Genomic DNA, 57,671 nt, shown 5'->3' on the forward strand with positions numbered 1-57,671 from the left:
CGTCGGTGATGGGGCGTGGTTTGATCCGATCATGGACGGCACGGGTGGCTTGGTGGGGGAAGATCTGTCGTTTTGTTGGCGGCTGATGTGTGCCGGTGTTCCTGTGCACGTCGACGCTGCTGTTCCAACTAACCATCAGAAGCATTTGTGGATCAATGGGAGTCTTCATGGCACTGCCGGGTAGCGGCTACAACCCTCACCGCGTCGACTACTTCATCAGCAGCGATGTCGGGTTGGCGTACAACGGTGGGACCGCGTACACGGTGATCGTGAACAAGTCGTTTGCGGGCGATACGACACCGACGAGTGTGTGATGGATCTGTGGCTGCTGTTGCTCGTGATGTCGCTCGCCACGTATCGGGGTACGAAGCTGGTGGTGGAGGACACGTTCCCGCCGGTGTTGTGGCTGCGTGACCGGCTTGCCGGGGGGTGGCGGCCGCTCACCGAGAAGGAGCGGTCGAAGCTGACCGTCGAGAGCCCCAACCAGTGGATGTCAGTGGTCCGCGAACCTCGGGTGCCCAATCCGGCTGTCGCCGACTGGCATGTGCAGGAGATCGACGGCGAGGAGCAGCGGTGGGTGCAGCGGTGGAGGCGTTCGCCGTTCTGGCTGGCTGAGTTGATCTCCTGCCCTTGGTGTGCGTCCGGCTGGGTCGCGCTCGTGGTGACGGCGGGGACGTGGGCGGTGGTGGGTCTGCCGGTGCCGCTGTTGGTGTGGCTGGCGGTGTGGGGTGCGGGTGCGCTACTGGCGGCTCAAGACTGGGCGTGATGCCGGAACGCGGGTGCCACGTGAGGCCGTAGCATCGGTGGTGTAGGAGCCGGGCTCTTCCGGGTTCGGGTGATGGGTGGTTGCTGGGGGCCGTCTGCGGCGGGTGTCGCGGGCGGCCCTCACCCATGCCGGAATGATCTTCCCTGGGCTGCGCCTACCCTCCCGTCGCAGACCGCGAGCAGGGAGAAATGATGGCCTGGTGGCACGCATTCCGTCGACGCGGCGTGCTGCCCACGCCCACCCTCGCAACACCCCCCGCACTCACCGCCGCAGCAGCCCCCGTCACCAGCCCCCGCACCGAACTCATCCGCAACACCGACGGCTGGCAAGAAGAAGCCTGGGGCTACCACGAGACCCTCGGTGAATTCCGGTACGCCGTCGACTGGGAATCCAAACGGCTCTCCCGCGTCCGCCTGTACGCAGCCAAACTCGAACCCGGCGCCGACGAACCCGTACGCGCCGACGCCGGAACCGCCGTCGACCTCATGACCAGCATGGCCGGAGGGGTCGCCGGACAAGCCGCCATCATGAACGGCCTCGGCACTCAACTGTCCGTACCCGGCGAGGGCTACATCATCGTCGAGAACGTGAACGGTGTGGAGCAGTGGTCGGTGCGCTCCAACGACGAAGTCCGCGCCGCGCGCGGCGGGTACGAGGTCGCCGACGAGAACGCCGTCAACGGCGGCACCAACTGGCGGCCCCTCGCCGCGAACTCCCTGAACCCGCTGCGGGTGTGGCGGCCGAACAAACGCTGGCACCACATCGCCGACAGCCCCGCCCGCGCAGCACGGCAGACGATGCGCGAGCTGGAGTTGGTGAACCGGCACATCGTCGCCCAGTACCTGTCGCGGCTGGCATCAGCCGGGGTGGTGATGTTCCCCGACGAGGTCACCTTCCCCGTCCGCGAGGAGTTCGCTGACGCACCCGACCCGTTCATGGCCGAGTGGATCGAGATCGCATCCGAGGCGATCCGCACACCGGGCACGGCGGCGGGGATCGTGCCGCTCCCGCTGAAGCTGCCCGGCGAGTGGATCGACAAGGTGAAGCACCTCGACTTCACCCTGAAGATCGACGAGAAGATCATCGAGAAGCGGGACAGCGCCATCAAGCGACTCGCCTCCCAGCTCAACGTGCCAGCAGAAGTGCTTCTAGGCATGTCCGATTTGAATCATTGGAACGCCTGGATCAGCGACGAGAACTCCCTCAAAGTCGACGTCGCACCTGACGCCGAACTCATCTGCCAAGCCTTCACCACCGGATACCTCCAGCCCCGCCTCAAGGCGTCCGGCGTAGAGGACTGGGCAAGCTGGGTCGTCTGGTACGACATGAGCGAACTCACCCTCCGCCCCGACCGGTCCGGCGACGCGTTCCAGGCGTACGACCGGCTGGAGATCAACGGTGCCGCGCTCCGCCGGGAGACCGGATTCGACGAAGCCGACAAACCCAGCAACGAGGAACTCAAAGAGCAGGCCCTCAAGGTCATCATCAAGACGCTGCCCTCCGGTGCCGGGTCCGCCCTGTCCACCCTCATCGGCGACCAGGTCAGCATCACCCCGGTCGCTGCTGTCGCGCCTGGTCAAGCGCCGCCGCCTGACGCCACACCCGATCCGCCGGCGGAGGACCGCAGCCCACCAGACGCGGACGCCGCCCGGGAGGCCGCCGCCGCGGCACGGTCGGCGCGGCTGATCCAGCAGTCGCAGGCCATGCACGCCGTCCGGTTCACGACCGGAAGGCCGCCGGAGCTGATGCATCCGGCGCTGTGCTCCTCACACGCCTACTCGTGCCCGTTCACGCATGCGGCGGTGAAGCTCGGGCAGTTGCCGCGGCCGGGGACGTCGGGGACGTACGAGGCGCGCCTGTCGCCGTTCGGGCAGCTGGTGATCGGGCAGCGCTCGCCGTATCTGGACACGTCCACGTTCCTGACCACCCTCTCTCCTCGGAGCAGTAATGGATTCGCTCGTAGCCGCGGCTGACGGCTCGCATCTTTCGGGCGCGATGATCGCGCTGATGCCGACGGTCGCGGATGCGGAGCGGCTGGCGATCGAGGGCGGCGAGGCCGCCGACCAACTGCACCTGACGCTGTACTACCTCGGCGACGACGGAACCCAGTGGCACGAGGACGCCCGCGAGGAGCTCATCAGCAACCTGCGTGCGGGCGTGGACGATTTCGTCAGCGGTCCGATCAAGGCGCGCGCCTTCGGAGCCGCGCACTGGAACGCGAACACCGACAGTCCCTCGTGGGTCTGGAACGTCGGCGACGACCGCGACGAGCGCGTCATCACCGCCTCCCTGGAGCTCGCGCACACGCTGGCCATTGAGGCACTGGAGGGGATGCCCGACCACCCGGATCTGCCGGTGCAGCACGCGCCGTGGCAGCCCCATGTGTGTGCGGCGTACTCGGATCAGCTCGACCTCATCATCGCGTTGGAGGAGCGCCTTGGCCCGATCGTGTTCGACCGGATCCGGGTGGCGTTCGCCGGGGACCACACCGACATCCCCCTCGACGGGCCCGTCACGGCGGCGGCCGGCCCGCTACGCCGTCAGCCGACTGAGCTGGAGCTCGCAAGCCGGGTGGACTTCGCCGAGATGGACCGGGCGTGGCACGACGCCGTGAACACGACCGTCGAGGCGTGGGCCGGCGTGCAGACCGCGCAGCGCGCAGAGATCACCGCCGCCGTGCAAGCCGCCGCGGAAGCCGACGATTTGGACCGGCTCGACGCGTTCACCCCGGACACCGGGGACGCTGAGCGTTTGCTGATTGCCCGGATGATCGCCTACGCCCGGCAGGCGGGCGAGCAGCAGCAGGCCGAAGCCGAAGCGCAGGGCGTCACCGTTCCCGAGTGGTCGCTGGACGATGAGGCGATCACGGCGGCGGCGATCCGGGACCGGCTGCGGCAGATGGGTCGGGCGGCTGCGCGGGTGCTGAGTGTGGGGCTGGTGCAGTCGGCGAGGCGGCAGGCGATGCGCGTGTGGGGCTCCGGCAGCGCGACTCAGGTCGCTGCTGCGGTGGACGAGCATCTTGCGGGACTGTCGGGTGCGGCAGTTGAGGAGCAGGTGGGGGCGACCATGACCGCCGCGCAGAACGAAGGCCGCATGGCCGTGTTGGCGGTCGCGCCACCCGCCGAATATTTGGCCAGCGAGGCGCTCGACAAGTCGTCATGTAAGCCATGTCGACAGATCGACGGCACCCGCTACACGACGCTGCCCGATGCGCGTGAGGCATACCCGTCGGGCGGCTACACGGGCTGCCTCGGCGGGTCGCGGTGTCGGGGGACGCTCGTCACGGTGTGGCCCCAGGCCAGTGACCAAGCAGCCGCCGGAATGATCTTGGCGGCGAGTGCGGCCACAATCCCCCCGACCGAACACGAGCAGGGAGGCACCATGCCGTACAGCATCGTGCAGGACCACCCGGACTGCGGTGCCGATACGCCGTGGGCCGTCACCCAAACCGACACCAGCGAACTCATGGGCTGCCACACCACCGAAGCGGACGCACAGCAGCAACTCGCCGCACTCGCCGCCGAAGAAGACGCCGAGGACCAGCCCGACGACGGCGACGACAGCATGGACTACACCGGCAAGACCGCCCCCTGGCGCGGCCCCCTCGCCATCGAAGGCCAGGTCACCGGCGACGGCCGCGAGTTCGCCCCCGATGCCCTCACGTGGGCTGAACTGCCAGCGCCGCTGCGCTGGAACAAGGAAGACTCCCACGGCGGGGAAGCACGCACGATCGCCGTGAACGTGGGCCGTATCGACAAAGTATGGCGCGACGGCAGCCTCATCATGGGCGAGGGCGTTCTCGACCTGTCCGACGACGACGGCCGGCGGGTGTACTCGAAGATCGAGGGCAAGTTCCTGCGCGGCGTCAGTATCGACGCAGACTCCATCGGCGCCGACGTCGAGTACGTGTGGCCCGAGGACGTCAACGCGGGCACTGAAGAGGCCGGCGATGACGACCTGTTCGAGATGCTGCTCGCACAGCCTGAAAAGGTCATCTTCCACAGCGGCCGCATCCGCGCCGCGACCCTCGTCGACATTCCTGCGTTCGCCGAGGCGTACATCGCGCTCCTCGACGAGCAGGGCGCGGTCGTGGCCGGCGGGCAGCCCGTCACCGCTGAGGAGGTGAAGGCAGCACAGCAGACGGTGCGCCCGCTCACCCCGGTGACGGCCGCCGGGGTCGAGGTGGTCCGGCCGCCCGCCGCCTGGTTCGCCGACCCGCACCTGTCGCTGCCGACACCGATCACCGTCACGGACGACGGCCGGATCTACGGGCATGCCGCGCAGTGGGGGTCGTGCCACATCGGGCAGGACGACGTGTGCGTGCAGCCGCCGCACGAGGACGACCACCCGTACTACCGCACGGGTGAGGTGGCGTGCGCGGACGGGACGCGGGTGGCGGTCGGTCAGATTACCGTCGGCACGGGGCATGCGCCGCTGCACTACGGGGCGTCGCCGGCCGCCGAGCACTACGACAACACCGGGGCGGCGGTCGCGGACGTCGCGGTCGGTAACGATGCGCACGGCATCTGGGTGGCGGGGGCGATCCGGCCCGGGGCGGACCCGCTGCGCGTGTACGAGTTGCAGGCGGCGGGGCAGGTGTCGGGGGACTGGCGGCGGATCGGGGGGTCGCTGCGCCTGGTCGGTCTGCTGGGGGTGAACGTGCCTGGTTTCCCGGTGCCGAAGATGCGGGCGCGGGTGGCGTCGGGTGAGCCGCAGGCACTGCTGGCGGCGGGCCGGCCGACGGTGGCGTGGGGTCGGTCGCAGGTGGATGTGGAGCGGGATGCGGTGCGGATCGTGATGCGGATGCTGTCTCGTCGAGTGCATCCGGGGAGGTGAGAGTGAATGTGCAGTTGCAATAAGAGGCGTCGTCCAGTGCCTCCTCCGCCTCCTCCTCCGAGCGTCTGACCTTTAGTTTTACCCAACCGGCCAACGTAATTGCACATTGTCGGACTGTGTGCTATGCGCTAACCTCCGTGATCAAAGGGCGTTGATGAGCCCGCAACCAACCCTTCGATCACGGAGGATCACGTGGCAGCCGAAGAGCTCTTCAATGCCCCCGCCGACCTGACCCTGTCCAGCGACACCGACCTCGCCGAGCTGGAAACCCGCGCCGTCACCGAGTTCAACCGCGTCAACGAACTCGACAACGTTGAACCGGACACCCTCGCCTACGCCATGCGCCTCACCGACGACCTGGACCGCATCCGCGGCGAACTCCGCGTCCGCGAGGTCCGCGCCGAGCAGCAGGCCGCACTCCAGCAAAACCGCGTAGCCGAGCAGCTCTCCCAGCTCCAAGCCCGCGTCAACGGCACCACGCCCGCGCAGGCCACCGCCGAACATGCGCCGGCCGTCGACGTCGAAGCGATCGCCGCCGCCGCCGCACGCGGCGTGTCTGCGGGCATGGTCGCGTTCATGGCTGACCGCCGCGGCGGTACCGTCCGCCCGGAGGAGATCGCCCGCCGCGCCACCGCGTCGCTGTCCGAGACCGCGCAGCACGCCCCCACCCCCCAGGTCCCCACGCAGCGCCTCGCCGTCACCGCGTCCGTCGACATCCCCGGCATCGCCCGCGGCAGCGAACTGCCCTCCCTCTCCTCCCTCGCCGAGGTCACCTCGCGCAAGGCGAAGAGCATGCCCATCACCCAGGGCCAGCCGTCCGAGCAGCTCGTCGCGTCCGTGCGCAACGACTTCTCCCACAGCGTCGACAACCGCACCAGCCGCGGCGAGATGAAGGACCTGATCTCCTTCCTCACGGGCCCCGACAAGCAGGCCGCGCTCGTCGCAGGCGGCGGATGGTGCGCACCGTCCGAGACCCGCTACGACTTTTTCAACATCGCCTGCGAATCCGGCATGATCGACCTGCCCACGTTCGGCGTCACCCGCGGCGGCATCCAGTTCCCCGTCTCCCCCAGCCTCGCGGACGCCCTCGGCGGCGGCACCGCGTTCGCCGGGTTCGCCGCGACCCTGTCCAACACGTCGACGCCGTTCCTGTGGACCGAGGCCGACGACATCGCCGCCGCGACCGGATCCCCGACCAAGCCGTGCATCCGGGTCCCCTGCCCCGACTTCGACGACGAGCGCCTCGAGGCCTACGGCTACTGCCTCACCGCCGGGAACCTCACCGACGACGCCTATCCGGAGGCGACGCAGAACACGCTGCAGCTGCTGATGGCCGCGCACGCGCACGTCATCAACGCCCGCCTCATCGCGCTCATGCTCGCCCGCTCCACCGCAGCGACGTCCATCACCGGCGGCGCCGCTACGGACGCCGCAGCCCCCCGTATCTACAACGCGGTCGGCCTCGCGGCGACGGACTACCGGGCCCGCTACGGCATGTGCATCGACGACGTCCTTGAAGTCGTTTTCCCCTACTGGGTTCGCGACGTCATCCAGGCCGACCTTGCGTGGAAGGCCGGCGTCGAGCTGGGCGACATCCCGCTCAGCGAGGTGAACCGGTACTTCACGGCCCGCAACATCGCGGTGCAGTGGGTCAACGACTGGCAGGTCCGCGGCGCGAGCCAGTTCGGCAACGCTACGAAGATGACGGCGTGGCCGACCACGGTCGACTTCCTCATCTACGCGGCTGGCACGTTCATCCACGGCAACGGCATGAGCCTCGACCTCGGCGTGATCCGCGACTCGGTGCTGAACGAGACCAACGACCACACCGCCGCGTGGTCGGAGGAAGCGCACCTGATCGCGATGGTCGGCCACGAGTCCCGCCGGTACACGGTCGGCTTCAACGTCAACGGCTCCACCAGCGCGCTCCTGTCCGGCACCGTCCGCGTCTGACCCTGGACCGTGTCAGCAACCGAGGGAAAGGGGTGAGCGTCGATGGCCGCACGCCAACTCGTCGACCTGCCAGCGGTGTTCACCCCCCTCCCCCATGGGCTGTGGGACACCGTCCAGCACCCGACCGCAGCCGGCCCGCACTGGCAGCAGGGCATCACCTGGATCGAACGGTGCCCTGCCGGCGACACCACATATGACGAGTGCCTCGCCGTCACCGGCACCGGCGGTCCCGCGCCTGCCCCGCCGTCGAAAACCGCGAACGTCGAGCAGACCTCCCGCGGGGCACTGCCGTTCACGGTGTACGCCGAGTTCGAGTGCTCGCCCGTCGGCGTCGCCGAAGCCGAACAGATCGCGTCCGCCGCGCTGGCCCGCGTCGAACAGGCGCAGGTCGAGACCGCGTTCTGGACCGGTGTCGCGGGCGGCCAGCCGATCGTGTTCCCGCACCTGGCCGCCGACACCGAAACCGTAGACGGCGACATCGTCCTGCAAACCGTCGCCACCCCGGTCGTCACCGGCGGCGCGGACATCGCCCAAGCCCTCGGCCTCCTCGAACAAAACCTCGCCAACTGCTACGCCGGACAAGGCCTCATCCACGTCCCCCGCTCCGCACTGCCCACCCTCGCCGCCTGGAATCTCGCCACCGTCGTCGACGGACGGCTCGTCACACCGGCCGGGAACCTGATCGTCGCCGGAACCGGCTACACCGGCAGCGGCCCCGACGGCACCCCGGCCGCCTCGGGAACAGCCTGGATCTACGCCACCGGCGCGGCATGGGGATACCGATCCGACCCCTACGTGTCACGGCTGCGGGACTCCCTCGACCGGACGTCCAACACGATCCGCATGCTCGCCGAACGCACCTACCTACTGGGGTTCGAGTGCTGCCACCTGGCCGCGCACATCACCTTGGGCGTGCCCACCGATTAGGAGTAGATCACCATGGCAGCTACGTCGACGTGCGCGACTCCCATCAAGGGCACGCACCTGCGGGTCATCGCACTGGACGCGTGTGGAGTGCCCGTCACCGGAACCTCCGGCATGGTCGCCGTGAGCTCCGGCTTCGTCCAGGTCCAGATGGAACCGGACTACGAGGACGGCGAAGAGTTCTTCGAGCGGACCGCGTCCGGCGCGCCGTGCGTCAACCAGAAAGACGACCCGACGCTGAAGCGGATGGGGTTGACGGTGCAGATGTGCGAGATCAACGCCTCCCTCATCGCGTACATCATCTCCGCCCGCGAACTCACCACCGGCACCCCCACCACCGGCACTGGCTTCGCTGTCGCCGAAGGCAACCCGACGAACCGGTTCAGCATGGAGGTGTGGCAGGAAGTCGCCGGATCTGGGGCGTGCGACGCGTCCGGGAACCAGCGCTACATCTACCACGCCTGGCCGAACGTCGGCGCAACGAAAATCGGCAACTACACGGTGGAGAACGGCCGGTCCGTGTTCGAGTTCACCTCCGAGACGAAGGCGGCCGCACCGACGTGGGACACCCTCGTCGGCGAGGATTACCTTCCGGCGGGACAGTTCGTCGACACGGACGAGCACTGGGTGTGGAACGTGACCACCACGGCCCCGCCGGCCGCCTCCTGCGACCCGACGACCCTGTAGGGACGCCCGGTGACGGGACAGTTCGGGCCCTGTGCCGATTGGCCCGTGACGTGGACGTGCGACGTGGACACCCTCAACCCGGCGGTGACCGGGGCGGCGGTGTCCATGGCCAGCAGCGTGGTGTGGGCGCTGACGGGGATGCGGTTCGGGACGTGCGAGGTGACGCTGCGCCCATGCCGCCGCGACTGCGGCGGCTCGTTCTTCGACGACTTCGGGCCGCCGTGGACGGGGTCGTGGTCGTATCCGCAGCCTGCGCTGATCGGCGGCCAGTGGTTGAACCTGACGTGCGGCGGATGCGCGGGCGACTGCTCGTGCAGCACGGTGTCGGAAGTTTTGCTGCCCGCCCCGGTCAACCGGATCGTCGCCGTGAAGGTCGACGGGACGCCCCTCGTCACCGGCGCGTACCGGGTGGACAACAACCGGCTGCTGGTACGGACGGACGGCGGCGAGTGGCCGCGCTGCAACGACCTCGCGCTGTCCGACTCGGAGGTGGGCACGTGGTCGGTGACGGCCGCGTACGGCGAGGACATCCCCGACGGGGCAGCGCTGGCCGTGGGCCAGCTGGCGTGTGAGATCGCGAAGGCGGCGGCGGGCGGCGACTGCAAGTTGCCGGCCGGGCTGCAGCAGCTGGCGCGGCAGGGCGTGACGATCTCCTATCCGGATGTGGGTGAGTTGTTCCGGCAGGGGCGCACCGGCTTGTACCTGGTGGACTTGTTCGTCGCGACGTGGAATCCGCACGGCCTGCGGCAACGCTCTCGGGTGTACAACGTGGACCGGCCGACGGTACGCAGGACGGGGACCTGACATGCCGATGATCTCCGGGCCGTTGAAGTGGTACACCGTCGCCGAGACCCTGCGCGCCGCCGTCCACGCCGAACTCACCACCAAACCCGCACGGTCCAGCGTCGTGCCCGGTGCGATTGCCTGGGACGAATGCGACTGCGGCCTCCTCGCCGTGTCGGTGGCGCGAGTGTTCCTCACCGAGACATTCCCCGACGAGTTGGCGCGCCGTGTCGGCAACGGATGCGACGCACCGTGGGAAGTCGCCGAACTCGTCATCCAAGTCGTGCGCTGCGCCCCCAACCCCGACGACCCGATGACCGCCCCGACCACGGCCGAGCTGGACGCCTCCGCGCAGAAAGTCCTGCGGGACGCCTACGAAATGCTCGACGCCGTCTCGGTCAAGCTGTGCCAGATGAACGCCGTCCGCGAAATCTCCGACTTCATGCTGCGCCCCCTCACCGCACAGGGCCCCTCCGGAGGGTGCGTCGGCAACGAGTTGCGGGCGTACGTGTCCCTGCCGAGGAACTGAAGAAAGAGGGGGGCCCGTGTTCACCGTCTCCACCAGCTTCAACCTCGACCGCACCCGCGTACAGCGCATGCTGCGCCTGCCCGGCGGCATGGTCTACCGCAACATGGAACGCCGCCTCCTCCGCGTCGAAGCCGAAGCCCGCCGCCGCGCACCCGGCAGCATGGGGGCCGGGATCCGCTCGCAGATCCAGCGCGGTGCAGGCGGCGACTTCCGCGGCGTGATCCGCTCCACGCACCCGGCAACCATCTACGTCGTCTCGGGCACCCGCCCCCACACCATCCGCCCGGTGCGGGCGAAAGCACTGCGGTTCACCGTGGCCGGCCGGGTCGTGTACGCCACCGTCGTTCACCATCCCGGCACGCGGAAGAATGATTTCCTGACGGAGGCGTTGCGGGCGGCGCTGTAATCGCCCGGAATGATCTTCCGTGGGGGCGGCCTACCGTCACCGCCATGACCGAACTCCTCACCCACGCGAACGGCACCACCGCCCCGCCCGGCACACCCCCGGCACGGGACTTCAGCCGCAAACGCACGTCGCTCGCCTTCACCATCGACGACGACACGTTCGTGCCCGCCACCGCCCTCCCGGGCGACGTGTACGCCGAGTTCGTCACCCTCTACAACAAGACCGGCAGCATCGAGAACTACCAGGAACAACACGACCTGCTGAAGACGGCCCTGCAACTCGCACTCCTCCCCGACTCCTACGACCGGTTCACAGCCCGGCTGAGGGACAAAACCAACCCGATCGACGACGACCAGATGTCCGACGTCGTCCTCTACCTGCTGGAGGCCTACGGCCTGCGCCCTACCCAGCCGTCGCAGCCCTCGTCGGATGGGCCCTCCAGCCCGGCATCTGGCACGAGCTCGACGGACGAGCAGCAGCCGCAGGCATCGACCCCGCCGGCCTCCCCGCCGACCGCTTCCTGAACTGGGTCTACGCGGAAATGGTGCAGCGGATCAGCGACGGCCACAACGAGCAGCCCGGCACCGCCCGTAAGCGGTTCGACGGGCAACTCGACGTGCGCGCCTGGACTACCCCCAGCACTCGCGATGAGACGCCGCAGCCCCGCGACCCGAAGACCCCGTGGTGGTGGGAAGGCGCTGAAGACGCCAGCCAGTCGTTCCTCACCGCGATGGGAGTAAACCTCACATGACGACCCCCGGTAGTGGTGTCATCGGCGACGCCACGATCCGCGTGACCGCCGACACCACGCCGGCCGCGCTCGCACTGCGCGGGTTGACGCGTGATGCGAACGGGCAACTGCGAGACCTCCGCGGCCGGTTCGTGTCCGAGACCCGGCTGATCAACAACAGTCTGACGACGGTCACCAGCGGCAGCGACCGCTTCAAGGCCGCCATCGGCGGCCTGAGGTCGGCTGCGCTGCTGCTGTCTCCGGCGCTCATCCCGATCGCCGTGCAGGCCGCGCCGATCGCGGCGGGTGTGGGTGCGGCGACGGCGGCGATCGGCGCGTTCGGATTGGCGGCCGCCGGGCAGGTCACCGCGATCACCGACGCGGCGGACGCGGAGAAAAAATATCAGGACGCGGTCGACGAGCACGGGGCGACGTCGAAGGAGGCCGCGCAGGCGCAGACGGCGTATGTGCGGCAGATCGAGAAAATGCCGCCCGCGACCCGCACGGCCGCTGCTGCCCTGTCGTCGCTGAAAACCCAGTATCAGGCGTGGTCGGACAGTCTCGCCGACGACACGATGCCGGTGGCGACGAAAACCCTGCAAGCGTTGTCGGCGGTGTTCCCGAAGATGACGCCGCTCGTGCAGGGCGCGTCGACGCAACTGGACCGGTTCGTGACGATCGCCGCGGGGACGTTCGCGTCGCCGGGTTTCGACGCCTTGAACGCCCGGTTCGCACAGTTCGCGACGGGCGCGCTCGCCCGCGCCAATGATGCGATCGTGCATTTCCTCCGCACCGTCGACACCGGGAAGATCAGCGGCGGCGTCAGCGAGTTCATGGACTACGTCCACGCCAACGGGCCCCTCGTCAAGGACACCCTCGCGAACGTGATGCAGGCCCTGTCGAACGTGGCGCGGGCGGCAGCGAACGCCGGGCCCGGTCTGCTGACGCTGGTGAACGCGTTCGCCGGGCTGGTAGCGGCTGTCCCACCGGGCGTGATCACGACGCTGCTGCAGCTGTCGCTGGCGTTGAAGGCCGCACGGATCGCGGCGGCCGCGCTCGGTGCGGTCACTGGTGCGCAGGCGACGGCGAACCTTGCGGCGTTCGTGCGTTCGGCTCGGTTCGGTGGCGTCGCTGCCGCCGTGTCCGGGGTTGCGCAGCAGATGTCGACGCTGCAAAAAGTCGCGGGAAGTTTGGGTGTGCTGGCCGTGGTCGCGGTCGGTATCGACGAGCTGGCGAAGAAGGCGCGCGGTGCGCCGCCGGACGTCGACAAGCTGGCCAGCAGCCTGAAAGCGCTGTCGGTGAACGGCGAGTTCTCGGGCGAGCTGAAGGCAACGTTCTCCGACATGGACGCCTTCGTTTCGAAAGTCGGCAAGCTGCGGGCGGAGTCTGCCACCCTGGAGAAAGCGAAGCCGCTCCTCGCGTTCTCGGGGATCGGCTCGTTCGCTGACACCGCCCTGTCCAAGATCGATGATCTGGTGCGGGGCACGGAGTCCCTGGGTGCGTCGAAGGACGATCTGGCGACGTTCGATGAGGCGTTCGCGCAGCTCGTCAAGTCAGGTGATGCGAAAGTCGCGGCGCAGGAGTTCCAGCAGTTCGATACCGCGCTGCGTAAGACGGGACTGTCCACGGCGCAGATCACAGCCCTGTTCCCGCAGTACACGTCGGCGGTGGCGGATGCGGCAGACGAGCAGAAGCTTGCCGCGCAGTCGATGGGGATCTTCGGGGCGCAGGCGCAGCAGACGTCGGCGAAACTCGAAGCGCAGAAGCTGAGTGCGGACGGGCTCCGCCAGGCGGTACAGGCACTGAACGACGTGAACCGGTCCGCGCTCGGCGGGATGGTCGGCTTTGAAGCGGCAATCGACGCCGCCGGGAAAGCGGCAGCCGAAAACGCGGGCAGCCTCAAAATGGTCAACGGGCAACTCAACCTGAACTCGCCGAAAGCACAGGCCGCAGCAACCGCCCTCAACGACCTCGCCGCGAAAACCGACGCCGCCGCGAGTGCCGCCCGCGAGAACGGAAGCTCCTGGTCGACCGTCAACGGGATCTACACCCGAGGCCGGGACAAACTGATCGCGGCGGCTACTCAGATGGGCCTCACCCGCGAAGAGGCCAAGAAACTCGCCGACCAGATCCTGAAAACGCCGGACAAGACGGCCCGCCTCAGAGGCAACCTCGAAGACCTCCAAGCGAAACTCGCCACGGCAAAGCAGCAACTCAAGTCGGTCCCGGACTCCCGCAGAGCGCAAGTCCGGGCGGACATCTCCGACCTGCAGTACGCCGTGAACCGAGCCAAGCTGGCCCTCGGGCAGCTCCGCGACCGGACCGTGTACATCAACGCCCACATGTACGTCACCGGCACCTCCCAAGCCCGCGCCGCGGTATCGACGTCCGGTGCCGGCCGCGTCTTCGAGTTCGCGACCGGCGGCCCCGTCGGGTTCCCTGCGGGCGGTCCGGTGCGAGGCCGCGGGACGGGCACCTCGGACTCGATCCTGGCCCGGGTGTCCAACGGCGAATACGTCATCCCCGCAAGGCGGGTACAGCAGTACGGGGCCGCCATGTTCGACGACATCCGCGCCGGCACCCTGACCACCGCACGCCCCGCCGCCCCCTCGATGGCGTCACTCGGCGTAGGCGCCAGCCGGCCCGCGCCGGCCGTGAACATCACCCACACCTACCAGATCCACTTCACGAACACGGGCGTCCTCGGCTCCCCGTTCGAAGTGGAGGACTGGCTGACCCGGGCCATCGACAACCTGCACCGCACCGGACGCCTTCCGTCCGCAGTGAGAGGCTGACATGACGGACGGCTACCTGATCGGAATCGACTGGGACAACGACGGCGACTACACCGGCACAGGCGAGAACGTCACCGACGACGTGCTGCAACGCGGTGCGGTCACCTTCCAGTACGGGCGTGACGCCAGCCGGGCTCTCTCACCGCCCCGGGTGGGGGCCATCGGTTTCACCCTGTGCAACGCCGACCGCCTGTACTCGCCGGAAAACCCGGCCAGTCCCATCGCCACCGACGTCTCCCCCGCCGCACGCATCCTGGTCGAGGAAACCATCAACGGCACGCTCTACCCGCTGATGACCGGCCGAATCGACACATTCCAGGTGAACACACGGCGCGGCGACCGGTCGGCACAAATCACCGGCTTCGACGGCCTGTCCCTGCTCCGCGGCAAAAAAATCACCACCGAGGTGTACGCGGCACAACGCACCGGCACCCTGATCGGGATCATCCTCGACGCTGTCGGCTGGACGGAAGCCCGAGACCTCGACGTGGGCGCCACCCACGTCCCGTGGTGGTGGGCCAACGGAACCGACGCCTTCGACCTCCTCACGCAACTGCTGCGCTCCGAGGGCCCGCCGTCCATCGCCTACATCGCACCCGACGGCACGTTCACCTACCGCGACCGCCATCACCGGCTCCTGCGCTCCGAGTCGTTGACGTCGCAGGCCACGTTCCGCAGCGAACCCACCACCTCGGCCTGCTGCGATGACGGAGGCTACGGCGAAGGCGGCTACGGCGAATGCGAATACGGAGGCTGACCCATGACGTTCACATCCATCCCCGCAGGCACCACCGACTGGAACGTCCCCCTCAACGCCGCACTACAGGACTTGCAGGACCAGATCAGTTCGATGGGCTGGCAGCCCAGCGACCACAACCTGAAAGCATGGACGTTCGACCCGGCCATCGCACAGAGCACGAGTGCCCCGGCAACTGGCGTACTGCAACTCGGAAAGATCAAACTTGGGGCGGCAGCATCCGTCACCAACATCATCGCCTCAGTCACCACCGTCGGCAGCGGACTGACCTCCGGCCAAAACTTTGCCGGCCTGTACAACTCGAGCGGGACACGTATCGCCACCACCGCAGACCAGACATCATCGTGGGCCGGCGGCACCGGAGCGAAAACGATGGCGCTGTCCGGCGGCCCGTACACGCTCGCAGCGGGCTCCTACTACGGGGCGCTCCTCTCCGTCGGCACCACGCCGCCCGTCTTCCAGACCGGCCACGCCAGCTCCTCCTCCACCCTGAATGTCGGCCTGACGATCGGCCGCTACCTCACCTCAGGCTCCGGCCTCACCGCACTGCCGTCATCGGTGACGCTCGCCGCAGCGTCCGCCTCGTTCCGCGCCTGGTGGTTCGCACTCTCATAAGAAGGAGGCCAGGGTGGTCGACTTCATCGACCCGTTCGAGTACGAAATCGGCTGGCGCGACATCGTCAACGACGTGCAACTTCCCGTCGGGGAACGCTCCCCTGACCCGGCTATCAGCACCGTGTGGGAGAGCGAAGACACCATCAGCCTGTCCATCGGTGAATCCATTGAGGTCCGCATCGAAACGTCAGACCCGTTCCTCGACGGGCAGCCCATCAGCTCTGCTCTTGGCGACATCATCTCCACCGGCGCGGGCGTCCCCACGATCAGCCTGTCCCGCACCTCCGGCCAGTCCACGACCGCCACCATCACCGCGGTCGGCGGCTCCGTCAACATCACCTACCTCAGGCTGCGGGCACGCTCCCTGCCCGTCGTGAAAACCGTGCTGGTCGCGGCCACCGACTCCACCTCCATCGCCCGGCACGGCGACCGCACCTACCCCGACAGCGTCCCCTGGGCCGGACGCCACGACGCGTTCGCCGTGTCCCAACTCCTGCTCGCCCAATACTCCGAACGCCGCCCGACGATCGCCGTGCGGATCGTGTCGTCGGATCTGACGGCACACCTCGAGGCGGTGACGCGGCAGATCTCCGACCTGATCACCGTCCGCAACGCCGAACTCGGCCTGAACGGCGACTTCTTCATCGAAAACGTGCAGCACACTCTCGCCAGGATGACGGAACAGGGCGACTGCCCAGGGCCGGTGCACTACGCAACGTTCGGCTGCGAACAGTCCGGGATCGTCGTCGCGGACAACCCGTTCCGCTTCGACGTGGTCGGCTCCGGCTTCGACGACGGCGTGTTCGATCCGACCGCCGCCGACAACCCGACCACCGTGTTCATCTTCGATCATGCGACGCAGGGCCAGTTCGACGTGGGGAAGTTCGGCACCTGACCGCCCCGGAACGATCACCCTGTGGAGGGGGGTTATCCTCCGCGGCATGGCCCACCTGATCACCACTCGCGCCCGCGCCCGGGTCAACCACGGGCGGTGGATCGCCGACTGCCCGCGCCCGTACTGCGCCAACGCCATGCGCCTGACCCCGGGGCAGACATCGTTCCACTGCGGCGGCGACGGCGGCTGCCGCATGGTCGCCGAGGTCGACTGGCCCACGGACGCTGACGGGATCTGGCAGGCCCTAGCGGCGCGACCGGTGCCCGGCACACGCAACTGGTACCCGGCGGAACACGTCGAAGCGCTCCGGCTGGGGTTGCCGCACGGACAGAGCCCAGCCGAACTGCAGGACGAGACCCGCGAGCACGAGGGGGTGCTGTAGGTGACGTGGACAGCGCCAATGACTGCGGTAAGTAATTCGGTCTTTACCGCCGCGCAGTTCAATCAGTTCGTCCGCGACAACCTGAACGAGACCGCGCCCGCCAAAGCCACCCAGGCCGGATCGCACTTCGTCGGAACGGGCGTCAACTCCATTGCCGAACGCCTCGGACAGTCCGACCTGATCACCACCTCGCAGACCACAACCTCCACCAGCTACACCGACCTGGCCACAGTCGGACCGTCATTCACCACCACAACGGGCCCACTCGCATGGGTGTACCTGTACAACTCCAGCCTGAACAGCGGCTCGACCGCGTCCCTGATGTCCTACACAGTCTCGGGCGCAAGCAGCGTCTCAGCTCAGGACGCGCAGTCGATCGGTGTCAGTGGAACCAACGGCGGCCGATTCGGCGCGGTCTTCCTGCAGAGCGGTCTGACTGCCGGATCAAACACATTCACCTGCAAATACAGGGTGGGTGGAGGCACCGGAACCTACGCCGACCGCCGTATCGCGGTCTTCCCCCTCTGACCCCCGCCATCTCGAAGGGACCACCCTGGTATGAGCAGCCCACTGGACGGACGGATCCGCGCGATCGCCCGGGAGGAGGCCGGCGCGCTCCTCGGAGTCGGCAGCCCCGACGCGGCGGCAGACGGCGACGGCACCGACCGCACGGCCGAGTTGGAGCGGGAGGTCGCCGCCCTGCGCGCCACGCTGGAGGAATTCGGCGCGCGCCTCGACGCGGTGGAGAAGACCGGCCAGGAGGAGCGGACGCCGACGCGACGCACCCGGAAGCCGTCCGGCGAGTGAAGGTCGTCGTCTACCCCTCCGACCGCTTCGGGTGCGGTTCGTTCCGCGCGATCTGGCCCGGCAACGCGGTCGCTGCAGCCGGGCACGACGTGGAGGTTGTTACGCCTGAGCGGCGGCGTCTCCGGCTGGTCATGGAGGGCGACACCGTGCGGGACGTCCTCCTCGATGAGCCGATGGACGTCATCGTCATGCAGCGGGTCACCCACGCGTACATGGCGCAGACGGTGAGCGTGCTCCGCGCCAAGGGCGTCGCGGTGGTCGTCGACGTCGACGACGACCTGTCGAGCATCCACCCGTCGAACCCCGCATGGCAGGTCCACCGGCCGGGCCACGGCGTGCACTCGTGGCACAACCTCGCCTTGGCGTGCCGGGACGCCACCTTGGTGACGGTATCCACGCCGGCGCTGTTGGACGTGTACGCGCGGCACGGCCGGGGTGTGGTGCTGCCGAACTACCTGCCTGACCACTACTACGGGCTGCCCCGGGTCGACAGTGACGTGATCGGCTGGCCGGGCTCGTACCACTCCCACCCCAACGACCCCGAAGTGGTCGGCGGGGCGATCGCGCGGCTGGTCGAGGAGGGCGCGACGTTCGTGATGCGCGGCGATGCGTCGGGGGCGGGGCGGGCGTTCGGGCTGGCGGCTGATCCGGTCGGTGGCGGGGTGCCGATCGAAGAGTGGCCGACTGCTGTGGCGAGCATCGGAGTGGGGATCGCTCCGTTGGCGGACACGCGGTTCAACGCCGCGAAGTCGGCCTTGAAGGTGATCGAGATGTCTGCCTGCGGTGTGCCGTGGGTGGCGTCACCAAGGGCCGAGTATCAGCGAATCCACGCCATGGGTGCGGGCATCTTGGCGGACCGGCCGCGGACTTGGTACCGAGAGTTGAAGAGGCTGCGAGAGTCACCTGCTCTGCGGCAGGAGATGTCGGAGGCCGGGCGCGCGGTGGCTGAACGGCTCAGGCTGTCTCAGAACGCGTGGAAGTGGATGGACGCTTGGAGTCACGCGTTCGAGTTGCAGCAGGCTACGCCTCGGACAGCGGTCCCGGCGTAGGTGCTCCGGCGCCGCATTCGTTGCACGCGAAGCCGAGCGGAGGTGCGTCGTAGCAAGCCGAGCAGGACGGCTTGCCGAGAAGCGACGAGGGTGGCACGTTGAGGACTTCGGCGGCGGCCATGAGCCAGTCAACCGAAATCTCCTGTCGACCGCCGTTCTCTGCCTTCACGATCCACGTGCGATCGACACGGTATCCGGCGTTGGTCATCTCTTCGGCGAGGACAGCGGCAGTGATGCCCCGTTGCCTCCTGACATCTCGGATACGGCTGACTGCGATATGAGTGACGGGCCTTTGCGTGGGCACTGGCGGTCCTTCTGAGGGAGCGCTACGCCGCGGTCGCGGGTAGCGGTGTAGCGGTGATCGGTTCCTCGCGTACGTCACGAATCCACGAGACTCCGCACCCGAGGCAGAGTTCGTGCGGGTCGGCGTAGACGAGCGCGGTGCCGAGGCAGAGCGGGCACTTCGCCCGGGTGCGTACCCGCCGCAACTGGTTGCGCTGGTAAGTGGTCGTCCCACCCCAGTAGCCCTCCGCGCCGTGCAGCATGGCCCACGCCAGGCAGGCGGTACGCACGTCGCAGGTGCGGCACCACGTCTGCGCTGCGGCGAGACCGTCATCAGTCTCGGTGTCGGGGATGAAGTCGAAGTCGGCTGTGGCGCAGGGCGCATCGTCCTGCCAGTCGGTGCCCTCGGCGCTGATCGCGTCCAGAGTTTTGCGTTCGATGTCCACGGCGGCCGCCCTTCAGGGGCACGGGGTGCCGTCGGCGACGGCCCATACGATGCCGCCGTTGCGGGGACAGTGGCGGATCCGCCCGGCTTTGTGAAGCCGCTGGCAGGAGAGGGCGACGGTGGGCCGGTCGAGGCCGGTCGCCTTGGCGAGTTCACTGCGTGAGCCAACGCCTTGCGTGATGAGTTGGTAGATGGTTTCGTCGCGGGCGGCTACGTGCGGGTCGCGGGGGCGTCCGGGGCGGCGTGCGGTTCCCTGCATCACATGCTCGCATTCAGTTGACCGAGCGGATGAATAACATTATGCATCCGGTTGGGGTGCGCCCGGAATCCGACCACCAAACACCATGTGACACTCCCGAATGAACAACCCCCACCACAGGGCCAGCACCACCCAGATGGACCCCGCCCCAGGAGTCTGAGATGACCAAAACCGGACCACAGAAAATCCCCGGCGCCTCACTCGCCCACTTCTACGGCACCGGCCAGTACTCCGGCTCCGACATGGAAGTGAACTGCGGCGTCGTCCACACCACCGAAGGCCGCACCCTCCCCGACTACAACGGCGGATCCATCGCCCCCACCGTGACCGGCGTACCCGACATCGCAGCAAAGAAGATCCTCTGGTACCAGCACTACGACGTCGACGAGTCCGCGCGCGCCCTCGCCAACAAACTCGGCGGCGTCGAAACGAACACGGCGAACGCCTTCCAGATCGAACTGGTCGGCACCTGCGACGCCACGCACACCACCACCTGGGACGGCAAACAAGCCGGCGTCGGCTACATCTACTGGCCCGCAGCTCCCGACTGGGCGCTCGCCGAAGTGGCGTGGCTCGTGCGCTGGCTGAACGTCAACCACGCAGTGCCCCTCACCTGCGTCCGCGACTGGCTCGCCTACGGCACCGACCCCCGACGGCCCGGCGTCACCCCGGCGTCATACGGGGCGAGCCCGGCCCGCATGACCTTCGACCGGTGGCGGGCCTTCACCGGCTGGTGCGGGCATCAGCACGTTCCTGAGAACGACCACGGCGACCCGGGCGCAATGGACTTCGCCCGTGTCATCGCCATCGCCAAGGGCCAGACCCCCGAGGAGGACGACATGGCACTCAGCGACGCCGACGTACAGCGGATCGCCAAAGCGGTCTGGGACCACGGCATCAGCAACAGGTTCCGCCCCGGGCCCGACGGCAAGCCCCGCACAATCCCCGCCCGCTACTACCTCGAGTGGAACGACTCCCACTTCGACGACACCGTCAAGGCCATCAAGGAGATCAAGGAATGAAGGTATTCGGACGCGAACCGGTCTACATCCTGGCCGTCATCGCCATCGCTCTGAAACTCGCAGCGGCCTACGGCCTCGACGTCAGCGAGAACCAGCAGACCCTCATCAACACCGTCCTCTCCTGCATCGTCGCCGTCGCCTCCGCGATCGTCCTCAAGACTGGCGCGGCCGGCGCGGCGATCCTGCAGCTGGCGTCGGCCGGCCTGGCGCTGTTCGTGGGCTTCGGCCTCGACCTGTCGGCAGAGCAGCAGGCCGGATGGATGAGCTTCGTCGCCGCCGTCCTGGCGGTCGTGGAGCATCGCGAGGTGGAGGCCCCGGTGCCGGTGCTGCCAGTCGAGCAGTCGAGCCCGGTGACGCCCGGCTCGCACGCCGCCACCGTCTGAAAGAGGGAGATAGTTCGTGCCGGATGAGCCGACGCTGGGTGAAGTCGTGCGCCGTTTCGACGAACGCTTTGCCGTCGTCCGCGACGACATCCAGCAACTCGGCCGCCGCATGGACGAGAAAGTCGACCAGCGGATCTACGACCTCCGGCACGAAGCCCTGTCCGCCCGAGTCGGAACACTGGAAACACTGCGGGAGAAGGACAACGAGAAGCTGGTCGCCACCCGACGGTGGCTGATCGGCGCGGTCATCGTGCCACTCGTCGGGATCCTCCTCCCCGTCATCATCCTGCTGACGCGGGGGGCGTGAAGTGGGCCGGATCCAGATACGAGCCGAAGAACGCCGAGGACGACGCGGCGACGTGCTGGTGGTGGTGGCCGCACTGGCTCTCGGACTGGCGTTGGCGTGGATCCTGCTGTCGGTGCAGGCGTTGAACCACGAACTGGAAACGTCGAACCGGGCACGGGACGCTTTGGCCCGGCAGGTGGAACGTCTGGGTGCGACACCGGTGGCCGGACCGTCGGGGAGCCGGGGCGAGCCGGGCGAGTCGGTGACGGGTCCGCCGGGGGATCCTGGGGTGCCGGGCGCGGCCGGCCCGTCGGGTCCGCCGGGGCCGTCTGGAACCCCGGGTGTTGCGGGTGCTACGGGAGTCCCGGGCCCGGTGGGGGCGACCGGGCCGGCGGGAGCAGCGGGGGTGCAGGGCCCGCAGGGCGAGCCCGGTCCGGCCGGCCCGAAAGGCGAGCCGGGGGAACAGGGGCCGGCGGGCGAGCAGGGACCGGCGGGGCCGGCGTGCCCGGACGGGTACGGCTTGCAGGTGCCTGCGTGGGATCCGGACGCGTTGGTGTGCCGCAAGGATGAGGCCCCGCCGGACGATGACGGCGGTGGTGGCGGGTCGCAGGCGTTGGCGTTGGATCCACAACGACGCCAGTACGCGTGACCTATGCCGCTTCGACGACCCCGGCCCGTACCGCCTGCTCCCACTCCTCCAGCAGCAGCCCATACAGGCCCCGCTGCTCCGGACTCAACACCCCACCCGCCTCCCGCCACAGCGCGCGAATCTCCTCGTTCACGATCGCAGCAGACCGCGACGGCCCAAGGCCAGGAGTGGAGGGAGACATGCCCACAGTCTACGAACCGTGGGCCCCCGAAACTCATCACCGTCCCGTGAACCTGCGCTCCACCGCATCCAACACGACAGGCCACGGATACTCCCGAGGCCGCCCCCGACCCGGCGGGTTCGGCACGAACCCGCCCTCCCCGTACAACACCTCCACACCCATACCCCGCAACACGGCGACACTCCGCTCGAACTGCGAGTGCTGCACGTAGGCCGCGTTCACGCACGGCATGGCCACCATCGGAATGCCCTTCCCCACGGCCTCCGCAACGACCCCGACCACGAAGTTGTGGGTGAGACCGAGCGCCCACGCATTGATCGAGTTGAACGTGGCCGGCGCGAACGCGATCACGTCAGCCTTCGGCCACACATCCCGCTGCCCCGGCAGCTTGTACTCCGAACGCACCGGATACCCGGTCACCTCCTGCAAGTCCGGGAGCCGGTCGCCGAGCCACCGATACGCGGTCGGCGTCAACCCAAGACACACGGTGAAGCCCCGCCGCTGCGCGTCCTCAACAACTGCTGCCACATCGTGGACGGGCGGCGCCGCAGACCCAAAGAGATACAGCACAGGAGAACCCATGCCGCCTATCCGACCACATGCAACCGCCCCCGCTCCGGAAGGAGTCGGGGGCGGACGCCTGACGCATGCAATTGCATGGCGCTACCGTTCCAGATGACGAGTCAGGAACGGAGACCAGTATGCCCTCACCCGACGAAGACCACACCGGCACCCGCATCCGCGAGCAGCGCAAACTCGCCAGACTCACACAGAAAGAACTGTCCCAGCGGATCCCCTACTCCCAGAGCCTCATCAACGCAGTCGAACGCGGCGCCCGCGCAGCAAGCATCGACTTCACCGCATCCGTAGCCCACGCCCTACGCATCGACGTCACCGCGCTCACAGGACAGCCCTACGTGACCGAGCTCCAACAGGATCGCCTCGCGGCCCTTGTCCGCCCGATCCGCGAGGCCCTCGACCTCTACGACCTCGACCCCGACCCGACCACCCGCCCCACGCCCGTGCTCGTCGCCGCAGCCAACGACCTCTGCCAGCAGGTCCGCGCCACCCGCCTCCGCAACGCGGCGATCGCACTACCGGACACAATCACCGAACTCACCGCCGCCGCCGGGCAGACACCCAGCACGCAACTGTGGCAGGCCCTCGCCTCGACCTACCGCACCGCCCACGACATCGCCGTCAAACTCGGCTACTACGACCTGTCCGCCGTCGCCCTGGACCGGATGGCGTGGGCCGCCGAACGCGCCTCCGACCCGTGCCTGAGCGCCGTCCGCCAGTACATGCGCGCACTCGTCTACTTCCGTGAGGGCGAGTACCGCATCGGCCGACGCCTCATCACCGCCGGCCTGGCTGCCGTGGATCAGGCACCGGCCGGCCGGGAGGCGGCGGCGGTTCGGGGGCAGATCCACCTCGGCGGGTCCGTCCTCGCGGCGAGGGCCCGGCAGCAGACCGCCCTCGACGATCACCTCGCCGCGGCGGAAGGGATCGCCGCAGAGATCGGTGACGCGAGCAACGTCCACTGGCTTTCGTTCGGCCCGGCGAATGTTGCGATGCACCGCATGTCGGCCGCAGTGGAAATGCGCCGCTACGATGACGCCCTCGACCAAGCCCGCACGGTGAAGCTCCCCGCCGGACTGGCGACGTCCCGGCGCGCGCACTTCCTCATCGACCGGGCCCGAGCCGAAATGGAGACGGGACGCACGGACGCCGCCCTCACACATCTCGTGGAGGCACGGCGCGCGGCACCCGAGCAGACCCGCTATCACCCAGGCGCACGGGAAACGATCAGCGGGCTGGTGCACATCGCGCGCCGGACACCGGACACGCTGTCCCAGATGGCTACCTGGGTCGGCCTGTAGCCACACACAGCGCACACAAATCTGTGTGCGCTAACCCCTTCGCCGACTTCTACGGTCGTTGTGAGACAGATCACCGCGACCTGGAGGCAAGAGCGATGGCACCCGAACCAACAGCCGTAACCCACGGCATGTCGACGCCAGACGCCCTCGCCCTCCTCCCCATCCCCGACCAGCTGTCCGTACCGCAGATGGACGGACACGTATGCGTGTACGACAACGAATCCCTGAGCAACGACACCGCCGTCGACCTCGGCCAACGCCACCAAGCAGGCCGCACCGTGTTCGCCCGCGCCTCCCGCCGCTGCGCCAGCACCGCCGCTGTCGGAGTCCTCTTCGACCACACCACCGGCACGGACGCCTGCACCGTCTGCCAGACGGAGCCGTGCGACACCGCACGCGCCCTGAACCGCGTGATCCGGATGGGTGCCCGATGAGCACGACAGCGACCTCCTACCGGCTGCAGGTGCCAGCCGTCCCGCCGAAGCCGACACCCGGATGCCCCTCGTGCGCGGACCTTGCCCGGAGGCGGGCGCAGGCCGCTGCCGTCGGCGACTACTCGCAGGCGTCGGACTGCAACATTTGGATCGGCCGCCACGACTACCACCAGCCGCCGATATCCCGCTGACCCCCGGCATGGGGTGTGACCACACCGCCCCCCGCCGGGCCGGCCGTCGTCTGAGGTGGACACGGCCGAGGGCCTGCCGCCCGGTTCACCCCCGTGCCGGCGGCAGGCCCGACCTACTCCACGAGATCAGCGAGCGGCACATCAAGGGCCCACGCGATCCGGAACAGGTTGTCCACCAGTGCAGCCTGGTGTCCCTGTTCGATCCGGTTGATGGCCTGCCGGTCCATGCCCGCCAGCTCGGCGAGTCTCTCCTGCGAGAGTTTCCGCGTGCTCCGCACTTCGCGGATGCGGTCTCCTAAGGCTCGGCGGCGGGCAAGGATCCAGGTGGGCGGCGGAGCGGACGGCACGCGCCCACGCTTCCGGGATCATGGTCGGGTGTCTGTATCGCCGACCGTACATTTTGAGATCAACGACACTCGTCGATCGCAAGTCCCGAGTCACTAAAACACTCGTTCGGATGATGTGATCCTTGACGTCTTGCCTAATAAGAAACCACAGGCCAACGATTACCTGCACCCCCCACGCACCCCACAGCGACAGGCGACACCCCATGACTGACGAGCAGCCCCACACCGCACCGGGGCTCGCCCTCACGAACCTCCAGCGCGACCGCGTCACCTTCGCCCGCCGCGACTTCGAATCCGCCCGCGCCGAAGACCTCGCCAAGCTGCCGCGCGCCCACCTCATCCTCCTCGTCGAACGCATGAGGGGACGCCTCGGCGACATGCTGGATCTTCTCGACGAACTCACCCCCGAATGAGTCCCCTAACCAACATTGTGATCCCAGACGGTGATGCCGACGCACCGCCGCACCGCGAGGCACGCCTCGGTCATGTCCCGGTACCAGTCGGCCTGTTGGGCCAGTTTCTCCTCGGTCGCGGGCAGCAGCATCCGGACGTCGACCTCGGTGAGCGCGGTGTCCAGGCCGAGCCGTGAGAAGCGGCGGAGGTTGTCCTCGAGGGTCGTCGGATAGCCGTACTGGAGGGCGAGGTGGGCCTGGAGGCCGATGCCGTCGAGCGGGACGCGCTGGGCCCTCAGTTCCTTGGCGAGGGCGTAGTAGGCGTCGCTCTTCGGGCCGACGGCCTCGATGTTGTAGTCGTTGAGGTAGAGCTTCGCCTTCGGGTCGGCCTGGTGCGCCCAGCGCAGGGCGTCGGCGATGTAGCCGGGGCCGAGGGTCTTGTAGAAGACGGTCTCGCGGTAGGTGCCGTCCTCGTTGAACGCCTCGTTGACGACGTCCCAGGCGTACACCTTGCCCCGGTAGTGGCGGACCTCGGTCTGGATGTGCTTCTTCAGCACGGCCCGCAGCTCGTCGGCCGTCCACTGCTTGCTCGTCAGCCAGTCGGGCAGCTGGCTGTGCCAGACCAGGGTGTGGGCGCGGACCTTCTGGTGGTGGGCGCGCGCGAGGTCGACGATCTGGTCGCCGGCCGTCCAGTCGAAGACTCCCTGCTGGGGCTCGGTGGCGTACCACTTCATGCCGTTGCCCGGGGTGATCATGTCGAACTCGTGGCCCAGGATCTTCGTGTAGGCGGTGTCGGTGAGTTCGGGGTTGTCCGTGGCGCTGCCGAAGTAGCGTCCGTGGCGCTGGGCGAGGTCGGCGAGGGTGGCCCGCGGCTTTCCGTGCGCGGGTTGCTCGTGGGCCTGTGCGGCCGGTCCGGTGACCACGCCGGCGGCGACCAGGACGGTGGCGAGGGCGCCGGCGAGTCTGAGCCGGGTGCGGGCGGTGCTGAGCATGGTGCGACTCCTCACGGTGAGCGGGTGGGCGAGCCGTACGGGTCCGCGGACGCGGGCGCGGGTCATCCCTTCGTGGCGCCGGCGGAGAGGCCGCCGACGAGCTGGCGCTCGGCGACGGAGTAGAAGGCCAGGGCAGGGACCATGGCGAGGACCAGATAGGCGAAGACGCGCGCGTACTCGGCGGAGTACTGCCCCTGGAACTGCTGGACCCCGATCGGGATGGTCCACCAGCCGGGTTCGTTGAAGACGAGCAGCGGCAGCAGGAAGTTGTTCCAGCTGCCGACCACGGCGAGGACGGAGACCGTGCCGAGAGCGGGCCTGGCCATGGGCAGCAGGATCCGCCAGAAGAAGCCGAGCGGCCCGCAGCCGTCGAGGGTGGCTGCCTCCTCCAGTTCGGCGGGGATCTCGCGGAAGAACCCGCGCAGGATGACGATCGTCATCGGCAGTCCGAACGCGGCCTGCGGCAGGATCACGCCGAGGGGGTTGTCCAGCAGGCCGATGGAGCGCAGCAACAGGAACAGGGGCAGCGCCGCCACCGCGAAGGGGAACATCAGCCCCATGGTGAACAGGGTGAACAGCAGCTCCCTCCCCCGGAAGGCGAAGCGGGCGAAGGAGAACGCCGCGAGCGCGGACACCGCGACGACGACCACGGTCGTCCCGACCGCGATGACGGTGCTGCTGCCGACCAGCTGCCAGAACGAGCCGGAGCCGAGGATGTCGGTGTAGTTGGAGGGGACCCACGGGTCGGGCAGGCCGATGGGGTTGCGCGAGAGCTGGTCGGTGGACTTGAAGCCGGACAGCACGGCGTACACGAGGGGTACGGCCATCACCGCGCCGACGATCCCGAGGACCAGGTGCAGCGGCAGGGTCCTGCCGGTCCGGCGCGCGCCCCGCCCCGTCCCGGGCTTGGTGCCGGGGTCGGTCTTGGCGATGCTCACGAGCCGCCTCCTCGCATGGTCGTGGTGGCGCCCTGGAGGTCTCGGCGGAGCACGAACCGCTGATAGGCGAGGGCGAAGACGAGGCAGATGCCGAACATGACGACGCTGATCGCGCTGGCGTAGCCGACCTGGTAGCGCTTGAAGCCGTACTGGAACATGGTCACGGCCATCGTCTCGGAGTGGTGGTCGGGGCCGCCCGCGGTGACGACCCACACCAGGTCGAAGAGCTGGACCGCGCCGATGACCGACAGGAAGACGCTGATCCGCAGGGTCGGCGCGAGCAGGGGTAGCGTCACGTTGCGGAAGCGCTGCCAGGGCCCCGCTCCGTCGATCAGCGCGGCCTCCGTCAACTCGGCCGGGATGGACTGGAGTCCGGCGAGGTAGAGCATCATGTGGAAGCCGAAGTACTTCCATGTCATGACCAGGAAGAGGGTGGCCATGACGGTGGAGGGATCGGAGAACCACTGCCCGCCCACCCCGTCCAGTCCGACGGCGCCCAGCACGTGGTCGGCCAGGCCGTCGTCCGGGGCGAAGATCATGCTGAACAGCACGCCGGTGATCGCCTCGGAGAGGATGTACGGCGCGAAGAACAGCATCCGGTAGACGGCCCGGCCGCGAATCTTCTGGTTCAGGGCGACGGCGAGGGCCAGCGCGAACGGCAGTTGCAGCAGCAGCGAGAGGCCGACCAGGAGCAGGCAACGCCACAGGTCGCCGAGGAACACCGGGTCCTTGAAGAGCCGGGTGAAGTTGTCGCCGCCGACGAAGTTCTCGGGCATGCCGAAGCCGCCCCATCGGAAGAACGCGGCGTACACCGCGAACAGCATCGGCAGCAGCACGAGCGTGCCGAACAGCACCAGCGCGGGCACCTGGAAGCCGACGGCGGTGAGCCAGTGCAGGGCCCGTCGGCGGGCCCGCGCACGGCCCGCGACGACGGCCGGCGGCGCGGGCTCGACGTCCGGACCGCTGCGCTTGTCCGGGAGGAAGGTGGAGGTCATCGCCGGCTACTGCTCTTCCTTCGCGACCTTGGTGATCGACTCGCTGACCTGCTGGGGCGATTTCGAACCGGCGATCAGAGCGGCGACGCTGTCGTTGACCTCCTGGCCGAGGGCGGGCGCGTACGCCTGGTCGAGGTAGAGCTGGAAGCCGGTGGCGCCCTTCAACTGCGCCTGCACGGCCTTGATGTTCGGGTCGGTCAGGGCGCTCTCGGCGGCCGGGACGACCGGCAGCACCCCGGTCTTCTTGACGAGTTCGGTGTCGGTGGCGGCGGAGGCGAAGAACTTCAGGAAGTCGACGGCCGCCTGCGGGGCGTCCTTGCGCAGCGCGTGCCCGCCGCCACCGCCGAACACCTCGGTGATCACGCCTTTGCCGCCCTCGACCGCCGGGAACGGGAAGAAGCCGAGGTTCGCGCCGAGCCCCTTGCCCGCGTCGGCCTCCACGACCGGCGCCCACTGGCCCATGAGTTCCATCGCCGCCTTGCCGTTGCCGACGGCCGCGGCCTGGCCGGTCGGGCTGGAGTAGGCGGCGCCGAGGAAACCCTTCTGGAACGGTTGCAGATCGACGAGGTCCTGGAGGTGCTGTCCGGCCTGGACGAATCCGTCACCGGTGAAGTCCTTGTCGTCCCCGGCCTTCTGCAGGGCGTCGACGCCCGCGGTGCGCATCGCGAGGTAGGCCCAGTAGTACATGCCGGGCCACTTCTCCTTGCCGGCCAGCGCGAGCGGGATGATCCCGGCGGCCTTCAGCTTGCGCACCGCGTCGAGGAAGCCGCTCCAGGTGGTGGGCGGCGCGGTGACGCCGGCCTGCTTGAAGAGGGCCTTGTTGTACCAGAACCCGATCATGCCGATGTCGAACGGTATGCCGTAGGCCTTGTCGTCGAGCAGGTACGGCTGCCGGGCGACCGACAGCAGGCTCTCCCCCCAGTCCTTCGTGCGTTCCGTGAGGTTCTCCACCAGCCCCGCGTCGACCTGCTGCTTCAGGACCCCGCCGCCCCAGGTGTGAAAGATGTCGGGAAGCTTCCCGGAAGCGGTCAGCGCCGTCATCTTCGACTTGTAGGCGTCGTTCTCCAACTGGACGATCTTGACCTTCACCTTGGGGTTCTGCGCCTCGAACTGCTTGGCCAGTGCGGCCCATACGTCCTTGGTCGGCTGGGTGGTGGAGATGTTCCACCACTCGATGGTGGTCGTCCCCGACGACGACCCCCCGTCCGAGTCGCCGCCGCAGGCGCTCAGTGCCGTCATGCCCAGACCGGCCGCGGCGGAGGCCGCCAGGAAGCCTCGGCGGGAGAGTGCCGGGTCGCCCATCATGCGCTCCTTGTGAGATCGAAAGTTTCGAACCAGATCCAGAAAGGTTCGCTGCTGCCGCACCCTAGAGACACCCTCCGACGGGAGGCAACCCCTTGAACGCAGAGAATCCAGCGGCCCGTTCATCAAGGACCCCACGACAAAGCCTTCTCCGGGTCCGAAACATTCGGATCACCTGGCGAACGTTACGAAGTAGAGATCGGCGCGACACGATGGCCGAGAACCACCGCCTCGACGCGCGGGGCAACGCGCCTGAGGGCGGAGGAGGGCAGAGGGCATCACGCAAGCCGACGCAGACCGGGTCGTCACCGCCGGCACGCCGTCACCGCCGACACCCGGCACGTCCTGACGCGATTGACCCGCCGGGCCACCCCCGCGCCCCCCGCACCGCCCCCGGCCCTATCGTGACCGCATGCAGAGCTACACGATCGGCCAGGCGGCACGACTGCTCGGCGTCAGCCCCGACACCGCGCGCCGCTGGGCGGACGCAGGCCGGGTGGAGACTCATCGCGACGAGACCGGCCGACGTCTCGTGGACGGCAAGGCCCTCGCCGCCTTCTCCGTAGAACTCGCCGGATCGGCCGGCGCGGACGACACCGCCCCCTACACCTCGGCCCGCAACGCCTTCCCCGGCATCGTCACCGCGATCAAGCTCGGCGACGTGGCCGCCCAGGTGGAGATCCAGGCCGGCCCGCACCGCCTGGTCTCCTTGCTGACGAGGGAGGCCGTCGAGGAACTCGGACTCGAGGTCGGCATGGAGGCAACGGCCCGCGTGAAGTCGACAAACGTACACATCGACCGAGTGTGACCAAGGGCGACGCAAAGCGGGCATCCCCGCCATAAGGCCCTCGGGGCCGTACCGTTGACGCTCATGACCTTGAGCATCCGCAACCAGCTTCCCGGCACCGTCACCGCCGTCCACCCCGGCGAGGTCATGGCCCTGGTGAAGATCCGCCTCGACGGCGGGCAGCACCTCACGGCGGCCATCACCCTGGAGGCCTCGGAGCAACTCGCCCTCAGGCCCGGTGCCGCCGTCCACGCCCTGGTGAAGTCGACGGAGGTCTCCCTCGCCACCGGCCAGGTCGCCGGGCTCTCGATCCGCAACCGGTTGCCCGGCACGATCACCGGCCTCGCGCTCGGCTCGGTCATGGCCGCGGTGAAGATCACCGTGGACGGCGGCGAACTCACCGCGGCGATCACCAAGGAGGCCGCCGCCGACCTCGGTCTGTTCGTGGGATCCGACGTCATCGCGCTGATCAAGTCGACCGAGGTGTCCCTGGCGACGGCGTAGAACGACGAGGGGCCCCGTCCGTGACGGACGGGGCCCACACGCGCTGCGGCTCAGTCCTCGTACGCGTCCAGCGGCGGGCACGAGCAGACGAGGTTGCGGTCGCCGAAGGCCTGGTCGATACGGCGCACCGGCGGCCAGTACTTGTCGGCGGCGGACACCCCGGCGGGGAAGACCGCCTCCTCACGCGAGTACGCGTGGGCCCACTCGCCGCCGAGCGCGGACGCGGTGTGCGGGGCCCCGGCGAGCGGGTTGTCGTCGGCCGGCCAGGCGCCCGCGCCGACCTTCTCGATCTCCGCGCGGATCGCGATCATCGCGTCGCAGAACCGGTCGAGCTCGATCAGGTCCTCGGACTCGGTCGGCTCGATCATCAGCGTCCCGGCCACCGGGAACGACATCGTCGGCGCGTGGAAGCCGTAGTCGATGAGCCGCTTGGCGACGTCGTCCACCGTCACACCGGTCGCCTTGGTCAACGGGCGCAGGTCGATGATGCACTCGTGCGCCACCAGCCCGCCGGGCCCGTTGTAGAGCACCGGGTAGTGCGGCTCCAGCCGCTTGGCGACGTAGTTGGCGCTCAGTACCGCCACCTGCGTGGCTCGCTTGAGGCCCTCACCGCCCATGAGCCGCACGTACGCCCACGAGATCGGCAGGATGCCCGCGGAGCCCCACGGCGCCGCCGAGACCGGCCCCACGCCGGTCTCCGGCCCCGCGGCGGGCTGCAGCGGGTGGTTGGGCAGGTACGGCGCGAGGTGCGACCGGACTGCCACCGGCCCGACGCCCGGGCCGCCGCCGCCGTGCGGGATGCAGAACGTCTTGTGCAGGTTCAGGTGGGAGACGTCGCCGCCGAAGTGCCCCGGCTTGGCGAGCCCGACGAGCGCGTTCAGGTTGGCGCCGTCGACGTACACCTGGCCGCCGGCCTCGTGCACCTGGGCGCAGATGTCGGCGACGTGCTCCTCGAACACGCCGTGCGTCGACGGGTAGGTGATCATCAGCACCGACAGCTCGTCCCGGTACTGCTCGATCTTCGCGCGCAGGTCCTCGACATCGATCTCGCCGTCCTCGGCGGTCTTCACGACGACGACCTTCATGCCGGCCATCACGGCGCTCGCCGCGTTCGTGCCGTGCGCGGACGACGGGATGAGGCACACGGTGCGCTGCTCGTCGCCGTTGCCCCGGTGGTACCCGCGGACCGCGAGCAGCCCGGCCAGTTCGCCCTGCGACCCGGCGTTCGGCTGCAGGGACACCTTGTCGTACCCGGTGACCTCCGCGAGCCGCTCCTCGAGCTCCCGGATGAGCGTCAGATAGCCCTGGGCCTGCTCGGCGGGGGCGAAGGGGTGCAGCTGTCCGAACTCGGGCCAGGTGACCGGCTCCATCTCGGTGGTGGCGTTGAGCTTCATGGTGCACGAGCCCAGCGGGATCATGCCCCGGTCCAGCGCGTAGTCACGGTCGGCCAGCCTGCGCAGGTAGCGCAGCATCGCGGTCTCGGACCGGTGCCGCTGGAAGACGGGGTGGGTCAGGATGTCGTCGGTCCGCAGCAGCCCGGTCGGCAGGGCGTCCTCGACGGTCGCGTCGATCGACTCGATGTCGCCGTCCACCCCGAAGGCCGCCCAGACCGCGGCGACCTGGGCACGCGCGGTCGTCTCGTCACAGGAGAGCGCCACCCGGTCGGCGTCGACGAGGTGCAGGTTGACCCCGTGGTCCCGCGCGGCGGCGACGACCTCGGCGGCCTTCCCGCGCACCCGCACGGTCAGCGTGTCGAAGTACGCCCCGTGCACCACCTCGACGCCGCCGGCCTCGAGCCCCGCGGCGATGATCGCGGCGTACCGGTGTGTGCGCCGGGCGATCGCGCGCAGCCCTTCGGGGCCGTGGTAGACCGCGTACATCCCGGCCATCACGGCCAGCAGCACCTGCGCCGTACAGATGTTGCTCGTCGCCTTCTCGCGCCGGATGTGCTGCTCACGCGTCTGCAGTGCTAGCCGGTAGGCCTTGTTCCCGTCCGCGTCCACGGACACGCCCACGAGGCGGCCGGGCAGGCTCCGCGCGAACTTCTCGTGCACCGCCATGTAGCCGGCGTGCGGCCCGCCGAAGCCCATCGGCACGCCGAACCTCTGTGTGGTGCCGACCGCGATGTCCGCGCCCAGCTCACCGGGCGACTTCAGCAGTGTCAGCGCGAGCAGGTCCGCGGCGACGGTGACGAGCGCGCCGAGCCCGTGCGCCTGGTCGATGAGCGCCTTCAGGTCCCGCACGGCGCCGGACGCACCGGGGTACTGGACGAGCACGCCGTTGATCTCGCGCTCCGCGATCTCCGCCGGAATGCCGCCGCTCAGATCGGCGACGACGACCTCGACGCCGGTCGGCTCGGCACGCGTCTCGATCACGGCGATGGTCTGCGGCAGCGCGTCCGCGTCGATGAGGAAGAGGCCCTTCTTGTTCTTCCCCATACGCCGTGACAGCGTCATCGCCTCAGCGGCCGCCGTGCCCTCGTCGAGCAGCGACGCGCCCGAGGTCGGCAGACCCGTCAGTTCGGCGACCATCGTCTGGAAGTTCAGCAGCGCCTCGAGCCGGCCCTGGGAGATCTCCGGCTGGTACGGCGTGTAGGCGGTGTACCAGGCCGGGTTCTCCATGACGTTGCGCAGGATGACGGGCGGCGTGAACGTGCCGTAGTAGCCGAGGCCGATCATCGGGTCGAGCACCTGATTGCGGTCGGCCAGGGAGCGCAGCTCGGCCAGCACCTCGGCCTCGGTGCGGGCGCCCGGCAGGTCCAGCGCGTCGGCGTTCTTGATCACATCGGGGACCGCGGCGGCGGTGAGCTCGTCGAGCGAGCCGTAGCCGACGTGCGCGAGCATCTTGGCCCGCGCCTCCTGGTCGGGCCCGATGTGGCGCTGCTCGAAGGGGATTGCCTGCTCGAGCTCGGAGAGCGGAGTGCGATGGGCGGTCATTACGGAGGCCTCCTGGTCTGACACGACCTTCGAGGGTCACCACGGCGGGTACCCGGACGGCCTCCCCCTCTGTCATCTCAACCTGAGAGCTTCACCGGCCGCCAGCGGACGACCGGCTTTCACCGTCGGTGAGAGCGGACACCGTCGACGTCGTCGGCACCCGCCCTGCTTTCCAGAGTGACCTCGTCCGTGCGGTACGTGAGCCTGAGAGATTCCGGGGAGGATTTGCTCCTTCGGCGCCTCCGGTGGTCTCCGGAGGACTCTCCCGCACGGGGTCAGCAGCCGTTGCCAGACTACCAGCGAGGTCAACGGGCTTCTCGAGTGGCCGCTCGCCCCAATGTGCTCTTTTGTAGTCCATAGGGACGAGCTGCGACCAAGAGGAGGGCCCGTGCAGACCGACATCGATCCGCGCAACCTGATCGGCCGCAAGGCGTTCGACCGCAACGGGGCGAAGATAGGCACCGTCGACGAGGTGTATCTCGACGACGCGACCGGTGTGCCGGAGTGGGCCGCCATCCGCACCGGCCTGTTCTCCCGAGACGCCTTCGTCCCCCTGGAGCCCAGCGAGCTGGTCGAGGGGATCCTGCACATCCCGTTCGACCGCGCCCTGATCAAGGACGCCCCTGACTTCGGCGTGGGCCGCCACCTCTCCCCGGAGCAGGAACTCCAGCTCTACCACCACTACGGCCTGGACGTGGCGACCCCTCCGCCGCTCCCCGACCACGACTTCGGCCGCCTGGCGGGCACGGACGAAAGCTGACTCCCGCAGCCCCTGAGCCCCTGAGCCCCTGAGCCCCCGGACAGTCTCACTCTGTGCAACGGTCCGGCTCCGCTGAGAGTTCCCGCGTGCCCTCCGTCGCCTCCTCGTCCTCTCCCGGTCTTCGCCGCACCAGCGGCAGCGGGTCCGCCGGAGCCAGTTGCGGATCGTCGGTGCGGAACGTGCGCACCCGCCCCGGCTGCGACTGCGGCGTCTCGAACCGCACCGTGACCCGGCCCAGCCCACTTCCCTGCACCCATCCGTGTCCGAGCTCGGCATGCCGCACGTCGTGCCCCGGACGCCACTCGTGCTCGGCGTGGACAGCTGCCCGGGCCGGCGCCGGTTCCTCGGCGGCTGGCTCCTCCGCATGTCCCTCCGCGACCTCGTCCGCCCGCGCCCCCGCCGCCTGCGCGAACAGGTCCTCCTGCGTGAAGTCCGCCAGACCACTGACGCCCACCCCGAGCAGCCGCACACCGCCCGTGGTGTCCACGGAGCCCAGCAACCGGGCCGCCGCTTCCCTGATCACCGCCGGATCGTCCGTGGGCCCGCGCAGCGTCTCGGACCGGGTGAGCGTCGAGAAGTCGTACCGCCGCACCTTCAGCACGATGGTGCGGCCCGACAGACCGGCCTCCCGGAGCCGGCGCACACACCGGTCCGCGAGCCGTTGCACCTCCAGCTCCACCCGGACCCGGTCGTGGATGTCCACGTCGTACGTGTCCTCGACCGACACGGACTTGGTCTCCCGCTCGGCCACCACCGGCCGGTCGTCGCGCGCCAGCGCCATGGCGTGGAGCGCATGCCCGTGCGCCTTGCCCAGCAGCCGCACCAGCTCGTCCTCGCCGGCCTCCGCGATCTCGTCGACCGTGGTGATCCCGGCCCGCCGCAGATGGTCACCCGTGGCGGGGCCCACCCCCGGTAGCGTCCGCACCGGCATGGGCCCGAGGAGCTGCCGCTCGGTGCCGGGCTCGATGAGCACCAGGCCGTCGGGTTTCGCCTCCTCCGAGGCGATCTTCGCGAGCATCTTGCAGGAGGCCAGTCCCACCGAACCCGTGAGGCCGGTGACGGCCCGTATGTCCGTACGCAGTCTGGCACCGGCCAGCCGCGCCGAATCTCTGTCCCAGGCCGCCTCGCCGGCCTCCAGGTCCACGAAGGCCTCGTCCAGGCTCAGCGGCTCCACCAGCGGCGAAAGCGCCCTCAACAGCGCCATGACCTGCTCGCTGATCGACCGGTAGAAGGCGAACCGCGGCACGAGGTAGGCGGCGTTCGGCGCCAGCCTGCGCGCCTGGGCCATGGGCATCGCCGAGTGGACCCCGAAGACCCGCGCCTCGTAGGAGGCCGTCGCCACCACGCCGCGAGGCCCGAGACCCCCCACGACCACGGCCTTCCCGCGCAGACTCGGCTTGGACGCCTGCTCCGCCTGAGCGAAGAAGGCATCCATGTCGAGATGCAGGATCGTGGGCGCGTTTCTCACATGTCCGATGCTGCACCACGCCACTGACAACGACGCCGCACCACCGCCCCCGCGCCCGGGAGGAGGCGTCAGACCGCCCGGTTGCGCCTGCGCGCCAGCTCGTCCGCCGGATTGGGCCCGACGAGCGTCTCACCGGTGTCGACGCGCTCCCCGTGCAGCTGCGACAACGCGCTCTCGACGTCCCGCCACACCACGCCCACGGCGATCCCGAAGACGCCCTGACCGCCCTGGAGCAGTGCGTGGACCTCGTCCGGCGAGGTGCACTCGTACACCGTCGCACCGTCGCTCATCAGCGTCATCCGCTCCAGATCGCTGAACCCGCGCTCCCGCAGATGCCGCACGGCGCTACGGATGTTCTGCAGCGACACCCCGGTGTCGAGGAACCGCTTGACGATCTTCAGGACGACGACGTCGCGGAAGCTGTAGAGACGCTGACTGCCGGACCCGTGGGCGGGCCGCACACTCGGCTCGACGAGCCCGGTGCGCGCCCAGTAGTCCAGTTGCCGGTAGGTGATGCCCGCCGCCGCACAGGCGGTCGGACCGCGATAGCCGATCTGCTCGGACGCCATGGATGTCGCCCCTCCGCTGCTCGGCACGGCCGCCGGTCGCTGCGGAACGTGATCGGCCGCGCCGCTCTGCTGGGGATACCCCATTGCCGAGCGCGGCCAAGAGCTTGAGGGAGGGTACGGACCGCTTCCCCCGACACCGAGTCCGGGGGCACCCCCAGCCGTACCGTCGCCGCTGCTTCTCACGCCGACCTCCGTCCTAGACCTGCCTTCTCGACGGTAGGCAGTCGCCAGGGGTGCGTCAACGATCGCCACACTCGGCACGCCGAGTGATAATCACCCTAGGAGTGGTTTCCCGCACCTCACCGCGGGGAAAGGCTAGCCGAATGCGCTGAGAAGTGGCCGTAGGACGCTCTCAGTCGCCGCTGGCATTTGCCGAAGAAGGAGGGCCACTCCGCGCAGGTCGCCGGATGTGCGCGCCGCCCTCCCGCTCGGGCGGCTACTGGTTGCTGGTGCCGAAGTCCTCGGGCGAGATCTGGTCGAGGAACTCGCGGAACTTCTCCACCTCGTCCTCCTGCTCGTCCGGGATGGCGATCCCCGCGTCGTCGAGCACCGTGTCACTGCCGAAGATCGGCGTCCCGGTGCGCAACGCCAGCGCTATGGCGTCGGACGGGCGCGCGCTCACCTCGACGCCGCTGGCGAAGACCAGCTCCGCGTAGAAGACGCCCTCCCGCAGATCCGTGATGCGCACTTCGGTGAGCTCCTGGCCGACGGCTTCCAGCACGTCCTTGAACAGGTCGTGGGTCAGCGGCCGCGCCGGGGCCATGCCCTGTTGGGCGAAGGCGATGGCCGTCGCCTCCCCCGGTCCGATCCAGATGGGGAGGTAGCGGTCGCCTCCCACTTCGCGCAGCAGCACGATCGGTTGGTTGGAGGGCATCTCGACCCGGACACCTACGACATCGAGCTCGTTCACACAGCAACCCTAGGCCGTGCCCGGGACGTTTGGGTAGTCGGGCCGGGAAGGGCGACCGATCCGCCCGGGGCGAACCGCCCGCTCAGGGCAGGCGCACACCGAGCGCGGTCTGCACCAACGCCGCGTGCAGCCGGACCGCGAGCCCCGCGAGCTCCTTCGTGCGAGCCTCCGCGTGCGCCCGGGTCTGCGGGTTGCGGTGCCGCCTCAGCGGCGCGACCACCTGGTCGACGAGACCGGCTTCGCGGTCGGCCGCCGCCTTCATCACGCGCAGATGCCGCGGCTCGATCCCGAACCGCCCCAGCTCGGCGACGAGTGCCGCCACAGTGGCCGCCTCGGCGTCGTAGACGCCGTCCTCGAGCGGTACGACGAGCCCGTAGGACTCCCACTCCTCGAGCTCCGGCTCACCGATACCCGCAGCCGCCAGCAGCTCCGCCCTGCCGATCCGGGCGACCGTGGGCCCGTCCGACGGCTCCAGGACCTGCTCGCCGTCCCGCTGACGGCCGACGGTGGGCAACGGGACGGCCTCCCCGCGCTCCATGGCCTCCAGATGCTCGCGGATGACCTTGAGCGGCAGGTAGTGGTCCCTCTGCATCCTCAGGACGTGACCGAGGCGCTCGACGTCGCGCACGCTGAACTTGCGGTAGCCCGAGGGGGTCCGCTGGGGCTCGATGAGCCCTTCCGACTCCAGAAAACGGATCTTGGAAATGGTGACGTCGGGAAACTCGTCCCGCAGGGCGTTCAGCACGGTGCCGATGCTCATCAGCACACCGTCCGTGGCGGCGGTGCCGGCTCCGGCACCGCCCCTCGGTGTTTGCAGCATGGACCTTCCCTCGGGTCCCCCCGGACGGAGCCCGGGGGCGGGTCAGTAACCTCGCTGGCTCGCGTAGAAGACCAGCCGGTACTTACCGATCTGCACCTCGTCACCGTTCGACAGCGGGATCTCGTCGATCCGCTCCCGGTTGACGTACGTACCGTTCAGACTGCCGACGTCCGCCACCTTGAACGTGCCGTCCGGGTTGCGCCGGAACTCCACATGGCGACGCGACACCGTCACGTCGTCGAGGAAGATGTCGCTCTGCGGATGACGGCCGGCCGTGGTCAGCTCGCCGTCCAGGAGGAAGCGACTGCCCGAGTTCGGGCCGCGACGCACGACCAGCAACGCGGAGCCCACCGGCAGCGCGTCGACGGCGGCCTGCGCCTCAGGAGAGAGCGCCGGCAACTGCGTCTGCCCGGTGGCCTCGGAGTCATAGGCTTCCAGGCCGGAAATGGAGATCGTGGAGGTCGTCTCCGACGCACGCTCGGGCGTCAGCCCGGGACGCAGCGGCGCACCGCAGTTCGAGCAGAAGCGGCTGTTCTCCGCGTTGCGGTTACCGCACCTCGTACACACCAGGGCCGACATAGGGGAAAACCCTCCACCCGTACTCGAGGTTGACGGTTGGCCGAAACCTATGCCGCCGGACTGCGCAGGGTCAACAGACGCCGCGCCCTGTCCTCCGGGTACGTCACCGCCCGAACCGGCCACCTGGTCCCTGAACAGCGGCCGCTGACCCTCTGCATCGGGCTGTGCGCGATGACGGGCGGTCGCGTTGTCGCCACCCTCACGCGGGCTCTTGCCGAACAACTTCGCAAACAACTTCACGGGCGATTCCCCTTGACCGAAACAGACCCGCCCGTGGGGCAGGACGAACCCTGACTGAATACACCGGCCGACCCGGACACCTTCACAACGTCCGTGCCCACCAGACAGTTTCCACCACGCACCACCCGATCGGTGCGTCGACCCCCCGCAACCTCATGCCCCTGCCGGACGCCCCCCATGCGCCCCCCGCTCACGGCGCCGACGACCGAGCGTAGTCAGGCCGCTTCGCCTCTCGCAAGGCGTCCACAACGATCTTGTCCGATCGCTCCACGACCACGGTGGCCTGCTCCTTTTCAAGTGTCTGCACGACACCTCCAGGGATGTTCAACGCCGGCTCGAGGTCCTGCGGGTTGCCGATGACCTTGAAACGATAGGGCGCGTCGATCTTGTTCCCGTCGACGCTCACGCCCCCGCCCGACTCCGTCAGGAAGGTGCCCGCCACGACCCGCACACCGTTCACCTGGATCGCCTCGGCCCCCGCCGCGCGCAGCTCCTGGATCGCGTCGAGCAGCATGTCCGCCTCGACCGTCCCTTTCGTGTCCTCGATGGTCATCGTGATGCCGGGCCCCTGAGCAGCGACCGTGCCCGCCAGAATGCCGAGTTGCCCCTCCTTCTCGACCGTCTGCCTGCGCGCCTCCTCGGCCTGGTCGGAGCTGTTCTCCAGCTCTTGCTGCTGCTTCTCGAGCCCTTGCTTCTCGTCCTCAAGACGCTGACTTCGGTCGTCGAGTTCATCGAGAATGCGCACAAGATCTTCCTGCCGCGCACCACGCAGTGCGTTTCCGCTGTCACTGTTGGACGCGACCTGCACGGCCAGGCCGAAACCCAGACCGAACAGCAGCAGGGCCACGATGAGTTGGGCCCGGGTGACCCGTGGTGGCCAGAGCCCCTCCACCAGCCGCCGGCGGCCGTTCGACGTGTTGTCGGCCGGCTCCCGGGCCGCTCCGCCCTCGGAGGACGTCACGGGGACCTCGTCGGGCAATTCCTTGCGCAGCCGGTTCTCCGGCGTCTCGTCCCGGTCGCTCATCGCCATCACGCCCGGAACACGTGCCGACGGATCGCCGCGGCATTGGAGAAGATGCGGATCCCGAGAACGACGACGACACCCGTCGACAGCTGCGATCCCACGCCCAACTCGTCTCCCAGGAAGACGATCAGCGCGGCGACCACCACGTTCGACAGGAACGACACCACGAACACCTTGTCGTCGAAGATGCCGTCCAGCATGGCCCGCAGCCCGCCGAACACGGCGTCCAGCGCCGCCACCACGGCGATCGGCAGATAGGGGACGACGGCTGCCGGAACCTCGGGCTGGACCAACAGGCCGGCCACGACTCCCACGACGAGGCCCAGTACGGCGATCACGATGTGCCCTTCTCAGTGCTCGGCTGTGCTGTGCGTACGATCACACTCGGTGCGGCGGGCAGCCGGACGTCGCTCGCCACGGAGATGGCCGTCCGGATGCCGTAGTTCTCCTGCAAGGCGTTGAGATAGAGCCCGTCCGCGCTGTTCTGGAACCTGGTGCTGAGCTTTTTCCCGTCCCCCACCGCGAGCACGGTGTACGGGGGCACCAGCGGCTTGTTGTCGACCAGTATCGCGTCACCGGCGGCCCTGATCGCGGAGAGTGCCGTCAGCCGCTGGCCGTTGATCGAGACGGCTTCGGCACCCGAGGCCCACAGTCCGTTGACCACTCGCTGCATGTCACGGTCGCGGACCCGCCCGGTGTCGGAGAACCCGGAGGTCTCCCGCGGGTCGCCGTCGCCGCCCGTGGCCGCTGCCTTGGCGTCGTCCACGACGAGCTTCACGCCCGGGCCGTGCACCGCGACGGCTCCCGACAGCAATCCCGCCAGGTCCGCCTGGTCGCTCCCGCCGCTCTGCTTGAGCGCTTCCTGCTGCCGGGCGCTCACGTCGCTGCGCAGCTTGTCGACGGCGCTCTCGAGCTCGTCGGCCGCCTCGGTCTCACGGCCGATGCGGTCGATCAGCTCCTCGCGTTCCTTTGCGACGACCGGAGCCTCGACCCGCGCCTGCGCGGCGCCGACCGTGACCACCAGGGCCGCCAGCACCAGCCCCGCGGCCAGCCCGAGCTTCGCCCGTACCGTCTTCGGCAGCCCTCCGGAGCCATCGGCCTGCCTCCGGGCGGCGGCCTCGGCGTAACCGTCGTCGAGGCTGTGGTCCATGACGTTGGTGAGCAGCGACATGGACGCGTCCGGGCGCGACGCGCGCGCGGGTGTGCTCCGAACGGGGGGCGGCTGCGGCATGCCGCACATCGTCGCACGTCGTGCCCAGTACCTCCGAATGGCCCCACCGGCGTGCCGGACAGGCCCCTTGAGGACACCTGTCCGGCACGCATGCGTGCGGGAGGCTCAGCGCCCGGCGCTGTCCACGACCGCCGACCACTCGTCGAGCAGGGCCTGCGCGGACGCGTCGTCGGGCCCTTCCGCCCATAGATGAGTGACGGCCTCGGCGGGGTCGGGCAGGACCATCACCCAGCGCCCGTCCGTCTCGACCACGCGAACGCCGTCGGTGGTGTCCACGAAGCGATCTCCGGCCGCTTCGACGACCCGACGCATCACCAGTCCCTTGACGGCCCACGGGGTCGCCAGATCCCGCTTCAGGACGTGTGCCCGCGGAATCCGCGCGTCGATCTGGCTGAGGGTGAGCTGTGTGCGCGCCACCAGCCCGATCAGCCGGACGAAGGCCGCCGTGCCGTCGAAGACGCTGTTGAACTCGGGGACGATGAACCCGCCCTTGCCGTCCCCTCCGAAGATCGTCGACTCGTCCTGACCCACCCGGGTGAGGTCATCGGGCGACGTCGTCGTCCACTCGACCTGCGTCCCGTGGTACGCCGCCACCTGCTCGGCGATCCTCGTCGTGGTCACGGGCAGGGCGACCCGCCCGCTGCGCCGCTCGGCTGCGACCAGGTCGAGCAGCACGAGGAGCGCCCGGTCGTCCTCGATGATCCGGCCCTTCTCGTCCACGAGGGAGAGCCGCTCGCCCACCGGGTCGAACCGCACGCCGAACGCGGCCCGGGACGACGCCACGATTTCGCCGAGACGCACCAGGCCGGAGCGACGCTGATCGCCCGTCTCGGTGGGCCGTGCCTCGTTCAGACCCGGGTTGATCGTCAGCGAATCGACGCCCAGCTTTCCGAGAAGACTCGGCAGAACCAGGCCTGCACTGCCGTTCGAGGCGTCGACGACGACTTTCAGCCCCGCCTCGGCGATCCCGGTCGTGTCCACGTTCCGCAGCAGCGACCCGGTGTACGCGTCGAAGACGCTGGCCGGGAAGTACAGATCGCCGATCTCTCCCGGGAAGGCCCGCCGGTACTCCTGTCGCGCGAAGACCCGGTCCAGCTTGCGCTGACTGCCCTGCGAAAGATCCGCGCCCTGTCCGTCGAAGAACATGATGTCCACCGAGTCCGGCACCCCGGGCGAGGTCCGGATCATGATCCCGCCAGCACTCCCTCGCGCGGTCTGCTGCCGGGCCACGGGCAACGGCACGTTCTCCAGGTCCCGTACGTCGATCGCGCTGGCCTGGAGCGCGGAAATGACGGCCCGCTTCAGCGCACGGGCGCCTCGGGAGTGATCCCGGGCCGTCGTGACCGTGGATCCCTTCTTCAGCGTCGTGGCATACGCGCCGGCGAGGCGTACGGCGAGTTCGGGCGTGATCTCGACGTTCAGAATTCCGGACACCCCGCGGGCGCCGAACAGGTGAGCCTGCCCTCGGGACTCCCAGATCACCGACGTGTTGACGAATGCGCCGGCTTCGATGGTCTTGAAGGGATAGACCCTGACGTTTCCCTGCACGATCGATTCTTCACCGATCAGGCATTCGTCGCCGATGACAGCGCCGTCCTCGATCCGAGCGGCGCGCATGATGTCGGTGTTCTTCCCGACGACGCAGCCACGCAGATTGCTGTGCTGACCAACGTAGACGTTGTCGTGCACGACAGCCTTGTGCAGAAAGGCCCCGCTCTTCACGACAACGTTCGATCCGACCACCGTGTGCTCACGAATTTCAGCGCCGGCCTCGACCTTGGCATAGTCCCCGATGTAGAGGGGGCCGCGGAGCACAGCGTCGGGATGCACCTCGGCGCCTTCGGCGACCCAGACGCCCGGCGAGATCTCGAAACCGTCGATCTCGACGTCGACCTTGCCTTCGAGCACATCGGCCTGGGCCTTCACGTAACTCTCGTGCGTGCCCACGTCCTCCCAGTAGCCCTCGGCGATGAAGCCGTAGACCGGCTTGCCCTCCTTCATCAACTGCGGGAAGACATCACCGGACCAGTCGACGGGAACATCGGCCTCCACATAGTCGAAGACCTCGGGCTCCATGACGTAGATGCCCGTGTTCACGGTGTCCGAGAAAACCTGACCCCAGGTCGGCTTCTCCAGGAAGCGTTCGACCTTTCCCTCTTCGTCGACGATGGTGATACCGAATTCCAGCGGATTGGGCACACGCGTCAGACAGACCGTGACGAGCGCTCCCTTTTCCTTGTGGAAGTTGATCAGCTCGGTGAGGTCGAAGTCAGTGAGGGCATCACCGGAAATGACGAGGAAGGCGTCGTCCTTCAACGCCTCCTCTGCGTTCTTGACGCTTCCGGCGGTACCGAGTGGCTTCTCCTCGTTGGCATAGCTGAGCTCCATTCCGAGCTCTTCGCCGTCACCGAAGTAGTTCTTGACCAGCGATGCCAGGAACTGAACAGTAACGACGGTCTCATTGAGTCCATGCCTTTTGAGCAGCCTCAGCACGTGCTCCATGATCGGCCGGTTGGCCACCGGCAGGAGCGGCTTGGGCATACTCGAGGTCATAGGGCGAAGGCGAGTGCCTTCGCCTCCGGCCATCACGACGGCCTTCATGTCGGAAGCGTCCTCCTAAAAAGAGACGGTCTAGCCGACTTCGCTCATCCAGATTGTCCCGCACTTTTCCACCACGGGCCAACGAGCCACTGCTCTGCCAATCGGCGAGGTCAGTCGGCCAAGGCGTCCGCTCGAACCAGGCGGCGGACCTGCACCATGTACAGGACTCCTGCCCACCAATACAGCGTTGTACCCCATCCGGCGAACGCCCATCCGAAAATAGCAGCGAGTGACGCCAACCACCCGCTTCCGTCACTCAGCAGAAGCAGCGGGAAGGCGTACATCAGGTTGAACGTGGCCGCCTTGCCCAGGAAGTTCACCTGTGGCGGCGGATAGCCGTGCCGCCGGAGGATCCCCACCATCACCAGCAGAACCAGCTCACGCAGAAGCAGTACAGCGGTCAACCACAGAGGCAGAATCTCTCGCCAGGTGAGGCCAACCAGTGTCGACAGAATGTAGAGCCGGTCCGCCGCGGGGTCGAGGAGCCGGCCGAGGCTGCTGATCTGGTTCCAACGCCGCGCGAGCTTGCCGTCCAGATAGTCGCTGATCCCGCTGAAGGCCAGCACGAGAAGCGCCCAGCCGTCGCTCTGCGGACCTCCGAACTCGGGCCTGAGGATCAGCCACAGAAACAGCGGCACGCCGACGAGGCGGGCCATGCTGAGGATGTTGGGGATGGTGAGGACCCGGTCTGTCTGGACACGGGTCTCCTGGACCTCCACCCGGGGGCCTCCAGTAGGAAATGAGCCGACGATTCCCCCTGACCCTACCCCAACGCAAAAAAGCTCTGGCTCTTGGGCTGCGTGCCCAAGAGCCAGAGCTCTAAAAGGAGTTCGGCGGTGTCCTACTCTCCCACAGGGTCCCCCCTGCAGTACCATCGGCGCTGTAAGGCTTAGCTTCCGGGTTCGGAATGTAACCGGGCGTTTCCCTCACGCTATGACCACCGAAACACTATGAAACTGTTCAGCCGCACCACACCGTGACCATGGCATGGGGCTGTTCGTGGTTTCAGAACCAACACAGTGGACGCGAGCAACTGAGGACAAGCCCTCGGCCTATTAGTACCAGTCAGCTTCACCCATTACTGGGCTTCCACATCCGGCCTATCAACCCAGTCGTCTACTGGGAGCCTTACCCCATCAAGTGGGTGGGAATACTCATCTCGAAGCAGGCTTCCCGCTTAGATGCTTTCAGCGGTTATCCCTCCCGAACGTAGCCAACCAGCCATGCCCTTGGCAGAACAACTGGCACACCAGAGGTTCGTCCGTCCCGGTCCTCTCGTACTAGGGACAGCCCTTCTCAATATTCCTGCGCGCGCAGCGGATAGGGACCGAACTGTCTCACGACGTTCTAAACCCAGCTCGCGTACCGCTTTAATGGGCGAACAGCCCAACCCTTGGGACCGACTCCAGCCCCAGGATGCGACGAGCCGACATCGAGGTGCCAAACCATCCCGTCGATATGGACTCTTGGGGAAGATCAGCCTGTTATCCCCGGGGTACCTTTTATCCGTTGAGCGACGGCGCTTCCACAAGCCACCGCCGGATCACTAGTCCCGACTTTCGTCCCTGCTCGACCCGTCGGTCTCACAGTCAAGCTCCCTTGTGCACTTACACTCAACACCTGATTGCCAACCAGGCTGAGGGAACCTTTGGGCGCCTCCGTTACTCTTTAGGAGGCAACCGCCCCAGTTAAACTACCCATCAGACACTGTCCCTGATCCGGATCACGGACCCAGGTTAGACATCCAGCACGACCAGACTGGTATTTCAACGACGACTCCACCCGAACTGGCGTCCGAGCTTCACAGTCTCCCAGCTATCCTACACAAGCCGAACCGAACACCAATATCAAACTGTAGTAAAGGTCCCGGGGTCTTTCCGTCCTGCTGCGCGAAACGAGCATCTTTACTCGTAGTGCAATTTCACCGGGCCTATGGTTGAGACAGTCGAGAAGTCGTTACGCCATTCGTGCAGGTCGGAACTTACCCGACAAGGAATTTCGCTACCTTAGGATGGTTATAGTTACCACCGCCGTTTACTGGCGCTTAAGTTCTCAGCTTCGCCACCCCGAAGAGTGACTAACCGGTCCCCTTAACGTTCCAGCACCGGGCAGGCGTCAGTCCGTATACATCGCCTTACGGCTTCGCACGGACCTGTGTTTTTAGTAAACAGTCGCTTCTCGCTGGTCTCTGCGGCCACCCCCAGCTCGAGGAGCAAGTCCTCTCACCAAGCGTGGCCCCCCTTCTCCCGAAGTTACGGGGGCATTTTGCCGAGTTCCTTAACCATAGTTCACCCGAACGCCTCGGTATTCTCTACCTGACCACCTGAGTCGGTTTAGGGTACGGGCCGCCATGAAACTCGCTAGAGGCTTTTCTCGACAGCATAGGATCATCCACTTCGCCACAATCGGCTCGGCATCAGGTCTCAGACTATATGGTGTGCGGATTTGCCTACACACCGTCCTACACCCTTACCCCGGGACAACCACCGCCCGGGATGGACTACCTTCCTGCGTCACCCCATCACTCACCTACTACAAGTCTGGTCCGTCGGCTCCACCACTTTCCATTCCCCGAAGGGTCCGGAACGGCTTCACGGACTTAGCATCGCCTGGTTCGATGTTTGACGCTTCACAGCGGGTACCGGAATATCAACCGGTTATCCATCGACTACGCCTGTCGGCCTCGCCTTAGGTCCCGACTTACCCTGGGCAGATCAGCTTGACCCAGGAACCCTTAGTCAATCGGCGCACACGTTTCTCACGTGTGTATCGCTACTCATGCCTGCATTCTCACTCGTGAACCGTCCACAACTACCTTCCGGTGCTGCTTCACCCGGCACACGACGCTCCCCTACCCATCACAGCGGGCGTTGGCCCTCATGCTGCAATGACACGACTTCGGCGGTACGCTTGAGCCCCGCTACATTGTCGGCGCGGAATCACTAGACCAGTGAGCTATTACGCACTCTTTCAAGGGTGGCTGCTTCTAAGCCAACCTCCTGGTTGTCTCTGCGACTCCACATCCTTTCCCACTTAGCGTACGCTTAGGGGCCTTAGTCGATGCTCTGGGCTGTTTCCCTCTCGACCATGGAGCTTATCCCCCACAGTCTCACTGCCGCGCTCTCACTTACCGGCATTCGGAGTTTGGCTAAGGTCAGTAACCCGGTAGGGCCCATCGCCTATCCAGTGCTCTACCTCCGGCAAGAAACACACGACGCTGCACCTAAATGCATTTCGGGGAGAACCAGCTATCACGGAGTTTGATTGGCCTTTCACCCCTAACCACAGGTCATCCCCCAGGTTTTCAACCCTGGTGGGTTCGGTCCTCCACGAAGTCTTACCTCCGCTTCAACCTGCCCATGGCTAGATCACTCCGCTTCGGGTCTTGAGCGTGCTACTGAAACGCCCTGTTCGGACTCGCTTTCGCTACGGCTACCCCACTCGGGTTAACCTCGCAACACACCGCAAACTCGCAGGCTCATTCTTCAAAAGGCACGCAGTCACGAGACGCCAAGCAAGCTTGACGTCCGACGCTCCCACGGCTTGTAGGCACACGGTTTCAGGTACTATTTCACTCCGCTCCCGCGGTACTTTTCACCATTCCCTCACGGTACTATCCGCTATCGGTCACCAGGGAATATTTAGGCTTAGCGGGTGGTCCCGCCAGATTCACACGGGATTTCTCGGGCCCCGTGCTACTTGGGTGTCTCTCAAACGAGCCGTTGATGTTTCGACTACGGGGGTCTTACCCTCTACGCCGGACCTTTCGCATGTCCTTCGCCTACATCAACGGTTTCTGACTCGCCTCACAGCCGGCAGACTGTGAAAGAGAGATCCCACAACCCCGTATGCGCAACCCCTGCCGGGTCTCACACGCATACGGTTTGGCCTCATCCGGTTTCGCTCGCCACTACTCCCGGAATCACGGTTGTTTTCTCTTCCTGCGGGTACTGAGATGTTTCACTTCCCCGCGTTCCCTCCACATACCCTATGTGTTCAGGTATGGGTGACAGCCCATGACGACTGCCGGGTTTCCCCATTCGGAAACCCCCGGATCAAAGCCTGGTTGACGGCTCCCCGGGGACTATCGTGGCCTCCCACGTCCTTCATCGGTTCCTGGTGCCAAGGCATCCACCGTGCGCCCTTAAAAACTTGGCCACAGATGCTCGCGTCCACTGTGCAGTTCTCAAACAACGACCAGCCACCCATCACCCCCAACCTGAGCTGGAGTTCACTGGGGCCGGCATCAGAAGGGCAAGCGAAAACGCTCGCACCCTCAGACACCCAACAGCGTGCCCGACCCGATCCCGCCCGGAGATCATGCTTTCCACGCTCCGAAGAGCAGTACTCGCAAGCCTCCGACCCGGAAACCGGACCGAATAATCAACGTTCCACCCATGAGCAACCAGCATCGGACGTTCGCCGATGAACTGGCCTCTGAACCAGTCCCGTAGGACCGGCTGAGAAGTGCTCCTTAGAAAGGAGGTGATCCAGCCGCACCTTCCGGTACGGCTACCTTGTTACGACTTCGTCCCAATCGCCAGTCCCACCTTCGACAGCTCCCTCCCACAAGGGGTTGGGCCACCGGCTTCGGGTGTTACCGACTTTCGTGACGTGACGGGCGGTGTGTACAAGGCCCGGGAACGTATTCACCGCAGCAATGCTGATCTGCGATTACTAGCAACTCCGACTTCATGGGGTCGAGTTGCAGACCCCAATCCGAACTGAGACCGGCTTTTTGAGATTCGCTCCACCTCACGGTTTCGCAGCTCTTTGTACCGGCCATTGTAGCACGTGTGCAGCCCAAGACATAAGGGGCATGATGACTTGACGTCGTCCCCACCTTCCTCCGAGTTGACCCCGGCAGTCTCCTGTGAGTCCCCATCACCCCGAAGGGCATGCTGGCAACACAGAACAAGGGTTGCGCTCGTTGCGGGACTTAACCCAACATCTCACGACACGAGCTGACGACAGCCATGCACCACCTGTACACCGACCACAAGGGGGCGACCATCTCTGGCCGTTTCCGGTGTATGTCAAGCCTTGGTAAGGTTCTTCGCGTTGCGTCGAATTAAGCCACATGCTCCGCTGCTTGTGCGGGCCCCCGTCAATTCCTTTGAGTTTTAGCCTTGCGGCCGTACTCCCCAGGCGGGGAACTTAATGCGTTAGCTGCGGCACCGACGACGTGGAATGTCGCCAACACCTAGTTCCCACCGTTTACGGCGTGGACTACCAGGGTATCTAATCCTGTTCGCTCCCCACGCTTTCGCTCCTCAGCGTCAGTAATGGCCCAGAGATCCGCCTTCGCCACCGGTGTTCCTCCTGATATCTGCGCATTTCACCGCTACACCAGGAATTCCGATCTCCCCTACCACACTCTAGTCTGCCCGTATCGAATGCAGACCCGGGGTTAAGCCCCGGGCTTTCACATCCGACGCGACAGACCGCCTACGAGCTCTTTACGCCCAATAATTCCGGACAACGCTTGCGCCCTACGTATTACCGCGGCTGCTGGCACGTAGTTAGCCGGCGCTTCTTCTGCAGGTACCGTCACTTTCGCTTCTTCCCTGCTGAAAGAGGTTTACAACCCGAAGGCCGTCATCCCTCACGCGGCGTCGCTGCATCAGGCTTTCGCCCATTGTGCAATATTCCCCACTGCTGCCTCCCGTAGGAGTCTGGGCCGTGTCTCAGTCCCAGTGTGGCCGGTCGCCCTCTCAGGCCGGCTACCCGTCGTCGCCTTGGTGAGCCGTTACCTCACCAACAAGCTGATAGGCCGCGGGCTCATCCTTCACCGCCGGAGCTTTCAACCCCCACCCATGCGAGTGGAAGTGGTATCCGGTATTAGACCCCGTTTCCAGGGCTTGTCCCAGAGTGAAGGGCAGATTGCCCACGTGTTACTCACCCGTTCGCCACTAATCCCCACCGAAGTGGTTCATCGTTCGACTTGCATGTGTTAAGCACGCCGCCAGCGTTCGTCCTGAGCCAGGATCAAACTCTCCGTGAATGTTTTCCCGTGATCGGGATCGCACACACGAGAGCGGAACGTCGAGCGGAATAAGCCCGGCGTTCACAACGTCCTCGCTGTGTTTGTTTCAAAGGAACCTCATCCTCGGCTATCACTGCCGGGGACGGGGTATCAACATATCTGGCGTTGATTTTTGGCACGCTGTTGAGTTCTCAAGGAACGGACGCTTCCTTCGTACTCACCCTCTCGGGCTTTCCTCCGGGCAGTTTCCCTTCGGTCTTGCGTTTCCGACTCTATCAGGGTTTTTCCGGTGTTCTGACCACCGTTCCGCAGGCATGCGAAAGATGATCCAGAAACGGAGTCTGACAAGTTGGGTGCTGCTCGGGGAGCGTGCTCTTGATCGCGTCACTCACCCTCAGGCAGGAGTACGACTGTACACGCGGCTCCAGAGGCGCTGCAAATCGACTACACTAGTGGTCTAGACCACGGATCGGGATCTCTCGTGCGGAACAGGTACTTCATATGACATAGCCTGCTGCAGAGTGCGCCTTCGTGGACTGACAGTAACGGCCCATGTACATCCACCCCTGGGAGGCTCCCATGACCACCGTGATGTCCCCTCTTGCCGGACGTGCCATCGGACTGACGGCTGTGCCGGATCCGGTCTTCTCCGGGGCCATGGTCGGCCCGGGCACCGCGATCGACCCCGTGCGTGGGCCTTCCGAGGCTGTCTCCCCCGTGGACGGAGTCATCGTCTCCCTCCACCCCCACGCCTTCGTGGTCGTCGACTCCGAGGGGCACGGCGTCCTCACCCATCTCGGGATCGACACCGTGCAGCTCAACGGCGAGGGCTTCGAGGTTCTCGTGAACAAGGGCGACACCGTGACTCGCGGGCAGGGCATCGTGCGCTGGAACCCGGACGCGGTGGAAAAGGCCGGCAAGTCCCCGGTCTGTCCGGTCGTCGCGCTCGAGGCGACCGTCGACGCACTCGGCGAACTCCGGGAAGACGGCGACGTGAAAGCGGGCGACGTGCTCTTCTCTTGGCGGTGACACCGCCGTCCTCATGACAAAGGCGCGCAGGACAACCACCGCGGCGGCGGGGTCCGCCGCACTAACGGAGACGGGTGAGATGGAGACAACGCTGCGAGGCGTCGGCGTGAGTCACGGTGTGGCGATCGGCGAAGTTCGACACATGGGTACGGCAGTGCTCGAACCACCTGCGAAGCAGATACCGGCAGAGGAGGCGGAGCGCGAACAGGGGCGTGCACGCAAGGCCGTGGATGCTGTCGCAGCCGACCTGATGGCGCGGGGAAATCTGGCGGGCGGCGAAGCCCAGGCAGTGCTCGAGGCTCAGGCCATGATGGCTCAGGACCCCGAGCTGATGGTCGACGTGGACCGGCGTATCGCCGTCGGCAGCACCGCGGAGCGTGGTGTGTACGACGCATTCGCCGCCTATCGCGAGCTGCTTGCGGGAGCCGGGGAGTACCTCGCCGGGCGGGTGGCCGACCTCGATGACGTGCGGAACCGTATCGTCGCCCGGCTGCTGGGGGTCCCCATGCCGGGGGTTCCGGACAGCGACGAGCCGTACGTGCTGGTCGCGAGGGATCTGGCGCCCGCGGACACGGCGCTCCTGGACCCGACCCTGGTGCTCGGCTTCGTGACCGAGGAGGGCGGCCCGACGAGCCACAGCGCGATCCTCGCCCGCGCCCTGGGCGTGCCGGCTGTCGTGGCGCTGCCGGGCGCCGGAGAACTGGCCGAGGGCACGCTGATCGCTGTCGACGGCAGCACCGGCGAGATCTTCGTGAACCCGAGCCACGAGAAGAGGGCCGAGCTCGAGGCGGCTGCCGCAGCGCGTAAGGCCGCGCTGGCCGCCTCGACCGGGCCCGGCGCCACCGCCGACGGGCACAAGGTGCCGCTCCTGGCCAACGTCGGCGGGCCGGCGGACGTCGCAGCCGCCGTCGAAGCCGGGGCGGAAGGCGTCGGGCTCTTCCGCACCGAGTTCCTGTTCCTCGACGACAGCAAGAACGCGCCGACCGAGCAGAAGCAGGTCGAGGCCTACCGTCAGGTGCTGGAGGCATTCCCCGAGGGGCGCGTCGTCGTACGGGTGCTGGACGCCGGTGCGGACAAGCCCCTGGACTTCCTGACTCCGGTCGACGAACCCAACCCGGCGCTGGGCGTGCGCGGGCTCCGGACGCTGCTCGACCACCCGGACGTCCTGCGGACCCAGCTGACGGCGCTGGCGAAGGCCGCCGACGGGCTGCCGGTCTACCTCGAAGTGATGGCTCCCATGGTCGCGGACCGCGCCGACGCGAAGGCTTTCGCGGACGCGTGCCGGGAGGCGGGGCTCCGGGCCAAGTTCGGCGCGATGGTCGAGATCCCGTCGGCCGCTCTGCGGGCTCGTTCGATCCTGCAGGAGGTGGAGTTCCTGTCGCTGGGCACGAACGACCTCGCGCAGTACACGTTCGCCGCCGACCGGCAGGTGGGCGCGGTGTCGCGTCTGCAGGACCCGTGGCAGCCCGCGCTGCTCGACCTCGTCGCGCTGTCCGCCGAGGCGGCCAGGGCCGAGGGCAAGAGCTGCGGCGTCTGTGGCGAGGCCGCCGCTGATCCGCTGCTGGCATGTGTGCTGACAGGTCTGGGGGTCACCTCTCTCTCCATGGGCTCGGCGTCGATTCCCTATGTGCGGACCGCCCTGGCGAAGTACACGATGGCGCAGTGCGAGCGCGCCGCGGCGGCCGCACGTGCGGCGGACAGCGCCGAGGAGGCTCGGCAGGCGGCGCAGGCCGTGTTGTCCGGCGAGTGACGGACGAGTCGCCGACTCCGGTCGGGGCCGGCCGGGTGAACAGGGGCGCTCCGCCTTCGGGTGGAGCGCCCCTGCCGCGTGGGGCGGTTCTGCGTTCAGTGGTGTCGGTGGCCCGGTGTGGGGCCTTCGGTGTCGAGGGCCGGCGGGAAGCAGTAGTCCACGCCGGACTCGGGTGAGATGAGTTCGCCCGACTCGACGTCGGTGCAGTAGGCGTCGAAGACCTCTCCGGCGGTCAGGGGTTCGAGCCCGTCTCCGCGCAGACGCCACCCGTAGATCTGGTCGGAAGCTCCGGGGGCGGTGGTGCGCATGACCAGGCCGCCCGGGCCCTGGGTGGCGAGGCCGAGGGCGAGGACGGTGGTGAACTCGAGTGCTTCGGCCTCGTCGAACTGTGTGGCGCCACCGGCCTCCTCGTCCGTGTGGAGGACGGCGACGAGGGTTTCCGATGCTGCCGTGACGCTGCAGACGAGGTGTCGGTCGCCGGGTGGGGCGGTGTCGAGGATGCGGGCGACGAGAGTCGACGCTCGGGTGAATGCGGCGCGGCCGATGTCCTCTTCGCAGGTCGCGCATGAGCCGAGCCGGGCCAGCAGGGTGGCCGCGTACTCCCAGGTCGCCCGTCGGACGGCTTCGTCGACCAGGGTCGGCACGAGGTCGGCGAGGGGCTGTCCCTCGTAGGGGACGGTGGGGCCGGTGGTCGCGAGTTCCGCGGTGAAGCGGGTGCGGTGGGCGGGGGTGTCGGGGTCGAGTCCCCTGTCGGCGCAGTACTCGGCGTATTCCTGTGGGTCGAAGAGGGCGACGGCGGTGTGGATGCCCTGCAGCGCACGTGTCTTCAGGAGGTCCTCGACCTGCTGGAGGTAGGTGGCGTGGTCGTCGAAGGTGAAGGTGCGGTAGTGCCGCATGGCCCGGAAGTCGTGTTCATCGGTGAGCAGGCCGATGGTGCCGGCGATCTCGCGACGCAGAACGCGCCGCATGGCCTGGTAATCGGTGTGTGCCATGTTCTCCCCCGGTGTGCACGGTCGATCAATGCTCACTCACAGTAATCGACCGCACTGACAACGAGCCCGGTGCGGAGCTGGCGCAGGTCGATCGCCAAGGTAAGTGCGCAGGTCACAATGCTTGCGGTGGAGCGATGATCTCACCGCGGAGGAATGTGGCCGAGCGTGATGATCCTGCCGGTGCGGTGCGGCGACGGGCCACCGCACCGGCAGGCGTTCAGGTCCGCTTGCGGGCGAGCTCCTCGAAGAAGTGGAGCAGGTCGAGGTTGTCGATGGAGCCGGGGTTGACGGCCTTCTCCAGGGGGGTGCCCTGCAGAAGCCGTTTGACCGGGACCTCGATGCGTTTGCCGGTGAGCGTGTGCGGCACACCGGGCACCTCGATGACCTCGTCCGGGACGTGGCGCGGCGAGAGCTGCTCGCGGATGGACTGTTTGATGCGGCCGAGGAGGGCCTCGTCGAGGGCGGATCCCGGGGCGAGATGGACGAACAGGGGCATCCAGTAACCGCCGTCGGGCTGCTCGATGCCGATGACCAGGGATTCCTTGATCTCGGGGAGCCGTTCGACGACCTCGTAGATGTCGGCGGAGCCCATCCGCACGCCCTGGCGGTTGAGCGTGGAGTCGGAGCGGCCGTGGATGACGACGGAACCGCGCGAGGTGATGGTGATCCAGTCGCCGTGGCGCCAGACGCCGGGGTAGGTGTCGAAGTAGCTGTCGTGGTAGCGGGTGCCGTCGGGGTCGTTCCAGAAGCGGACCGGCATGGAGGGCATGGGGTTGGTGACGACGAGTTCGCCCACCTCGTCCATCACGGGGTGACCGTTCGGATCCCAGGACTGCAGGTCGGTGCCGAGCCCCGGCGCCTGGAGTTCGCCGGTGTGGACGGGCAGCGTCGGCACGGCTCCGGCGAAGCAGGAGCACACGTCGGTGCCACCGCTGACGGAGGCGATCCACAGGTCGTCGCGTACTTCGTCGTGCAGCCAGCGGAAGCCGTCGGGCGGCAGGGGGGACCCTGTGGTGGCGACGCACTGGACCGTGGAAAGGTCGAAGTCGCGCGCGGGGTGGACCTCCGCTTTGCGGCAGGCCATGACGTAGGCGGCGGAGGTGCCGTAGAGGGTGGCGCCCGTGCGTTCGGCGATGCGCCACTGGGCGCCCGTGTCGGGATAGCCGGGGCTGCCGTCATACAGAATGATCGTCGTACCGGTCAGGAGGCCGGACACGAGGAAGTTCCACATCATCCAGCCGGTCGAGGTGTACCAGAAGAAACGGTCCTCGGGGCCCAGGTCGCAGTGCAGGCCGAGCTGTTTGAGGTGCTCGACCAGGATGCCGCCCTGGGACTGGACGATGGCCTTGGGGAGTCCGGTCGTGCCGGACGAGTAGAGCACCCACAGGGGGTGGTCGAAGGGGACCTGTTCGAAAACGGGTGCCTCGTCGGCGGAGGTCAGGGCCGCCCAGTCCAGGGCTCCCCGGGGCGGCTCCGTGCCCAGCACGGGAATGTGGACCACCGCGCGCAGGGTGGGGAGTTCGGCGCGCAGTTCGGCGACGACGTCGCGGCGGTCGTGTTCCTTGCCGCCGTAGCGGTAGCCGTCGACGGTGAACAGGACGACGGGTTCGACCTGCTGGAACCGGTCCAGGACGCTGCGGGCCCCGAAGTCGGGGGCGCAGGAGGTCCAGACGCCTCCGACGGCGGCCGTGGCCAGGAGGGCCACCACGGCTTGCGGGATGTTCGGGAGGTAGCCGCTGACGCGGTCTCCGGGGCGGACGCCGAGGGCGCGCAGCTCGCCGGCCAGTGAGCCGACCTGGCGGCGCAGCTCGGACCAGGTGACCGGGGCCGGTTCGTGGGTCTCGTCGACATACAGCAGGGCCGGTTCGGCCGGGCGGGTGTCGGCCGCGCGCAGGGCGTGCTCGGCGTAGTTCAGCGTCGCCCCGGGGAACCACCGGGCGCCGGGCATGGAGCGGTCGCCGAGCACGCGCGCGTAGGGCGTCGAGAACCGTACGTCGAACCACTGGGTGACGGCCGTCCAGAACGTCTCCAGCTCGTCGACCGACCAGCGGTGCAGGGCCGGATATCCGCCTTGGGACGGGGCTCCGTGCCGCTCGGCCGCCCAGGTCTGGAATTGCGTGATCCGGGCCCGGGCGATGCGCTGGGGATCTGGCCGCCACAGCGGCTCGGGGTTCACGGTCGGCATGGGGCGGCTCCCGGACTCGGCGCGTCGTGCGCGTCACCCGCGCACGCGCTGGGGTGGTGCGCGTGACGCGGCTGACACGGACGATGCCATGTGATCGACTTCAGCACCAGGGTGAGCTCCGCACGGCCCGTGGCGTGAAGATGTGGTCCGGCCACGGATGAACGCAAGTTGAACGACCCGCGCGTGGAGCGCGGTCAGTGACAGGGTGAACAGCATGGACGGTCGTGACCTGGTGCGTTCGATGAAGGCGGTCGGCTCCTCGGGAGCGGTCCAGGGGTTGCGCACTGTCGGGGCCGCATGGCGCAGGAGGCGTGTGGACGCCGCCGCGCTGCCGGGGCGAGGCCCCGAGCGGGCTCGGGTGCCGGGCTCCGTGCTGGAGGCGGAGCCGGGGCCCGGCGGGGGGACGCTGCGGTTCGGCCGGTCCGTGCTGAGGATCCACGTCGCCGTGAACGGGGCCGTTTTCTGGGGCTGGGACGGCGCGGAGCCGGAACCGTCGTACGCGCTGGCCGGCCACTGTCCGGAGCCGGATCCGCGGGCGGTGCTCGAGCCGGACAAGGACGGCGGCTGGCGGGTCGTCGCCGAACGGGTCACGGTCGTGGTCTCACGGCACGGGGCTGTCGAGGTGTGCACGCCGGGGGGCGTGCTGTTGCGTCGCGATCTGCCGCCCCGGTGGTGGGAGCCGCTGGACGGCGGCCCGGGACGCTGGCTGCAGCGCTCGGAGGTGGCGGCGGACGCGCGCTTCTTCGGTCTCGGCGCACGGGCGTCCGGACCCCGGCTGCGCGACGGGTCGTACCGGCTGTGGAACACGGATCCTGCACATGCGTTCGATCGCGGGGGTGATCCGCTCCACCTCACGATGCCCGTGCACCTGGTGGTGGCCGATGCCGCCACCCATCTGGTCTTCCACGACGCGTCGTGGGACGGGACGGTGACGCTGCGGGAGGGCGCGGAAGGGGCGGGGTCCGGTCACGACCGGCCCGGCACCTGCGAGGTGCGGATGGACGGCGGCCCGCTGCGCTGCTGGGTGATCGTGGGCACTCCCGCGCGCGTGCTCCTCGTCTGGGCGTCGCTCACGGGACCGCCGGCGGTGCCGCCCGCGTGGGCGCTCGGTCACCATCACGCGTGGTGGGGGCGGGGCGGTGAACAGGAGCTGCGCGAGATCGTGGCGGGATATCGCGATCACGGGCTGCCGCTCGACTCTGTGCATCTCGGCATCGGCCACGCGGATGACCACCGGGTGTTCACGGTCGACAAGGACCGCTTCCCGAAACTGCCGGTGCTGGCCGAGGAGTTGCGTCAGGACGGGATACGCCTGGTGTCGGTCGTCCGTCCCACGGTCCGGGCTGAGGCGGACAGCGCCGTGTACGACGGCGGCGTCGCCGAGGACGCGTTCGTGCGGGAGCCGTCG

The 57,671-nt window shown here is 67.8% G+C and carries 53 protein-coding genes, 3 rRNA genes and 1 riboswitch (2 of these 57 running past the window's edge); of the genes, 32 read left to right on the forward strand and 24 right to left on the reverse strand.

The genetic code is table 11. The annotated features are described in order from the left end of the window. From QA802_RS07950 to QA802_RS08045, 20 genes are all read left to right on the forward strand, one after another. Window positions 1-184: the end of a glycosyltransferase family 2 protein gene (locus tag QA802_RS07950; RefSeq protein ID WP_319171878.1), read on the forward strand. The gene continues 494 nt to the left of window position 1, outside the view; only the last 184 of its 678 coding nucleotides appear in the window; its start codon lies off the left edge, out of view; it ends in the stop codon at window positions 182-184. A gap of 129 nt (window positions 185-313) precedes the next feature. Beyond that, window positions 314-766: a DUF1360 domain-containing protein gene (locus QA802_RS07955; protein WP_319171876.1), complete on the forward strand. Its 453-nt coding sequence runs from the start codon at window positions 314-316 to the stop codon at window positions 764-766. 191 nt (window positions 767-957) lie between these two features. After that, window positions 958-2,739 (forward strand): hypothetical protein, encoded by a 1,782-nt coding sequence (locus QA802_RS07960; RefSeq protein WP_334519289.1) that lies wholly within the window; start codon window positions 958-960, stop codon window positions 2,737-2,739. A gap of 22 nt (window positions 2,740-2,761) precedes the next feature. Beyond that, window positions 2,762-5,602 carry a hypothetical protein gene (locus QA802_RS07965; RefSeq protein ID WP_334519292.1) on the forward strand — a complete coding sequence of 947 codons (2,841 nt, stop codon included), beginning with the start codon at window positions 2,762-2,764 and terminating at the stop codon, window positions 5,600-5,602. Window positions 5,603-5,794: 192 nt separating this feature from the next. Continuing rightward, window positions 5,795-7,555, forward strand: a complete 1,761-nt coding sequence (locus QA802_RS07970) for a major capsid protein (protein ID WP_319171871.1) — start codon at window positions 5,795-5,797, stop codon at window positions 7,553-7,555. Between the two features lie 42 nt (window positions 7,556-7,597). Then, entirely contained in the window at window positions 7,598-8,482 is an 885-nt protein-coding gene (locus tag QA802_RS07975; protein WP_334519295.1) for a hypothetical protein, read from the forward strand. Between the two features lie 12 nt (window positions 8,483-8,494). Then, on the forward strand, window positions 8,495-9,166 hold the full coding sequence (locus QA802_RS07980) for a hypothetical protein (RefSeq protein ID WP_319171868.1): 672 nt from the start codon (window positions 8,495-8,497) through the stop codon (window positions 9,164-9,166). 45 nt (window positions 9,167-9,211) lie between these two features. Next, window positions 9,212-9,970, forward strand: coding sequence for a hypothetical protein (locus QA802_RS07985; RefSeq protein WP_334519298.1), 759 nt, complete (start codon window positions 9,212-9,214; stop codon window positions 9,968-9,970). A gap of 1 nt (window position 9,971) precedes the next feature. Beyond that, on the forward strand, window positions 9,972-10,478 hold the full coding sequence (locus tag QA802_RS07990) for a hypothetical protein (RefSeq protein ID WP_334519301.1): 507 nt from the start codon (window positions 9,972-9,974) through the stop codon (window positions 10,476-10,478). Window positions 10,479-10,494: 16 nt separating this feature from the next. Continuing rightward, on the forward strand, window positions 10,495-10,884 hold the full coding sequence (locus QA802_RS07995) for a hypothetical protein (RefSeq protein WP_319171865.1): 390 nt from the start codon (window positions 10,495-10,497) through the stop codon (window positions 10,882-10,884). 44 nt (window positions 10,885-10,928) lie between these two features. Continuing rightward, window positions 10,929-11,408, forward strand: coding sequence for a hypothetical protein (locus QA802_RS08000; RefSeq protein ID WP_334519304.1), 480 nt, complete (start codon window positions 10,929-10,931; stop codon window positions 11,406-11,408). Between the two features lie 17 nt (window positions 11,409-11,425). Then, a complete protein-coding gene (locus QA802_RS08005; protein WP_319171863.1) occupies window positions 11,426-11,635 on the forward strand; it encodes a hypothetical protein in 210 nt (69 codons plus the stop codon). After that, entirely contained in the window at window positions 11,632-14,409 is a 2,778-nt protein-coding gene (locus QA802_RS08010; protein WP_334519307.1) for a coiled-coil domain-containing protein, read from the forward strand. The genes QA802_RS08005 and QA802_RS08010 overlap by 4 nt, the downstream gene beginning before the upstream one ends. Before the next feature lies 1 nt (window position 14,410). Continuing rightward, a complete protein-coding gene (locus QA802_RS08015; protein WP_334519309.1) occupies window positions 14,411-15,166 on the forward strand; it encodes a hypothetical protein in 756 nt (251 codons plus the stop codon). Between the two features lie 3 nt (window positions 15,167-15,169). Beyond that, window positions 15,170-15,781 (forward strand): hypothetical protein, encoded by a 612-nt coding sequence (locus QA802_RS08020; protein WP_319168971.1) that lies wholly within the window; start codon window positions 15,170-15,172, stop codon window positions 15,779-15,781. Between the two features lie 13 nt (window positions 15,782-15,794). Next, on the forward strand, window positions 15,795-16,676 hold the full coding sequence (locus tag QA802_RS08025) for a hypothetical protein (protein ID WP_334519315.1): 882 nt from the start codon (window positions 15,795-15,797) through the stop codon (window positions 16,674-16,676). Between the two features lie 46 nt (window positions 16,677-16,722). Next, window positions 16,723-17,058: a hypothetical protein gene (locus QA802_RS08030; protein WP_334519318.1), complete on the forward strand. Its 336-nt coding sequence runs from the start codon at window positions 16,723-16,725 to the stop codon at window positions 17,056-17,058. Between the two features lie 18 nt (window positions 17,059-17,076). After that, the gene (locus QA802_RS08035; protein WP_334519321.1) at window positions 17,077-17,586 is read left to right on the forward strand and encodes a hypothetical protein; all 510 of its coding nucleotides are present in this window, start codon (window positions 17,077-17,079) and stop codon (window positions 17,584-17,586) included. Between the two features lie 30 nt (window positions 17,587-17,616). After that, a complete protein-coding gene (locus tag QA802_RS08040; RefSeq protein ID WP_334519324.1) occupies window positions 17,617-17,865 on the forward strand; it encodes a hypothetical protein in 249 nt (82 codons plus the stop codon). Further along, entirely contained in the window at window positions 17,862-18,914 is a 1,053-nt protein-coding gene (locus tag QA802_RS08045) for a glycosyltransferase family protein (RefSeq protein ID WP_334519327.1), read from the forward strand. Before QA802_RS08040 ends, QA802_RS08045 begins: the two co-directional genes overlap by 4 nt. Before the next feature lie 326 nt (window positions 18,915-19,240). Here QA802_RS08045 and QA802_RS08050 read toward each other — a convergent pair whose 3' ends face one another. Next, a complete protein-coding gene (locus tag QA802_RS08050) occupies window positions 19,241-19,642 on the reverse strand; it encodes a WhiB family transcriptional regulator (protein WP_334519330.1) in 402 nt (133 codons plus the stop codon). 419 nt (window positions 19,643-20,061) lie between these two features. On the opposite strand from QA802_RS08050, the gene QA802_RS08055 reads away from it, so the two are divergent. The 3 genes from QA802_RS08055 to QA802_RS08065 are packed head-to-tail and all read left to right on the forward strand — an operon-like array spanning window position 20,062 to window position 21,612. Next, window positions 20,062-20,922, forward strand: a complete 861-nt coding sequence (locus tag QA802_RS08055; RefSeq protein ID WP_334519333.1) for a hypothetical protein — start codon at window positions 20,062-20,064, stop codon at window positions 20,920-20,922. After that, the gene (locus QA802_RS08060; RefSeq protein WP_319168982.1) at window positions 20,919-21,305 is read left to right on the forward strand and encodes a hypothetical protein; all 387 of its coding nucleotides are present in this window, start codon (window positions 20,919-20,921) and stop codon (window positions 21,303-21,305) included. The genes QA802_RS08055 and QA802_RS08060 overlap by 4 nt, the downstream gene beginning before the upstream one ends. A gap of 16 nt (window positions 21,306-21,321) precedes the next feature. Then, window positions 21,322-21,612 carry a hypothetical protein gene (locus QA802_RS08065; RefSeq protein ID WP_334519336.1) on the forward strand — a complete coding sequence of 97 codons (291 nt, stop codon included), beginning with the start codon at window positions 21,322-21,324 and terminating at the stop codon, window positions 21,610-21,612. A 629-nt stretch (window positions 21,613-22,241) separates the two neighbouring features. Here the strand turns inward: QA802_RS08065 and QA802_RS08070 are convergent. Both QA802_RS08070 and QA802_RS08075 read right to left on the reverse strand, forming a co-directional pair. Next, window positions 22,242-22,373: a hypothetical protein gene (locus QA802_RS08070; RefSeq protein WP_334519339.1), complete on the reverse strand. Its 132-nt coding sequence runs from the start codon at window positions 22,371-22,373 to the stop codon at window positions 22,242-22,244. Window positions 22,374-22,457: 84 nt separating this feature from the next. After that, on the reverse strand, window positions 22,458-23,003 hold the full coding sequence (locus tag QA802_RS08075; protein WP_334519342.1) for a flavoprotein: 546 nt from the start codon (window positions 23,001-23,003) through the stop codon (window positions 22,458-22,460). A 119-nt stretch (window positions 23,004-23,122) separates the two neighbouring features. Between QA802_RS08075 and QA802_RS08080 the strand changes: the two genes are divergently transcribed. Together QA802_RS08080 and QA802_RS08085 are read left to right on the forward strand one after the other, a co-directional pair. Continuing rightward, window positions 23,123-24,301: a helix-turn-helix domain-containing protein gene (locus QA802_RS08080; RefSeq protein WP_319168986.1), complete on the forward strand. Its 1,179-nt coding sequence runs from the start codon at window positions 23,123-23,125 to the stop codon at window positions 24,299-24,301. 128 nt (window positions 24,302-24,429) lie between these two features. Further along, window positions 24,430-24,735, forward strand: coding sequence for a hypothetical protein (locus QA802_RS08085; protein WP_319168987.1), 306 nt, complete (start codon window positions 24,430-24,432; stop codon window positions 24,733-24,735). A 304-nt stretch (window positions 24,736-25,039) separates the two neighbouring features. On the opposite strand, the gene QA802_RS08090 is transcribed toward QA802_RS08085, so the two are convergent. Then, window positions 25,040-25,273: a helix-turn-helix domain-containing protein gene (locus QA802_RS08090; RefSeq protein ID WP_334519346.1), complete on the reverse strand. Its 234-nt coding sequence runs from the start codon at window positions 25,271-25,273 to the stop codon at window positions 25,040-25,042. A gap of 203 nt (window positions 25,274-25,476) precedes the next feature. On the opposite strand from QA802_RS08090, the gene QA802_RS08095 reads away from it, so the two are divergent. Then, window positions 25,477-25,686, forward strand: coding sequence for a hypothetical protein (locus QA802_RS08095; RefSeq protein WP_334519349.1), 210 nt, complete (start codon window positions 25,477-25,479; stop codon window positions 25,684-25,686). Between the two features lie 5 nt (window positions 25,687-25,691). On the opposite strand, the gene QA802_RS08100 is transcribed toward QA802_RS08095, so the two are convergent. The 4 genes from QA802_RS08100 to QA802_RS08115 form a co-directional block, all read right to left on the reverse strand. Continuing rightward, window positions 25,692-26,657 (reverse strand): endo-1,4-beta-xylanase, encoded by a 966-nt coding sequence (locus QA802_RS08100; RefSeq protein WP_334519352.1) that lies wholly within the window; start codon window positions 26,655-26,657, stop codon window positions 25,692-25,694. Window positions 26,658-26,719: 62 nt separating this feature from the next. Further along, window positions 26,720-27,484 carry a carbohydrate ABC transporter permease gene (locus QA802_RS08105; RefSeq protein ID WP_334534395.1) on the reverse strand — a complete coding sequence of 255 codons (765 nt, stop codon included), beginning with the start codon at window positions 27,482-27,484 and terminating at the stop codon, window positions 26,720-26,722. Window positions 27,485-27,591: 107 nt separating this feature from the next. Beyond that, window positions 27,592-28,590, reverse strand: coding sequence for a carbohydrate ABC transporter permease (locus tag QA802_RS08110; RefSeq protein ID WP_319171430.1), 999 nt, complete (start codon window positions 28,588-28,590; stop codon window positions 27,592-27,594). Window positions 28,591-28,596: 6 nt separating this feature from the next. Beyond that, entirely contained in the window at window positions 28,597-29,892 is a 1,296-nt protein-coding gene (locus QA802_RS08115; RefSeq protein WP_334519356.1) for an extracellular solute-binding protein, read from the reverse strand. A gap of 412 nt (window positions 29,893-30,304) precedes the next feature. Between QA802_RS08115 and QA802_RS08120 the strand changes: the two genes are divergently transcribed. After that, window positions 30,305-30,700: a TOBE domain-containing protein gene (locus QA802_RS08120; RefSeq protein ID WP_319171432.1), complete on the forward strand. Its 396-nt coding sequence runs from the start codon at window positions 30,305-30,307 to the stop codon at window positions 30,698-30,700. 63 nt (window positions 30,701-30,763) lie between these two features. Then, window positions 30,764-31,183, forward strand: coding sequence for a TOBE domain-containing protein (locus tag QA802_RS08125; protein WP_334519360.1), 420 nt, complete (start codon window positions 30,764-30,766; stop codon window positions 31,181-31,183). 50 nt (window positions 31,184-31,233) lie between these two features. Here the strand turns inward: QA802_RS08125 and gcvP are convergent, their stop codons facing one another. Then, a complete protein-coding gene (gene gcvP, locus QA802_RS08130; protein ID WP_334519362.1) occupies window positions 31,234-34,119 on the reverse strand; it encodes an aminomethyl-transferring glycine dehydrogenase in 2,886 nt (961 codons plus the stop codon). 182 nt (window positions 34,120-34,301) lie between these two features. Next, a riboswitch (glycine riboswitch) is annotated at window positions 34,302-34,397 on the reverse strand. A gap of 110 nt (window positions 34,398-34,507) precedes the next feature. On the opposite strand from gcvP, the gene QA802_RS08135 reads away from it, so the two are divergent. Further along, entirely contained in the window at window positions 34,508-34,879 is a 372-nt protein-coding gene (locus QA802_RS08135; protein WP_334519365.1) for a PRC-barrel domain-containing protein, read from the forward strand. A gap of 46 nt (window positions 34,880-34,925) precedes the next feature. On the opposite strand, the gene QA802_RS08140 is transcribed toward QA802_RS08135, so the two are convergent. The 13 genes from QA802_RS08140 to QA802_RS08200 form a co-directional block, all read right to left on the reverse strand. After that, entirely contained in the window at window positions 34,926-36,347 is a 1,422-nt protein-coding gene (locus QA802_RS08140; RefSeq protein WP_334519368.1) for a DNA polymerase IV, read from the reverse strand. 68 nt (window positions 36,348-36,415) lie between these two features. Further along, the gene (locus tag QA802_RS08145) at window positions 36,416-37,099 is read right to left on the reverse strand and encodes a MerR family transcriptional regulator (RefSeq protein ID WP_334519371.1); all 684 of its coding nucleotides are present in this window, start codon (window positions 37,097-37,099) and stop codon (window positions 36,416-36,418) included. 253 nt (window positions 37,100-37,352) lie between these two features. After that, window positions 37,353-37,826: a bifunctional nuclease family protein gene (locus QA802_RS08150; protein WP_055634823.1), complete on the reverse strand. Its 474-nt coding sequence runs from the start codon at window positions 37,824-37,826 to the stop codon at window positions 37,353-37,355. A gap of 82 nt (window positions 37,827-37,908) precedes the next feature. Then, window positions 37,909-38,646, reverse strand: coding sequence for a transcriptional regulator FtsR (gene ftsR / locus QA802_RS08155; protein WP_334519380.1), 738 nt, complete (start codon window positions 38,644-38,646; stop codon window positions 37,909-37,911). Window positions 38,647-38,688: 42 nt separating this feature from the next. Further along, on the reverse strand, window positions 38,689-39,465 hold the full coding sequence (locus QA802_RS08160) for an FHA domain-containing protein (RefSeq protein WP_319171437.1): 777 nt from the start codon (window positions 39,463-39,465) through the stop codon (window positions 38,689-38,691). A gap of 190 nt (window positions 39,466-39,655) precedes the next feature. After that, on the reverse strand, window positions 39,656-40,489 hold the full coding sequence (locus QA802_RS08165; protein WP_334519387.1) for a DUF881 domain-containing protein: 834 nt from the start codon (window positions 40,487-40,489) through the stop codon (window positions 39,656-39,658). Between the two features lie 5 nt (window positions 40,490-40,494). Beyond that, complete coding sequence (locus QA802_RS08170) at window positions 40,495-40,827, reverse strand: small basic family protein (protein ID WP_020133151.1); 333 nt, start codon at window positions 40,825-40,827, stop codon at window positions 40,495-40,497. Beyond that, a complete protein-coding gene (locus tag QA802_RS08175) occupies window positions 40,824-41,729 on the reverse strand; it encodes a DUF881 domain-containing protein (protein WP_334519390.1) in 906 nt (301 codons plus the stop codon). Before QA802_RS08175 ends, QA802_RS08170 begins: the two co-directional genes overlap by 4 nt. A 96-nt stretch (window positions 41,730-41,825) precedes the next feature. After that, window positions 41,826-44,321 (reverse strand): sugar phosphate nucleotidyltransferase, encoded by a 2,496-nt coding sequence (locus tag QA802_RS08180; protein WP_319171439.1) that lies wholly within the window; start codon window positions 44,319-44,321, stop codon window positions 41,826-41,828. A gap of 110 nt (window positions 44,322-44,431) precedes the next feature. Next, complete coding sequence (clsA, locus tag QA802_RS08185; protein WP_319171440.1) at window positions 44,432-45,040, reverse strand: cardiolipin synthase ClsA; 609 nt, start codon at window positions 45,038-45,040, stop codon at window positions 44,432-44,434. A gap of 109 nt (window positions 45,041-45,149) precedes the next feature. Next, window positions 45,150-45,266, reverse strand: a 5S ribosomal RNA gene (rrf, locus tag QA802_RS08190). Between the two features lie 90 nt (window positions 45,267-45,356). Next, window positions 45,357-48,479: ribosomal RNA gene (locus QA802_RS08195) — 23S ribosomal RNA — on the reverse strand. Window positions 48,480-48,799: 320 nt separating this feature from the next. Then, window positions 48,800-50,325: ribosomal RNA gene (locus tag QA802_RS08200) — 16S ribosomal RNA — on the reverse strand. The 16S, 23S and 5S rRNA genes sit together here, the layout of an rRNA operon. 561 nt (window positions 50,326-50,886) lie before the next feature. On the opposite strand from QA802_RS08200, the gene QA802_RS08205 reads away from it, so the two are divergent. Both QA802_RS08205 and ptsP read left to right on the forward strand, forming a co-directional pair. Continuing rightward, window positions 50,887-51,336, forward strand: coding sequence for a PTS sugar transporter subunit IIA (locus tag QA802_RS08205; RefSeq protein ID WP_334519393.1), 450 nt, complete (start codon window positions 50,887-50,889; stop codon window positions 51,334-51,336). A gap of 79 nt (window positions 51,337-51,415) precedes the next feature. Next, window positions 51,416-53,086, forward strand: a complete 1,671-nt coding sequence (gene ptsP, locus QA802_RS08210) for a phosphoenolpyruvate--protein phosphotransferase (protein WP_334519396.1) — start codon at window positions 51,416-51,418, stop codon at window positions 53,084-53,086. Between the two features lie 95 nt (window positions 53,087-53,181). On the opposite strand, the gene QA802_RS08215 is transcribed toward ptsP, so the two are convergent. Then, a complete protein-coding gene (locus QA802_RS08215) occupies window positions 53,182-54,078 on the reverse strand; it encodes a DUF8829 domain-containing protein (protein ID WP_334519398.1) in 897 nt (298 codons plus the stop codon). 217 nt (window positions 54,079-54,295) lie between these two features. Further along, window positions 54,296-56,263 (reverse strand): acetoacetate--CoA ligase, encoded by a 1,968-nt coding sequence (locus QA802_RS08220; protein ID WP_334519400.1) that lies wholly within the window; start codon window positions 56,261-56,263, stop codon window positions 54,296-54,298. Between the two features lie 214 nt (window positions 56,264-56,477). Here QA802_RS08220 and QA802_RS08225 point away from each other — a divergent pair, with 214 nt between their 5' ends. Continuing rightward, window positions 56,478-57,671: the 5' portion of a TIM-barrel domain-containing protein gene (locus QA802_RS08225; RefSeq protein WP_334519403.1), read on the forward strand. It continues 1,164 nt past the right edge of the window; 1,194 of the gene's 2,358 nt are visible here — the first part of the coding sequence; it begins with the start codon at window positions 56,478-56,480; its stop codon lies off the right edge, out of view.

The organism is Streptomyces sp. B21-105 (genome assembly GCF_036898465.1).
Classification (GTDB): domain Bacteria; phylum Actinomycetota; class Actinomycetes; order Streptomycetales; family Streptomycetaceae; genus Streptomyces.

Excerpts from the sequence above, each read along its gene's own strand:
- QA802_RS07955 (WP_319171876.1), top strand. The coding sequence starts at position 314 with ATGGATCTGTGGCTGCTGTTGCTCGTGATGTCGCTCGCCACGTATCGG.
- QA802_RS07960 (WP_334519289.1), top strand. The coding sequence starts at position 958 with ATGGCCTGGTGGCACGCATTCCGTCGACGCGGCGTGCTGCCCACGCCC.
- QA802_RS07965 (WP_334519292.1), top strand. The coding sequence starts at position 2,762 with ATGATCGCGCTGATGCCGACGGTCGCGGATGCGGAGCGGCTGGCGATC.
- QA802_RS07975 (WP_334519295.1), top strand. The coding sequence starts at position 7,598 with ATGGCCGCACGCCAACTCGTCGACCTGCCAGCGGTGTTCACCCCCCTC.
- QA802_RS07980 (WP_319171868.1), top strand. The coding sequence starts at position 8,495 with ATGGCAGCTACGTCGACGTGCGCGACTCCCATCAAGGGCACGCACCTG.
- QA802_RS07990 (WP_334519301.1), top strand. The coding sequence starts at position 9,972 with ATGCCGATGATCTCCGGGCCGTTGAAGTGGTACACCGTCGCCGAGACC.
- QA802_RS08000 (WP_334519304.1), top strand. The coding sequence starts at position 10,929 with ATGACCGAACTCCTCACCCACGCGAACGGCACCACCGCCCCGCCCGGC.
- QA802_RS08005 (WP_319171863.1), top strand. The coding sequence starts at position 11,426 with ATGGTGCAGCGGATCAGCGACGGCCACAACGAGCAGCCCGGCACCGCC.
- QA802_RS08010 (WP_334519307.1), top strand. The coding sequence starts at position 11,632 with ATGACGACCCCCGGTAGTGGTGTCATCGGCGACGCCACGATCCGCGTG.
- QA802_RS08015 (WP_334519309.1), top strand. The coding sequence starts at position 14,411 with ATGACGGACGGCTACCTGATCGGAATCGACTGGGACAACGACGGCGAC.
- QA802_RS08020 (WP_319168971.1), top strand. The coding sequence starts at position 15,170 with ATGACGTTCACATCCATCCCCGCAGGCACCACCGACTGGAACGTCCCC.
- QA802_RS08030 (WP_334519318.1), top strand. The coding sequence starts at position 16,723 with ATGGCCCACCTGATCACCACTCGCGCCCGCGCCCGGGTCAACCACGGG.
- QA802_RS08035 (WP_334519321.1), top strand. The coding sequence starts at position 17,077 with ATGACTGCGGTAAGTAATTCGGTCTTTACCGCCGCGCAGTTCAATCAG.
- QA802_RS08040 (WP_334519324.1), top strand. The coding sequence starts at position 17,617 with ATGAGCAGCCCACTGGACGGACGGATCCGCGCGATCGCCCGGGAGGAG.
- QA802_RS08055 (WP_334519333.1), top strand. The coding sequence starts at position 20,062 with ATGACCAAAACCGGACCACAGAAAATCCCCGGCGCCTCACTCGCCCAC.
- QA802_RS08060 (WP_319168982.1), top strand. The coding sequence starts at position 20,919 with ATGAAGGTATTCGGACGCGAACCGGTCTACATCCTGGCCGTCATCGCC.
- QA802_RS08075 (WP_334519342.1), bottom strand. The coding sequence starts at position 23,003 with ATGGGTTCTCCTGTGCTGTATCTCTTTGGGTCTGCGGCGCCGCCCGTC.
- QA802_RS08080 (WP_319168986.1), top strand. The coding sequence starts at position 23,123 with ATGCCCTCACCCGACGAAGACCACACCGGCACCCGCATCCGCGAGCAG.
- QA802_RS08085 (WP_319168987.1), top strand. The coding sequence starts at position 24,430 with ATGTCGACGCCAGACGCCCTCGCCCTCCTCCCCATCCCCGACCAGCTG.
- QA802_RS08095 (WP_334519349.1), top strand. The coding sequence starts at position 25,477 with ATGACTGACGAGCAGCCCCACACCGCACCGGGGCTCGCCCTCACGAAC.
- QA802_RS08100 (WP_334519352.1), bottom strand. The coding sequence starts at position 26,657 with ATGCTCAGCACCGCCCGCACCCGGCTCAGACTCGCCGGCGCCCTCGCC.
- QA802_RS08105 (WP_334534395.1), bottom strand. The coding sequence starts at position 27,484 with ATGGCCGTACCCCTCGTGTACGCCGTGCTGTCCGGCTTCAAGTCCACC.
- QA802_RS08110 (WP_319171430.1), bottom strand. The coding sequence starts at position 28,590 with ATGACCTCCACCTTCCTCCCGGACAAGCGCAGCGGTCCGGACGTCGAG.
- QA802_RS08115 (WP_334519356.1), bottom strand. The coding sequence starts at position 29,892 with ATGGGCGACCCGGCACTCTCCCGCCGAGGCTTCCTGGCGGCCTCCGCC.
- QA802_RS08120 (WP_319171432.1), top strand. The coding sequence starts at position 30,305 with ATGCAGAGCTACACGATCGGCCAGGCGGCACGACTGCTCGGCGTCAGC.
- QA802_RS08125 (WP_334519360.1), top strand. The coding sequence starts at position 30,764 with ATGACCTTGAGCATCCGCAACCAGCTTCCCGGCACCGTCACCGCCGTC.
- gcvP (WP_334519362.1), bottom strand. The coding sequence starts at position 34,119 with ATGACCGCCCATCGCACTCCGCTCTCCGAGCTCGAGCAGGCAATCCCC.
- ftsR (WP_334519380.1), bottom strand. The coding sequence starts at position 38,646 with ATGCTGCAAACACCGAGGGGCGGTGCCGGAGCCGGCACCGCCGCCACG.
- QA802_RS08165 (WP_334519387.1), bottom strand. The coding sequence starts at position 40,489 with ATGAGCGACCGGGACGAGACGCCGGAGAACCGGCTGCGCAAGGAATTG.
- QA802_RS08175 (WP_334519390.1), bottom strand. The coding sequence starts at position 41,729 with ATGTGCGGCATGCCGCAGCCGCCCCCCGTTCGGAGCACACCCGCGCGC.
- QA802_RS08180 (WP_319171439.1), bottom strand. The coding sequence starts at position 44,321 with ATGAAGGCCGTCGTGATGGCCGGAGGCGAAGGCACTCGCCTTCGCCCT.
- QA802_RS08205 (WP_334519393.1), top strand. The coding sequence starts at position 50,887 with ATGACCACCGTGATGTCCCCTCTTGCCGGACGTGCCATCGGACTGACG.
- ptsP (WP_334519396.1), top strand. The coding sequence starts at position 51,416 with ATGGAGACAACGCTGCGAGGCGTCGGCGTGAGTCACGGTGTGGCGATC.
- QA802_RS08215 (WP_334519398.1), bottom strand. The coding sequence starts at position 54,078 with ATGGCACACACCGATTACCAGGCCATGCGGCGCGTTCTGCGTCGCGAG.
- QA802_RS08220 (WP_334519400.1), bottom strand. The coding sequence starts at position 56,263 with ATGCCGACCGTGAACCCCGAGCCGCTGTGGCGGCCAGATCCCCAGCGC.